The sequence below is a fragment of the Bacteroides sp. ET336 genome (genome assembly GCF_024733815.1).
GTDB lineage: Bacteria > Bacteroidota > Bacteroidia > Bacteroidales > Bacteroidaceae > Phocaeicola > Phocaeicola cellulolyticus.
Window position 1 is genome coordinate 115,344 of sequence record NZ_JANRHK010000005.1, and the last position, 57,671, is coordinate 173,014.

General features: G+C 41.7%; 57 protein-coding genes, 2 tRNA genes and 1 pseudogene (2 of these 60 cut by a window edge). 19 read left to right on the forward strand and 41 right to left on the reverse strand.

The window, feature by feature from the left end; genetic code table 11:
• From NW213_RS07275 to NW213_RS07330, 12 genes and pseudogenes are all read right to left on the reverse strand, one after another.
• Positions 1-801: the start of a SusC/RagA family TonB-linked outer membrane protein gene (locus tag NW213_RS07275; protein ID WP_309148288.1), read on the reverse strand. The gene continues 2,385 nt to the left of window position 1, outside the view; only the first 801 of its 3,186 coding nucleotides appear in the window; its start codon is at positions 799-801; its stop codon lies off the left edge, out of view.
• A 217-nt stretch (positions 802-1,018) separates the two neighbouring features.
• A complete protein-coding gene (locus NW213_RS07280) occupies positions 1,019-2,824 on the reverse strand; it encodes an AraC family transcriptional regulator (protein WP_258322331.1) in 1,806 nt (601 codons plus the stop codon).
• Between the two features lie 15 nt (positions 2,825-2,839).
• Complete coding sequence (locus tag NW213_RS07285) at positions 2,840-3,061, reverse strand: hypothetical protein (protein WP_258322332.1); 222 nt, start codon at positions 3,059-3,061, stop codon at positions 2,840-2,842.
• Positions 3,062-3,069: 8 nt separating this feature from the next.
• Positions 3,070-3,351, reverse strand: a complete 282-nt coding sequence (locus NW213_RS07290) for a xenobiotic reductase B (protein ID WP_154044056.1) — start codon at positions 3,349-3,351, stop codon at positions 3,070-3,072.
• 154 nt (positions 3,352-3,505) lie between these two features.
• Positions 3,506-3,682, reverse strand: a pseudogene (locus NW213_RS07295) (GGGtGRT protein); the annotation flags it as partial.
• A 106-nt stretch (positions 3,683-3,788) separates the two neighbouring features.
• Positions 3,789-4,382, reverse strand: coding sequence for a hypothetical protein (locus NW213_RS07300; RefSeq protein WP_258322333.1), 594 nt, complete (start codon positions 4,380-4,382; stop codon positions 3,789-3,791).
• Between the two features lie 219 nt (positions 4,383-4,601).
• Entirely contained in the window at positions 4,602-4,946 is a 345-nt protein-coding gene (locus NW213_RS07305) for a hypothetical protein (RefSeq protein ID WP_258322334.1), read from the reverse strand.
• A 171-nt stretch (positions 4,947-5,117) separates the two neighbouring features.
• The gene (locus tag NW213_RS07310) at positions 5,118-6,128 is read right to left on the reverse strand and encodes a GGGtGRT protein (protein WP_022125481.1); all 1,011 of its coding nucleotides are present in this window, start codon (positions 6,126-6,128) and stop codon (positions 5,118-5,120) included.
• 19 nt (positions 6,129-6,147) lie between these two features.
• Positions 6,148-6,849: an iron-sulfur cluster assembly scaffold protein gene (locus tag NW213_RS07315; protein WP_154044054.1), complete on the reverse strand. Its 702-nt coding sequence runs from the start codon at positions 6,847-6,849 to the stop codon at positions 6,148-6,150.
• 281 nt (positions 6,850-7,130) lie between these two features.
• Complete coding sequence (locus tag NW213_RS07320) at positions 7,131-8,900, reverse strand: cell wall metabolism sensor histidine kinase WalK (protein ID WP_235339107.1); 1,770 nt, start codon at positions 8,898-8,900, stop codon at positions 7,131-7,133.
• Positions 8,901-8,918: 18 nt separating this feature from the next.
• A complete protein-coding gene (locus NW213_RS07325; protein WP_258322335.1) occupies positions 8,919-9,605 on the reverse strand; it encodes a response regulator transcription factor in 687 nt (228 codons plus the stop codon).
• Between the two features lie 102 nt (positions 9,606-9,707).
• A complete protein-coding gene (locus tag NW213_RS07330) occupies positions 9,708-10,757 on the reverse strand; it encodes an asparaginase (protein WP_258322336.1) in 1,050 nt (349 codons plus the stop codon).
• Between the two features lie 372 nt (positions 10,758-11,129).
• Between NW213_RS07330 and NW213_RS07335 the strand changes: the two genes are divergently transcribed.
• Complete coding sequence (locus tag NW213_RS07335) at positions 11,130-11,492, forward strand: type II toxin-antitoxin system HigA family antitoxin (RefSeq protein ID WP_258322337.1); 363 nt, start codon at positions 11,130-11,132, stop codon at positions 11,490-11,492.
• An 86-nt stretch (positions 11,493-11,578) separates the two neighbouring features.
• On the opposite strand, the gene NW213_RS07340 is transcribed toward NW213_RS07335, so the two are convergent.
• From NW213_RS07340 to NW213_RS07415, 16 genes are all read right to left on the reverse strand, one after another.
• Positions 11,579-12,457 (reverse strand): hypothetical protein, encoded by an 879-nt coding sequence (locus tag NW213_RS07340; protein WP_258322338.1) that lies wholly within the window; start codon positions 12,455-12,457, stop codon positions 11,579-11,581.
• 144 nt (positions 12,458-12,601) lie between these two features.
• Positions 12,602-12,967, reverse strand: coding sequence for a Pvc16 family protein (locus NW213_RS07345; protein ID WP_258322339.1), 366 nt, complete (start codon positions 12,965-12,967; stop codon positions 12,602-12,604).
• Positions 12,968-13,023: 56 nt separating this feature from the next.
• Positions 13,024-14,661 (reverse strand): GLUG motif-containing protein, encoded by a 1,638-nt coding sequence (locus NW213_RS07350; protein WP_258322340.1) that lies wholly within the window; start codon positions 14,659-14,661, stop codon positions 13,024-13,026.
• Positions 14,662-14,785: 124 nt separating this feature from the next.
• A complete protein-coding gene (locus NW213_RS07355; protein WP_258322341.1) occupies positions 14,786-15,670 on the reverse strand; it encodes a fimbrillin family protein in 885 nt (294 codons plus the stop codon).
• Between the two features lie 40 nt (positions 15,671-15,710).
• Entirely contained in the window at positions 15,711-16,562 is an 852-nt protein-coding gene (locus tag NW213_RS07360) for a hypothetical protein (protein WP_258322342.1), read from the reverse strand.
• Between the two features lie 84 nt (positions 16,563-16,646).
• Positions 16,647-17,744 (reverse strand): DUF3575 domain-containing protein, encoded by a 1,098-nt coding sequence (locus tag NW213_RS07365; RefSeq protein WP_258322343.1) that lies wholly within the window; start codon positions 17,742-17,744, stop codon positions 16,647-16,649.
• Between the two features lie 80 nt (positions 17,745-17,824).
• A complete protein-coding gene (locus tag NW213_RS07370; RefSeq protein WP_258322344.1) occupies positions 17,825-18,451 on the reverse strand; it encodes a hypothetical protein in 627 nt (208 codons plus the stop codon).
• 377 nt (positions 18,452-18,828) lie between these two features.
• Entirely contained in the window at positions 18,829-19,608 is a 780-nt protein-coding gene (trpA, locus tag NW213_RS07375) for a tryptophan synthase subunit alpha (protein WP_258322345.1), read from the reverse strand.
• A 20-nt stretch (positions 19,609-19,628) separates the two neighbouring features.
• Complete coding sequence (locus NW213_RS07380) at positions 19,629-20,234, reverse strand: phosphoribosylanthranilate isomerase (protein WP_258322346.1); 606 nt, start codon at positions 20,232-20,234, stop codon at positions 19,629-19,631.
• A 137-nt stretch (positions 20,235-20,371) separates the two neighbouring features.
• Complete coding sequence (gene trpC / locus NW213_RS07385) at positions 20,372-21,181, reverse strand: indole-3-glycerol phosphate synthase TrpC (RefSeq protein WP_258322347.1); 810 nt, start codon at positions 21,179-21,181, stop codon at positions 20,372-20,374.
• Between the two features lie 13 nt (positions 21,182-21,194).
• Complete coding sequence (gene trpD / locus NW213_RS07390) at positions 21,195-22,190, reverse strand: anthranilate phosphoribosyltransferase (RefSeq protein WP_258322348.1); 996 nt, start codon at positions 22,188-22,190, stop codon at positions 21,195-21,197.
• Between the two features lie 105 nt (positions 22,191-22,295).
• The gene (locus NW213_RS07395) at positions 22,296-22,862 is read right to left on the reverse strand and encodes an aminodeoxychorismate/anthranilate synthase component II (protein WP_258322349.1); all 567 of its coding nucleotides are present in this window, start codon (positions 22,860-22,862) and stop codon (positions 22,296-22,298) included.
• A 115-nt stretch (positions 22,863-22,977) separates the two neighbouring features.
• Positions 22,978-24,384: an anthranilate synthase component I family protein gene (locus NW213_RS07400; protein ID WP_258322350.1), complete on the reverse strand. Its 1,407-nt coding sequence runs from the start codon at positions 24,382-24,384 to the stop codon at positions 22,978-22,980.
• A gap of 59 nt (positions 24,385-24,443) precedes the next feature.
• Positions 24,444-25,628 (reverse strand): tryptophan synthase subunit beta, encoded by a 1,185-nt coding sequence (trpB, locus tag NW213_RS07405; RefSeq protein ID WP_258322351.1) that lies wholly within the window; start codon positions 25,626-25,628, stop codon positions 24,444-24,446.
• A gap of 271 nt (positions 25,629-25,899) precedes the next feature.
• Positions 25,900-26,268, reverse strand: coding sequence for a dihydroneopterin aldolase (gene folB, locus NW213_RS07410; protein ID WP_204392166.1), 369 nt, complete (start codon positions 26,266-26,268; stop codon positions 25,900-25,902).
• A gap of 88 nt (positions 26,269-26,356) precedes the next feature.
• Positions 26,357-28,909, reverse strand: a complete 2,553-nt coding sequence (locus tag NW213_RS07415) for an adenosylcobalamin-dependent ribonucleoside-diphosphate reductase (RefSeq protein WP_258322352.1) — start codon at positions 28,907-28,909, stop codon at positions 26,357-26,359.
• 301 nt (positions 28,910-29,210) lie between these two features.
• Between NW213_RS07415 and NW213_RS07420 the strand changes: the two genes are divergently transcribed.
• On the forward strand, positions 29,211-29,951 hold the full coding sequence (locus tag NW213_RS07420) for a nitroreductase family protein (RefSeq protein ID WP_154044034.1): 741 nt from the start codon (positions 29,211-29,213) through the stop codon (positions 29,949-29,951).
• Between the two features lie 74 nt (positions 29,952-30,025).
• Here NW213_RS07420 and dnaA read toward each other — a convergent pair whose 3' ends face one another.
• The 3 genes from dnaA to NW213_RS07435 all read right to left on the reverse strand — a co-directional run bounded on the left by dnaA (position 30,026) and on the right by NW213_RS07435 (position 33,792).
• A complete protein-coding gene (gene dnaA / locus NW213_RS07425) occupies positions 30,026-31,432 on the reverse strand; it encodes a chromosomal replication initiator protein DnaA (protein WP_154044033.1) in 1,407 nt (468 codons plus the stop codon).
• A 334-nt stretch (positions 31,433-31,766) separates the two neighbouring features.
• Positions 31,767-32,663, reverse strand: a complete 897-nt coding sequence (locus NW213_RS07430; protein ID WP_258322353.1) for an MlaD family protein — start codon at positions 32,661-32,663, stop codon at positions 31,767-31,769.
• 4 nt (positions 32,664-32,667) lie between these two features.
• Positions 32,668-33,792, reverse strand: a complete 1,125-nt coding sequence (locus tag NW213_RS07435; RefSeq protein ID WP_258322354.1) for an N-acetylmuramoyl-L-alanine amidase — start codon at positions 33,790-33,792, stop codon at positions 32,668-32,670.
• A gap of 214 nt (positions 33,793-34,006) precedes the next feature.
• Here NW213_RS07435 and folD point away from each other — a divergent pair, with 214 nt between their 5' ends.
• The 5 genes from folD to NW213_RS07460 all read left to right on the forward strand — a co-directional run bounded on the left by folD (position 34,007) and on the right by NW213_RS07460 (position 37,578).
• Positions 34,007-34,888 (forward strand): bifunctional methylenetetrahydrofolate dehydrogenase/methenyltetrahydrofolate cyclohydrolase FolD, encoded by an 882-nt coding sequence (gene folD, locus NW213_RS07440; protein ID WP_154044030.1) that lies wholly within the window; start codon positions 34,007-34,009, stop codon positions 34,886-34,888.
• A 95-nt stretch (positions 34,889-34,983) separates the two neighbouring features.
• Positions 34,984-36,063, forward strand: coding sequence for a CapA family protein (locus tag NW213_RS07445; protein ID WP_258322355.1), 1,080 nt, complete (start codon positions 34,984-34,986; stop codon positions 36,061-36,063).
• A gap of 96 nt (positions 36,064-36,159) precedes the next feature.
• Positions 36,160-36,233, forward strand: a tRNA-His gene (locus NW213_RS07450).
• Between the two features lie 22 nt (positions 36,234-36,255).
• Positions 36,256-36,332: transfer RNA gene (locus NW213_RS07455), tRNA-His, on the forward strand.
• Between the two features lie 112 nt (positions 36,333-36,444).
• Positions 36,445-37,578 (forward strand): hypothetical protein, encoded by a 1,134-nt coding sequence (locus NW213_RS07460; RefSeq protein WP_204391640.1) that lies wholly within the window; start codon positions 36,445-36,447, stop codon positions 37,576-37,578.
• 6 nt (positions 37,579-37,584) lie between these two features.
• Here NW213_RS07460 and NW213_RS07465 read toward each other — a convergent pair whose 3' ends face one another.
• Both NW213_RS07465 and pheS read right to left on the reverse strand, forming a co-directional pair.
• Positions 37,585-38,784, reverse strand: coding sequence for an MFS transporter (locus NW213_RS07465; protein WP_258322356.1), 1,200 nt, complete (start codon positions 38,782-38,784; stop codon positions 37,585-37,587).
• A gap of 105 nt (positions 38,785-38,889) precedes the next feature.
• Positions 38,890-39,909 (reverse strand): phenylalanine--tRNA ligase subunit alpha, encoded by a 1,020-nt coding sequence (gene pheS, locus NW213_RS07470; protein ID WP_154044026.1) that lies wholly within the window; start codon positions 39,907-39,909, stop codon positions 38,890-38,892.
• Between the two features lie 158 nt (positions 39,910-40,067).
• Here pheS and NW213_RS07475 point away from each other — a divergent pair, with 158 nt between their 5' ends.
• The 3 genes from NW213_RS07475 (at position 40,068) to NW213_RS07485 (ending at position 42,832) form a co-directional block, all read left to right on the forward strand.
• Entirely contained in the window at positions 40,068-40,937 is an 870-nt protein-coding gene (locus tag NW213_RS07475; RefSeq protein WP_258322357.1) for a DUF4348 domain-containing protein, read from the forward strand.
• 19 nt (positions 40,938-40,956) lie between these two features.
• Positions 40,957-41,970, forward strand: coding sequence for a UDP-N-acetylmuramate dehydrogenase (murB, locus tag NW213_RS07480; RefSeq protein WP_258322358.1), 1,014 nt, complete (start codon positions 40,957-40,959; stop codon positions 41,968-41,970).
• Positions 41,971-42,055: 85 nt separating this feature from the next.
• Positions 42,056-42,832, forward strand: coding sequence for an MBL fold metallo-hydrolase (locus NW213_RS07485; protein ID WP_258322359.1), 777 nt, complete (start codon positions 42,056-42,058; stop codon positions 42,830-42,832).
• Positions 42,833-42,945: 113 nt separating this feature from the next.
• On the opposite strand, the gene NW213_RS07490 is transcribed toward NW213_RS07485, so the two are convergent.
• Positions 42,946-43,119, reverse strand: a complete 174-nt coding sequence (locus NW213_RS07490) for a hypothetical protein (protein WP_258322360.1) — start codon at positions 43,117-43,119, stop codon at positions 42,946-42,948.
• 252 nt (positions 43,120-43,371) lie between these two features.
• Between NW213_RS07490 and NW213_RS07495 the strand changes: the two genes are divergently transcribed.
• The 3 genes from NW213_RS07495 to NW213_RS07505 all read left to right on the forward strand — a co-directional run bounded on the left by NW213_RS07495 (position 43,372) and on the right by NW213_RS07505 (position 46,708).
• Complete coding sequence (locus NW213_RS07495; RefSeq protein ID WP_258322361.1) at positions 43,372-44,196, forward strand: DUF3805 domain-containing protein; 825 nt, start codon at positions 43,372-43,374, stop codon at positions 44,194-44,196.
• Positions 44,197-44,299: 103 nt separating this feature from the next.
• Positions 44,300-46,165, forward strand: coding sequence for an ABC-F family ATP-binding cassette domain-containing protein (locus NW213_RS07500; protein ID WP_258322362.1), 1,866 nt, complete (start codon positions 44,300-44,302; stop codon positions 46,163-46,165).
• Between the two features lie 3 nt (positions 46,166-46,168).
• The gene (locus NW213_RS07505) at positions 46,169-46,708 is read left to right on the forward strand and encodes a hypothetical protein (RefSeq protein WP_258322363.1); all 540 of its coding nucleotides are present in this window, start codon (positions 46,169-46,171) and stop codon (positions 46,706-46,708) included.
• A gap of 90 nt (positions 46,709-46,798) precedes the next feature.
• On the opposite strand, the gene yihA is transcribed toward NW213_RS07505, so the two are convergent.
• Positions 46,799-47,404, reverse strand: a complete 606-nt coding sequence (yihA, locus tag NW213_RS07510) for a ribosome biogenesis GTP-binding protein YihA/YsxC (RefSeq protein ID WP_154044013.1) — start codon at positions 47,402-47,404, stop codon at positions 46,799-46,801.
• Between the two features lie 36 nt (positions 47,405-47,440).
• Entirely contained in the window at positions 47,441-48,901 is a 1,461-nt protein-coding gene (locus NW213_RS07515; protein WP_258322364.1) for a sodium:solute symporter, read from the reverse strand.
• Between the two features lie 88 nt (positions 48,902-48,989).
• Between NW213_RS07515 and recR the strand changes: the two genes are divergently transcribed.
• The 3 genes from recR to NW213_RS07530 are packed head-to-tail and all read left to right on the forward strand — an operon-like array spanning position 48,990 to position 50,598.
• On the forward strand, positions 48,990-49,607 hold the full coding sequence (gene recR, locus NW213_RS07520) for a recombination mediator RecR (protein WP_258322365.1): 618 nt from the start codon (positions 48,990-48,992) through the stop codon (positions 49,605-49,607).
• 14 nt (positions 49,608-49,621) lie between these two features.
• Positions 49,622-50,086 (forward strand): hypothetical protein, encoded by a 465-nt coding sequence (locus NW213_RS07525; RefSeq protein ID WP_258322366.1) that lies wholly within the window; start codon positions 49,622-49,624, stop codon positions 50,084-50,086.
• Positions 50,071-50,598: a GNAT family N-acetyltransferase gene (locus NW213_RS07530; protein WP_258322367.1), complete on the forward strand. Its 528-nt coding sequence runs from the start codon at positions 50,071-50,073 to the stop codon at positions 50,596-50,598. Before NW213_RS07525 ends, NW213_RS07530 begins: the two co-directional genes overlap by 16 nt.
• Before the next feature lie 10 nt (positions 50,599-50,608).
• On the opposite strand, the gene NW213_RS07535 is transcribed toward NW213_RS07530, so the two are convergent.
• Positions 50,609-51,199 carry a YqgE/AlgH family protein gene (locus NW213_RS07535; RefSeq protein ID WP_258322368.1) on the reverse strand — a complete coding sequence of 197 codons (591 nt, stop codon included), beginning with the start codon at positions 51,197-51,199 and terminating at the stop codon, positions 50,609-50,611.
• Between the two features lie 28 nt (positions 51,200-51,227).
• A complete protein-coding gene (locus tag NW213_RS07540) occupies positions 51,228-51,713 on the reverse strand; it encodes a GNAT family N-acetyltransferase (protein ID WP_258322369.1) in 486 nt (161 codons plus the stop codon).
• A gap of 138 nt (positions 51,714-51,851) precedes the next feature.
• On the opposite strand from NW213_RS07540, the gene NW213_RS07545 reads away from it, so the two are divergent.
• On the forward strand, positions 51,852-52,499 hold the full coding sequence (locus NW213_RS07545) for a YwqG family protein (protein WP_154044006.1): 648 nt from the start codon (positions 51,852-51,854) through the stop codon (positions 52,497-52,499).
• A gap of 107 nt (positions 52,500-52,606) precedes the next feature.
• Here the strand turns inward: NW213_RS07545 and NW213_RS07550 are convergent, their stop codons facing one another.
• Entirely contained in the window at positions 52,607-52,801 is a 195-nt protein-coding gene (locus NW213_RS07550) for a hypothetical protein (RefSeq protein WP_154044005.1), read from the reverse strand.
• Positions 52,802-52,933: 132 nt separating this feature from the next.
• Here NW213_RS07550 and NW213_RS07555 point away from each other — a divergent pair, with 132 nt between their 5' ends.
• Positions 52,934-53,293, forward strand: a complete 360-nt coding sequence (locus tag NW213_RS07555) for a hypothetical protein (RefSeq protein ID WP_235339066.1) — start codon at positions 52,934-52,936, stop codon at positions 53,291-53,293.
• 102 nt (positions 53,294-53,395) lie between these two features.
• Positions 53,396-55,717, forward strand: a complete 2,322-nt coding sequence (locus tag NW213_RS07560; protein ID WP_375338120.1) for a TonB-dependent receptor domain-containing protein — start codon at positions 53,396-53,398, stop codon at positions 55,715-55,717.
• Between the two features lie 160 nt (positions 55,718-55,877).
• Here NW213_RS07560 and NW213_RS07565 read toward each other — a convergent pair whose 3' ends face one another.
• Positions 55,878-57,284 (reverse strand): efflux transporter outer membrane subunit, encoded by a 1,407-nt coding sequence (locus NW213_RS07565; protein WP_375338121.1) that lies wholly within the window; start codon positions 57,282-57,284, stop codon positions 55,878-55,880.
• 3 nt (positions 57,285-57,287) lie between these two features.
• A protein-coding gene (locus NW213_RS07570) for an efflux RND transporter permease subunit (RefSeq protein WP_258322370.1) crosses the window boundary here: on the reverse strand, positions 57,288-57,671 show its 3' portion. 2,742 nt of this gene lie beyond the right edge of the window; only the last 384 of its 3,126 coding nucleotides appear in the window; the start codon falls outside the window, past its right edge; its stop codon occupies positions 57,288-57,290.

Below are 57,671 nucleotides of genomic sequence, written 5' to 3' on the forward strand. Positions count from 1 at the left end.
TTGGGGGTTCTGTGCAGCCCATTCACGTTCCAGCTCAATCATCGTGGCCGATCCTGCCAGATATTTATCAGCATACGTATCGTAAGGATTAACTGTCAGTGTAGCGGAAAATGACACATTAAGCTCGTCTTTTTTTGCTCTTTTTGTTGTGATTACAACGACTCCATTTGCAGCGCGAGCTCCGTAAATAGAAGTAGCGGCAGCGTCTTTTAGTACAGTGATGCTCTCAATGTCTTCCATATTAAGATCTGGTACACTTTCTATCCAGTTACCATAACCATCGTTGGTTGTTTTCTCTACGGGGAAGCCGTCAATTACGTACAATGGGGTAGTAAGTCCGTTCATTGAGGTAACTCCTCGGATTTTTCCATCACTGTATCCTGCAACACGGCCTTCGAGTATTGCTCCCATATTGCTAAGGCGTTGTGTCTCCAACTTTTTAGAGTCAACTTTTGAAAATGCTCCTGTTGCACGTTCTTTAGAAATGGTTTGATAACCTGTTACGACTACCTCATCAAGAAGTTCTGATGAAGGCTGTAAAACGATAAAATAATCATTATCGGCATTCAGTTTCACCCGATGTGTTTTATATCCCAGATAGGAAGCTTCAATCTCTTTTGTATCAGATGGAAATGTCAGTGTAAAGTGTCCCTGAACATCCGTAATGACAGCTGCAACAGATCCTTTGGCGTCATCATTTACCTGTTTTACGTGAGCTGCTGGCAGCGGCTCGTTGTTTTCATCCACTACAATGCCATGAATTGTGCGGTTGCCCTGCGCATGAGTTTCGCAGACAAACATAATAAACGTACATAGCCAAAGCAGGAAGAGGATTCTGAAACGAGTTTCATGTAATGCTACTTTCTCCATACTTATATCTTTTTTTTAAGGTTATAGATTTAAACTTGAATTTTGCTCATGTGCAAAAATGTAAAAAAAAGATATAATATTGATACTAAATACGCGTTCAAATTCGACAATTGTTACTTTAGGAGAAGATTTTTTGTTAAAACGTTTTTCATCCTTCTTTTTTATGCATGGTAATAACCTTATTGCGATATTGTTTTGGTGGAATCCCTACAATATCCTGAAAAATTTTATAGAATGTGCTCATGGAATTAAATCCCACTTCAGAAGCTACGGCCTTTAATGGTATATCATTTTTAGGATCGCTAAGCAAACGGATAGCCTCCTGAATTCGATAACTGTTGACGTATTGCGTAAAATTCTGTTGTGTTTGCTCATTGATTATTTGCGACAGATAAGTGCGGTTTGTTTCAAGTAAGTCGGCAACACGCTCTTTTGTCAATAAGTTTTCTTTATATACCTTTTGTTCCTGCATTAGTTTTTCCAGTCGTTGAAACAGTAAAGTTTTCTTTTCATTACTCAATGAAGAGGCCGCATACTTTTCATTGGTAGAAGAAGTTACACTTGCTGCTGTATTTATATGTTCCTGCTGTAAGGAATTAATTATGGCTTTGAGATGTTCTTCCTTGCGGATTGATTCCTGATGCTGTCGCACGATACTGGTATATAAAATGTTTTGTCTCCTATACAAAAGCCATAACGTAAAGGTGACAATCAGAATCACTAAGAGGACGCAAAGAAGGGCTTGTTCCTTTTTTTCTTTCTGTAGCAAAACAAGTTTCCCTTCCCGTATTTCATTTGCCTGACGTTCTGTATCGTACTTTATGCGAAGTTCACTCAGCATTTTTTCTTTATCGATATTGAATATACTGTCTGTTTCCTGCTGTAACTTTCGTTGCCAGGCAAGTGCTTCGGCATACTGTCCCATGTTTTCATAACAGACAGACAATGTATTGATTACTTGGTTTCTATATACCGCGCAGTTCTCTTCTTTTGTGAGTGATAAGGCTTTTAGAAGTAAATCTATAGCCTGCTTATTGTATCCATCTTCCTTTAATGCTATCGCATATTCATTCAGTAAAATAACTTTGTAGGATGTCTGGTTCATGGTATTTAGAGACAATCCTTTTCTGTAATATTCAATCGCCTGTTTTTTATTCCCTTTAGCAAATTCTATCATGCCGTATATTGCGTACACATTCCCTTGATTGTAATACTCGTTCTGGTTCATGATAAATTCGGCTTCCTTTATATACGGTAAAGCTTTATCATATTCCTTACGCAGATAATACATATATGAAGTGTTTAATGAACCGATAAATATAAGATAGGCTGAATTTTGTTTATGCCCCATTTCGTAAGTTTGCAGTGCATAAGTCAGGCCCTCAGGATTGTTTTGTAAAAAATAAATACTGGAGATATTTCCCAGCAGAATAGCTTCAAGTTCACTGTTTTCACTTTTGTGGGCCGCTTCTATTCCTTTAAAGAAATAATGCAGGGCAGAATAATAGTCTTTGTTAATGTTACTGGCATATAACCCCATTCCATTATAAACGGAACATAAAGCCGAATAGTTATTGGTGCTTTTTCCCAGTAAAGATGCTTGCCCGAGATGATTTATTGCGCTCGAATCACCTAACATGACGTGTGCTTGCCCTAATGCGATATGTGCATACAGCAAGCTATATTCATAATCTTGTTTTTCATATCCTATACGAAATAATTCTTCTCCGTATTCTATTACTTTATGATAATCTGCTTTGTGTAAATATAAAAAACAAAGTTCTTTTAATACTCGTACATCTTTTGGATTGCGTTTTAATATCTGTTCCTGCTGCTGTATGGCTGGAAGAATGTTTTCTTGTGCTTGACATGTCAACAGGATACAAATAGTGGAAAATATAATTATTTTAAGTCTTAATTTTATGCTTATCTGTATAGGGCTTGATTTCGGCATGATATTCTTAAAAATTTATTTATTGCATTGGAAGTGCAATAGATGTATTTGTTTTTGTAACTCGCCGGCTACTGTACCACCAATCCACCGTTCTTCCCATTCTGGATGTTCTTTACGTAAGTTGAGTGCAAGTAAATTGCCATCAAAAGATTTGCAGTGAATGTAATAAGGGGATAATCTACTTTTCCCAGCTCCGTTAGGACCTGCTATGACTGTAAATTCTGAACGTGCTTCCATTCCTTTATTTATTTATTTAATAAATAAGCATATCTGCCTTTTCCTTTATCAGCAGTTCGTGAAATAATTTGATAGCTTCTTGTATTTATATCATAGCTTACCAAATCTTCACTACCATCTGGATTTGCTAAATAGTAATTTCCTTCTTTATCCCAAAATGGTATGGAAATTCCTTTAGCCCATCCTTCCAAGTAAATGCGCTCTACTTCTTTGCGTACTTCTTCATTTACTTCTTTGATGGTCTTTCCGTTGGATAGTTTGATTTTTTCTATTTCAGCGTATTCACACATGATTATCAATGATTTATGCTGCAAAGATAGTATAAATTATGGTTTTAGACTAATTTGCGTATTTATTTGCATTCCATTTACGTTAAGGCAAATGACAAAAAAACTCCTGCAACCATTTAGATTACAGGAGTTTATATATTCGATTAAGTATAGATTACTTATTCAAAGCAGTAGCAACGTCAACTGCACATGCAACTGTACATCCTACCATAGGGTTGTTACCGATACCCAAGAATCCCATCATTTCTACGTGAGCAGGAACCGATGAAGATCCAGCGAACTGAGCATCTGAGTGCATACGACCCATAGTATCTGTCATACCGTAAGAAGCTGCGACCGAGCAAATAGATAAAATAAAAGAACTAATTATAAAAATGGGCTGCATTATGGTCAAATTCCATTTGCAATTCCGTTTGTAAGAGAAATCCATGTTTGGATTAAGACCGTATTCTGATTTGAGTGTCGATAAAGTATAAATCACCGTCAATGCCATAAAGCACATTGTTGGGAACTACATCAAACACTTCATATTCTGAATTATGATATTCGTCGTAATAGTCCATTTCAAAGCCTAATGCTTTCATGTAGGTAGCTATTTCATCTTCTGTAGCTTCTCGCTCAGCCAAAATGTAAGGTTGTATAAGAACTGCACAGAATTCTTGTTGGCTATTATAGGCAAAACCTATCATCTGATAAGGTACGTTACCAAATAACTTGTTGTGTGCATTTATGCGGATGAAGAAATTCTCCAAATCATCACCCGCGTATTCAAAATTATTCAGTTTAATAACGATATTATCTTTGTTTCCTGTATAGACCTCGTTTTCTCCACCTTTGCTAAGAAATTCAACATTTAAGTTAGAAAGAGAAATCCATAAATTGTTGGAATTGGCAAAGTCTATCAACTCTTTTGTTTGCCCTCTCTTATAGCTCTCTGTTGGTTCAAGCGTTCCTGTTGTTTCCTTTTTTCTTCTAACGATATAGGATGCTTGCTCCAGAATGCTATTGATTGGCGAGTTCGTTCTATCCATTCTTTGTGAAATTCATTTATATATTCCATAAAGATTATGTTTATGAGTTCAAAACAAAGATAGTTATTCTTTTTTTAACTTTCATGTTTCTGTACAACATTTTATTTCTTTGGGCTTATAATCTGGATATTTTCTTAAGATGTAGTATCTACATAAAAGAAAAACAGCATAAGAGTTTTTGGCTCAAATGCTGTTCTATCTTCTGGTTTTATAGTATTATTAATTGTTTGATATTCTGGTTAAAGTGTATATGTCATTGCTAAGACTTCCATCATCTTCCATTTCTTGCAATGTTAATGTAGTTTCAGTTAATCCTATTATTTTACTTTTGTACCATTCATCTTCATCGCTATATTTTTCCATTAAAATTTCATTCTCCACTTTATATTCTCCGTATTCAGAGTAATCATCATCATCTGTACTGAATAATTCAAATTTACCATTTTCATTGTAAGTAACATGAGTTGCAATAAATGGAACTTCACTTGAATATTTCCAAGTTCCTATGATAGATGCTTTGTCTTCATCTTTACTACAAGATGAGAAGGTTACAATTAAGACCATAAATAAGGTCATTTTCTTTGGATCTTTTTAAATTGTTTCTTCTTGTTTAATAGGACAAGATAACCAAAGAAAAGGCTATTAGAATATTCCTAAACAATGAATTACGGCAAACAAAAAAAACTCCTGCAACCATTTAGATTACAGGAGTTTATATATTCGATTAAGTATAGATTACTTATTCAAAGCAGTAGCAACGTCAACTGCACATGCAACTGTACATCCTACCATTGGGTTGTTACCGATACCCAAGAATCCCATCATTTCTACGTGAGCAGGAACTGATGAAGATCCAGCGAACTGAGCATCTGAGTGCATACGACCCATAGTGTCAGTCATACCGTAAGAAGCAGGACCAGCAGCCATGTTATCTGGGTGAAGTGTACGACCTGTACCACCACCTGAAGCTACTGAGAAGTATGGCTTACCAGCAAGAACACGTTCTTTCTTGTAAGTACCTGCTACTGGGTGCTGGAAACGAGTAGGGTTAGTAGAGTTACCAGTGATTGATACATCTACGCCTTCTTTCCACATGATAGCTACACCTTCGCGAACGTCGTCAGCTCCGTAGCATTTTACTTTTGCACGAGGACCGTTTGAGTAAGCGATTTCACGAACTACTTTCAATTCGCCAGTGTAGTAGTCGAACTGAGTCTGAACGTATGTAAATCCGTTGATACGAGAGATGATCTGAGCAGCGTCTTTTCCAAGACCGTTCAAGATACAACGGAGAGGTTCTTTACGTACTTTGTCTGCTTTTGCAGCGATTTTGATAGCACCTTCAGCAGCAGCGAATGATTCGTGACCTGCCAAGAATGCGAAACATTTAGTTTCTTCGCGAAGCAACATAGCAGCCAAGTTACCGTGGCCAAGACCTACTTTACGGTCGTCAGCTACTGAACCCGGGATACAGAATGACTGCAAACCGATACCGATAGCTTCAGCAGCTTCAGCAGCGTTTTTGCAACCTTTCTTCAAAGCGATTGCACAACCTACAACGTATGCCCATTTAGCATTTTCGAAGCAGATAGGCTGAGTTTCTTCACAAGTTTTATAAGGATCAAGACCATACTGTTCGCAGATAGCGTTAGCTTCTTCGATGTCTTTGATACCGTTTTCGTTCAAAGCAGCAAGAATCTGTTTGATACGACGGTCCTGGCTTTCAAATTTTACTTCTCTAATCATATGTTCTTTCCTCCTTATATTATTCGTGACGTGGATCAATGTGTTTAACTGCACCCTGTTCTGCTGTGAAGCGTCCGTAAGTACCTGTTACTTTCTTCAATGCTTCGTTAGCGTCTGTACCTTTCTTGATTTCATCCATGAACTTGCCAAGGTGAACGAATTCGTATCCGCAGATTTCATCGTTTTCATCCAAAGCGATAGTCTTGATATATCCTTCAGCCATTTCAAGGTAACGAGGACCTTTAGCTAATGTTCCGTACAATGTACCTACCTGGCTGCGGAGACCTTTACCCAAGTCTTCAAGACCTGCACCGATCATCAAACCGCCTTCTGAGAAAGCTGACTGAGTACGTCCGTAAACAATCTGCAAGAACAATTCGCGCATTGCAGTATTGATAGCGTCACAAACCAAGTCTGTGTTCAATGCTTCAAGAACTGTCTTACCTGGAAGGATTTCTGAAGCCATAGCTGCAGAGTGAGTCATACCAGAGCAACCGATTGTTTCAACCAATGCTTCCTGGATGATACCTTCTTTCACGTTAAGAGTCAGTTTACAAGCACCCTGCTGAGGAGCACACCAACCGATACCGTGAGTCAAACCTGAAATGTCTTTGATTTCTTTTGATTTAACCCATTTTCCTTCTTCAGGAATTGGAGCCGGACCATGATTAGGTCCTTTTTTTACAACACACATGTGTTCAACTTCGTGTGAATAAGTCATATTCTTTACGTTTTTATTGATAATAAAAAAATAAGTTATTTCGTAAACCTTGGACAGGCACACTTGCCTTTTCCGAACGCAAATTTACTTCTTTTATTCATTTTTGCAACCCTAGGATGCAAACTTTTTCTTGCATTTTATAATTATTTTTATGTGCTTCTGTCATTTTGCAAACTCCACTTATCAAATTGTTTTTTCATTTCTGTATAGTGTGTTCACCTTATTATATATATAAAGAAACGGGACTGCCGTTTCTTGCAAGGCAGTCCCGTTGATGGTTTCTATTTTTGCAGGGTAAATACGAATTCAAGTCCTCCGTTAGGCGCATTCTTGGCAAATATAGTTCCTCCGTGGAATAATACCGCATTTTTTACTATCGCCAGTCCCAGACCTGTGCCTCCTAGTTTTCTTGAACGTCCTTTATCGACTCTGTAGAAACGTTCGAACAAGCGTGTAAGATGTTCTTCTTCTACACCGACTCCGGAATCAGAGAAACTGAAATAATAGAACGTATCGTCTTGGCGGAAACAGTTGATGGTTATCTGTATGTTTGTTCCGGCATATGCTATTGCGTTGTCCATCAGGTTTCTGAATATGGAGTATAGCAATGAGTGATTACCATTTATCATCAATGCCTGTGGCATCAGATTTATAACCTTTATATGCTTTTCTTCCAGTCCCAGATTAACCTCATTGATTATGTTTTCTACTACCAGGCTCAGGTTCACGGCTTCTCTTTCCATCATTTCCGGTGCTTCGTCCATTCTTGTCAGTACGGATATGTCGCGCAGCAGTGTGGTAAGTCTGTTGCTTTGTGCATAGCTTCTTTCCAGAAATGTCTTGACTGTTTCTTTCGGAATGTTCGGATTGCTTAGAATCGTTTCCAAATATCCCTGTATGCTGCTTACCGGTGTCTTCAGTTCGTGTGCGATGTTCTGGGTGAGCTGTCTCTTCAGGCGTGCCTGCTCTTCTTCCTGTGTTATGTCGTTTATTGATATTTCGAACGACAGATCCTGGAAAATTATACATTCTATGGTGAATGTTCGCGCATTTTTGTTGAGGTGTAGTGCTGTTCTTTTCTCTTCCTTACTGTAGTTGCCTTCGTTTTTGTTGAGGAACTCTATTATAGGTTTGAGTTCCGGTATTGTAAAAATCTCGTTGGTAGAACTCAGGTTACGGTCCGAAATATTATTGATATATTGTGTGAACAGGCTGTTCACCAGGATTTCCTTTCTTTCTTTAGTAAATACGCCAAGTCCTTCGTGCGATGACTGCAAGTGCGAAATCAGCTTTTCTCTTTCTATGTAGAGTGCTTCTTTGGCTCTGTGCAGTCTTTTGTAGATGGTAATGATGTGCTGCGAAATTTCTCCCAGTTCGTTTTTGGGGAATGTACGCAGAATATCCATGTCTATAGGTTCGTTCTTGTCGGCTTTCAGGGCGAATTGCTGCAGGTTGGTAATTGATTTTCCCAGCTTGTAGGTAAATCTGTAGAATATAACCATCAGAACTATGCAGATGAGTATTGTAAACCACACATATCCCATGTCGGCTTCCAGATGTTCGGTAAGGCTTAGATTGTATGGCAGTGCCGAGCGTAAGATTATACGATGTTTAGGAAAGTATTTTGCGGAATAGAAGAATTCTTCTCCGTCAATACTTTCAGAGAACCTGTTTATGGCATATCCGCTGCCGTACATGAGTGCGTCCTGTACTTCCTTTCTGGAAGAATGGTTCTGGAATTCTTCCAGGTTCTTGTCTGTAGAGTCGAAGATAACTTTACCTTCAGGAGTGATTATAGTAACCCTTAGATTTGGAATCATGTGGGTCATTATATAGTTTTTCAGCGAGTCTAATGAACCGGCATCAGCCATGTAGCTGTATAGCTGTTCGTTGTAGTTTTGTAATTGGGTGTTCAGAAGTTCTGTCTTGTATGATTTTTCGCGTTGATATTGGAACAGCATGAAGCAAGCTGCAAATGCTACGAACAGAGTTATGACAGACAAGAACAACTTACGGCTGAAAGTGAGGAGACGTATGTTAAACTTTGTCATTTCTTCGTTTACAATTAATTATTCACATTCGAAACAATATCCATATCCCAGACGTGTAACAATGTATTTTCCGTATTCTCCTATTTTCTTTCTTAATCGTGTGATGTTTACGTCGATAGTGCGGTCCAGTACATATACTTCGTCATGCCATACTTTTGCCAGTATGTCTTCGCGTGAAAATACTCGTCCCTGATTTTGAAGGAGGAGAAGCAGTATTTCGAATTCTTTCTTTGTCAGTGAGATTTCTTCACCGCGTATTACTACTTTTTTCTTGCCAGAGTCAACAACCATATCTTTGAATATCAGTTGGTCGTTGCTCTTGTTCTGTACTCCGGCTGTTCGTCTTATCACAGCCTTTACTCTGGCCAGTACTTCCCTGAGTGAGAATGGTTTTGAAATGTAGTCGTCGGCACCAAGGTTAAAACCTGTAAGTGTGTCGTTTTCTGTGTCTTTTGCCGTAATGAAAATAATAGGGATATTTGCCGTATCCTTGTTCTTTTTCATCATGCTTGCCATTCTGAAACCTGAAATTTCGCCCATCATCACATCCAGCAGCAGGACATTGTATTGGGTAAGATCCAGTTTCAGAGCTTCTTCTGCCGAATTGGCTGTATCCACCAGATAGCCTTCGGTTTCCAAGTTGAATTTCAAGATTTCACACAAATCTTCTTCATCATCTACGACTAAAATTCTGTAATCGTTCATAATGCCTTTATTTATTGTTTCACAAATGTATTCAATATTATTTTCAGGTGCAAAAATGATGCGATTTTATTACTGATGTGTGAAATAAATATTACAATTGTGTTACAACACCGGTTTTGTGAATTCTCCGGCTATTGAGCGGCTCATTTCGTTTCTTACCTCACGCGGTGTCAGTCCGTGACCGAGCAGGAACATGAGTTTTGTCAAAACACTCTCTACAGTAGCGTCATAGCCGCTTATCACTCCTGCGTCAAGAAGATGGAGACCTGTTTCGTAACGTCCCATTTCCACCATTCCTGTCTGACATTGTGTTATATTAACTATTACAATTCCGTTACGAGTAGCTTCGGCAAGCAGTTTTATAAACCATCCTTTTTGCGGTGCGTTTCCCGATCCGTATGTCTTCAGTACTACGGCTTTCAGTCCGGGGGTATTCAGTACTGTGCGTACCAGTTTCTCCTGTATTCCAGGGAATATGGTCAATACCAGAACGTTGGTGTCGAACACATAGTGAGGGTGCATCGGCACTCCAGGCTGTACCTTCTTTATCTTGTCATACTCATATTTTATGTGTATTCCGGCAGTGGCAAGTGCTGGATAGTTGTATGAGCGGAAGGCATTGAAATTTTCTGCGTTGATTTTTGTTGTGCGGTTACCCCTCAGCAGATGGTTCTCGAAAAAGATACATACTTCGGGTACCACGGCTGTTCCGTCCGGATGTTTTGCAGCTGCAATTTCTATTGATGTTATGAGGTTTTCCTTACCGTCGGTACGTAGAACTCCGATAGGAAGCTGGCTTCCTGTCAGTATTACAGGTTTGCTCAGGTTTTCTAGCATGAAACTGAGTGCCGACGCTGTATATGCCATGGTGTCAGTTCCGTGAAGTATCACGAAGCCGTCGAAATTGTCATAATTGTAGTCGATTATTTTCACCATTTTAGCCCATAATGCAGGCTCCATATCCGATGAGTCGATAGGCGGGTTAAACTGATATGATGATATTCGGTAGTTAAATCTTTTCAGTTCAGGAACGTTTTCCTGCAGTTGGTCAAAATTGAATGCTTCCAGTGCCCCTGTCTCAGGGTTTTCTATCATACCTATGGTACCTCCTGTGTATATAAGCAGTACTGACGGGTAATCCGGTTTAATCATAATGCGGTTTTTGTATCTTAATTAATGGTGCAAAGGTAGGAATTTTATGCCTTATTTAAAAATGTTAATCAATTTAATTTGTGTATGGAATGTGTCTATTGTCAATTGAAAGTATTGTTGAGTGATGATTGTACTACTAATTCGCTTACTATTTGTCGGGATTATGCTCTAGCCTTTGTGTATTATGAAAGGTAAATCTGCTATATGTTTTACGGTTGATGATATTATAAAAAAACTAAAATATTTATCTGGTCTGTAAATATTGTAATGTTAAAGTGATAACGTTAATATTGGATTTGAAAATATCTTAGCGTAATAGTTTTGAATTTCAGAATAATTGATAACTTTACAAAAACGAATTTTATGGATAATATGAGTAATATTACTAAGGAACAATATGAATTTGCGTTAGAACGTATCGAGGAACTTCTTCCTCTGGTAGGTGATGATACTCCGGCCAATGATAATAAGGCTATAGAACTCACGATGATGTCTGATATAGTGATTGCTTATGAGAAAGAACATTACCCTATTGATAAACCTACGGTATCGGAGCTAATAGAACTTTCGCTGGAAGAGAAAGGCATGACGCAAAAGCAGCTTGCGGCGGAGTTAGGAGTAAGTCCTTCAAGAGTAAGTGATTACGTATCCGGTCGTTCGGAGCCAACTTTGAGAATTGCCAGATTATTGTGCCAGATTCTTAATATCAAGCCATCTGCGATGTTAGGATTATAGTTCTCTATTATGTCTATATAAAGTTAACCGGCGTTTAAACAGTATTTAAATACCGTTTAAACGCCGGTTAAGCATTGTTTGATTTGTTACGGTCTTGCCACATTGACAGACATGACGCTTGCTTGCGAAGCATCATTCTGCCCCTTCACATACGCACGGAAAGGCTTCACCTTTACTTTGTCTCCATTGGCTATCGGATAGATGTTGCCGTTCTTCAGGAAGTAGCCCGCGGTGGGTGTAGCCACACTCATTGTACCTTCCATGAAGCTGTCTGTCGCAGGGGTGGTTACCAGTTCCACGCCTGCGGCACTTTCGGCGCTGAAGGTGATGCTGCCTGTACCGGATGTTCGATAGAACAGCGGCTTGCCGGCTTCAAAATCGGTTTCTACGAGGGCTATCACGTCACTGTTCAGCGTATTGAGCATGGAAGTCGTAACAGTCGGTTTCGCTTCTTCCTTTTTTCCGAACAGTCCTAAGAAACCTGTCCGTTTTCTTTTTGGGGGCTCTTCCTGCGAACTCTTGCGGGCTATTACTGGAACCCGTCGGGCTATTTTGTCTTTTATTTCTTCCTGTTCGTTGAGTACCAGCATGATTTTATTCAGCAGATTTTCCTTTTCAGCCAGCAGCCGGCAGACGCTGTCTATACGTTCGCTGCGATAGCTGGACTTGAACAGGCTGAGCAGACTGTCCACCTCCAGACGCTTCTTATGGTATATATTCATATCTTCCTCATTCCAGTCCAGCACGGTCTCACCAATAAGGGATAAATCCACCATTTTAACATATACCTCGTGTATGTCCTTGCGTAAACATCTTATCTTTTGGCTTGTAATCTCTAATTCCTGTTGTCTGTTCTGTTCATTGAGCCAAATATAGACGATGCCGAAAATGACGAATAGTATCAGCACATATCCTGCCGCTATCTTGGTGCGCAGGTGTCTGGTTGCTATTGTTTTCTGTTTCATGCGGTATACCTCATTTTTTATATTATTCTTTTCTCCTTATTAAAGTGCAGCCCACTGACCTTGCGGTAGCGGGCTGCGGTGTCTGTATGATGTTACCGGGCACAATACTCCCGTCCGGAATGGGAGTTTTTTTATTCTCTTATCTCACTTTTCCAATGAATTGCCGACCTCGAACCGAGGCAGCGACTGAATGAAAGTGAGTGCATCGGACAATACTGACAACGCCTCGGCATACCGTTTGTCTTCATATACTGCCGCCATCATGATGTGCATGTTCAGCAGCAGCGGCTGACGTCTGCCGGCATAGCCGGTTGCGGCACGCTGCATATAGCCGCCATCGCCGCTGGCTTCCCGTTCCAGATTGACGAGTGAGACCACCAGCTTGTTGGGGCATTGCTCGCCGGCGGAGCCTATCAGCCCGACCTCGGCCACCCCTTCGGGCTGCCGGTGTGAGCGGGCCAGATATTCATCCAGCCGTGCAACGTAAGTTGTCAGTATCTTGCGTATCATAAATGCTTACAATTTACTATTTTATATCCAATCAGCCAAACTTTCGGGCTGCCTTTTTATGGTTGCTGCGTCAATACAGGTAAACCCTCGTCGCCGAGTTCGTACTGCCAGTCGCACGTTTTGTCGGGATTCGCGGTGTTCCACGTTTCGATGGCGCTGTTCATGCCATCAACGGCATTATGCCAAGTAACGGTCGTGTCGTCCACCTTCGTGGCTTGAGCGGTACCGGTGCCGATGCCAGTGCCGTCATAACCACTCCAGTAGCAGGCGGTCACGGTGCCGGTGGTGGAGTTGTATCCCGCCACGCCGCCCACGTACTGAGAGCCACTGACATTTCCTGCATGGTAACAGGCAGTTAGTGAACCATAAGCGCTATCTCCCGCCACTCCGCCTACAGACACGGAGCCGCTGACGCTGCCCTCGTGGTAACAGGCCGTAACTACATTATAGCCAACTCCAAAGTATCCCACCACGCCGCCTACCTGTCGGGCTCCGCTGATGTCTCCCGACACCGAACAACCAATAATGGAGCCTCCACGATTTCCACCTACTATTCCACCGACATTATTGTTCGCTTTTATAGTAACCTTATCCAGTTTCACGTCCCGCACTATACCATTCTCACCAAGACTGCCAATCAGTCCTACATTGTTGGTTTCCGATTGGTTAAAGGTCAGCCCCGTGATGGTCTTGCCGTTGCCGTCAAAGGTGCCGGTGTATTGCTTTTCATAATTTCCTATCGGCGTCCACTCCATATCCGTCAGGTCGAGGTCTGTATCAAGGGTGATGTTGATGCCGGTCGCTCCGCTGTTCACCAGTTCGGCGATGTTCTTAAGGCCCTCGGGGTTGTAGACCTCGTAGGTATTGCCGTCCTCTGATACGGTATATCCCTTGTCCTTATCCAGCGTGATGTCATAGAACTTGCCCGCCTCGGGGGTGATGGCAGCAGAGAGGTCGCGTTCCTTGTTGTCGTTGTTCGCCATCAGCTTGGTTATCGTGTAGCCGGGCACCACGTTCGCCTCCCAGCAGGTGAAGGCGTTGCCGTTTTCGGTGTATTCGCACTTCTTCATCTCTATCCAGCCCTCTTGCGAGCCTTGCACTACCGTACCCTTTTCATAAGTACACTGTGTGTAGGTATAGAGCTGGAGGCTCTGCACTTCGCCGAGCGCATCGCCGGTGGGCGTGACGCGCACCTTTGCCAACGAGTGGGTGAAGGTCAGCGTGACCGGGGTCAGGTAGTCGCCCGTTCCCGTGCCGTGCAGCAGGTAGGCAAGGCCGTTGGTGTCTTGGTCGCGGAGGTCGAGGGTGCCGTCCGTGGCGGGATACCAGGCGGTGACGGGCTGGTTGGGCGCCGTGCTTGTCCAGTAGAGCTGTCGGTCGGCGAGCAAGGTATGGTCGGTATTTAGGGTGTAGGTGGTAGTTTTGTCGCCCAGCTGCACGCCAATCATCTCCGAGCCGTCCCACTCCCACACGCTGCCCGTGCCGTCCCCGTTCTCGCTGACGCGCGTCGCCGGTGTGCCCCAGGGCTGTGCCTCGCCGCCCTCCACACTGAGGGTGATGCGGGCTATCTCCAGCGGGTATTGTCCTTCGGGCAGACGGTCGCCGTCCGCCAGTTCGTCCTTCGTGCAGGCAGCCGTGGCAAGGAGCAGTGCGGCTGCGGCAAGAAGCAGATGGATGGAATGTCTTTTCTTCATATCGGGTTGTCTTTTTATTTGTTTTCGCTTTGTGCTGCCGCCGCCTGCGAAGGCGGCCGTCGCACCATAGTGTCTATGGGCAGCTCCGGCTTGACGCTTGCGCCGGGGCAGCGGTATGTAGGGCTTACAGCGTGATGCTTACATTGTTCGAATCTCCGGGTTCCCACGGGGTAATCTCCGGTTCTTCCACCGTGATGCCCTTGTTGTTGAGCGTGATGTTATAGGTGTAGGCATAGCCTGCGGAGAACTGATTCGCTTCGGGCTTGGATGGATTCGGCAGTGTGGTTGTATAGTCCAGTCCGTTGAAAGACACTGTAAGGTCAAGAGAGGTGGTCACTCCCTGCGGGAGAATGATGACTTGCGAAGTGGTGGCACCGCCCAGCTGCATGGTAATCGGCGATTCGGCGGCTTCGGTTACGGCAGTCGTTCCGGTAGCCGTGTCGAAAGTGCCTTCGTGCTTCAGTCCGTCCAACGTGTAGTCAGCAGGTTCCATTCCGTTGAAAATGAGGCCGTCGCCTGGCTTGAAGGTGAATTTGATGAGACTCATGCGGTGGTGGAAGGAGTTGTCTTCACCGCCTTTGTCGGTTTTGTCGGTGAAGCTCACCTCCGGGCTGCGGGTGCTTCCCTTCGCTCCCGAGGCAAAGAGGAAGTCGATGCCGGGGCCCTGCTTGTCGGCTGCGGTGTTGACGGTCACCGTTCCGCCGTCAGACTGATACGGATAGTAGGCATTAAAGGTCTTCGTTTCGGTATCATTGAAATAGATGGTCTTATCCTCGGGCACGAACTGGCCGCTCTCTCTCACGTAGGGTATGTTGATGAAGCCGGCGCCGGTGATGCCGATGCGGTCGCCGTCGGTCCAGTCGGTTCCTCCCGAATTGACGCGGGTAGCGGGCGTAATGTCGGCGATAAACTGGGCGGCTACTGGGCCGTCATTCAGGTTCTCGTTGTCGTTGTTACAGGCGGCAAGTGTCAATGCCAGCGCTGCGAAAGCAAAAAATCTTGTCTTCATTATATTTATAGTCTTTAATTGTTAAATTGCATAGTTCCCGTTACATTTCCGCACTGGCATCGCCACCTTCTACCGTTTCCCATCCGGTAATTTCGCCCTTGCCTTCTTCCATGCCGACGGGGGTTTCCAGTGTTCCGGTCACACGGTAGGCGGTGGTCATATCGCTGTTAAAGTCTGCAAGGGCTTCCGTCAGGTCGACCTCTGTGCGCTGTGTGCGTCCGCCATCGGTGAAGACGATGTCCAGTACCAGCGTCTGCACGGCTCCCATCGTACCCAGCAGGCGGGCGTCGGCCGTGAGCTTGCTGCCGTCACGGGTGAAGGAGAAGACCGTGGAGGCCGGTTCGCCGATGGTCTGTCCCTTCTCCATATCAAAAATTCCGGCTATGCCGCTGAGGGTGGCGGTCACGCTCTGTATCAGTCCGGGGCGTCCCTGCGTCACTTCCAGTTCCAGTTGCAGGTCACGTACACGCTGCATCGGAACGGCATTGACACGCAGCGTGTCGTCAGCTGTTACGGTTATCTCCTGACTGACGGTCTTCAGATAGCCCGGCAGGGAGATTACGGATGCACCGTCCGCACGGCTCTTGCCATCAGGGGCATTGACCCGTGCCATTCGTCCGTCGAAAGTGAAACCTTCCGCACGGTTATAGATTACCATACTGTGTGTTCCCGGATTGAGCAGGTCGGGATAGGTGAATGGCGAACCTGTAATGTCGGCCACCTTCCCGTCCATGTCGAGTACATAGTTATCGTCTGCCGACAGTCCCGTCAGGCTGATGGTGACAGCTCCCTTGTCGGGGTGCGGCGTGTCATAGAGCGTGTCCTTCACGCAGGAAGAGAGCAGCACGGCGGCTGCCATTCCCATCATATTTATATATTGTCTTGCTTTCATATTATTCTGTTTTTTAGACATAAGAACAAAAGAACAAATATTATTGGATTAACCCCGTTGACCGTCGGTCCAGTCTTTCATTCTTCATTTAATTTTCCATACCAATGTCACACCGGCATTGATGGGGCCCCACCAGTCCTTTGTCTCGTTGCCGCGGCATACTCGCACACCGTCAATGACCTCATATTTCTCATAGTCGGCATTCAGGTAGCCCAAGCCGAGGTTGAAATCAAGATTCAGTGCCTTGTTCAGCCGCAGCCGGTAGCCGGCAGTGATGCCGCCACCCATCAGGTCGCCCTGCTTGCCCGTTTCGGAGAGCTTGTAGTTGAACTGTCCGGCCTTGAACATCGCACCCAGATACCAGGCTTTCTTCTCTCCCATGTAGTAACGCACTTCCGGAGCCACTTTCCACAGAGCGTAGCGGCGGTCCTTGTCGCTCCATGTCCAAGAAGTCCACGAGCCGTTTACGGCAATGCCCCACGACGGGCAGATGCGCCATTCAAGTCCTAAATCGGGTGTCAGGGTAGCCCAGCGCAGCAGGTTGGCACGCAGGGAGAGATGATAATCAGTTGTGATTTTGGTTTCCGACGGCGTGTCGGCAAATGTGTTTTGCTGAGCGGCTTTCTCTGCCTCTGCCTTTTCAGCGGCAAGTCGGGCTTCTTCCGCTTTGCGTTGCTCCTCGGCAAGACGTTCCTGTTCGGCACGTTTTTCTGCTTCTAATCGTTCGGCTTCCGCTTTGCATCGGGCTTTCGCATCCGTATCCGTTACGGCTGTCTCTTTTACCGGTACCGTCAGGCGCACGGTGACGAAATCACCTTCTGCCGCATGGTTACGGGTGACGAAGCATTCTTCCGTCAGTTCCCGGCGCACGATAAGTTCCGATTTCACTCTATTCGAGCGGATTCTCGCCATGGCGAGATTTTCCGTTTCCGTGGGTTGCGAACAGCAGTATCCGTCCACATGCAGCGGCATCCGGCCTCCGAGTATCTCTGTCTTGTACTTCTCTACACAGGCTTCCAGCCTCGCAAGTTCCCCGTCATTACCGTTCCAGGGTACATAGAACATGTCTTTTCCTGTCTTGAAACGGAAAGTATAGGTCGTGTCCGCCTGTTCCTGTGCCCCGGCGGGAAGCAGGAACAAAGAAAGGAAAACTGTCCAAATCCATTTTTTCAGGCATCTCATATTTTTATTTGGTTTAATTTACTAGTTAAATCTACAATACTGAAGTTCCGTTATTCAGTCTGTGTCCTTCATGTTTACTTTCAAATCTCTTTCAAAATCCGAACGGGCGCGCGACTCGTAACGGAAAAAATTATTATAGTACGTGTCCAGTATTCATAATCAAAACGTTTTCTATAAACCCGTATATAATCGTAAACGAGAAAGGCGTATGCCAGCAAATTATAGGAAAGTACCGTAAAACGGTATATGGAAGAATCTAATAGACCGGCAACGTATGGCAACCATAGAAGAGGTATCAGGCATAGAGCCGCTGTAACTTTCCACATGCTGAATCCGGTAAGGCGGTCGGCATATTCAAACGGATCGTTGTATTCCTGACGCATGAACAGGATACAGGATACCTGACAGGCAGGAAGCACAAGTGACATACTGTCGAACCACTGTCCGGGAGTTACCGTTTGGGACAGGTTCTTGTCCAGCAAGGTAAGCAGTGACATTGCTCCCACAAACAGGACAAGGAGGGAGAAGATTATTTGCATTCCGCGCCCGGGATAGTCGTAGCGGAACGGACGTTCCAGGTAGTCCACATCAGGACGCATCCAACGGGGCATCCATGAAGTATTGCTGTAATCGAGCGTAAACGGAAACGCTGCCAGTCCGCCCAGCAACAGGAATATACTTGCTATAATGGTTATTTCGGTATTCATACGACTTTTGTTTTAATGGGTTAAACGGGGCATACGAATACGGAAAAGGGCGGAAAGCTCCCGTAAAAAGGAGTTTCCACCCTTGCATGTATTGATGATAATAAGTATATTAACGCGCGAAGATACGCCGGTCGCAATGTGTGTGTGTGTGTGTGTGTTTACACAAATCTCACACATTTCCAAATTTACAAGACACTTTTTTGAATACAGGTATATGCACGATGCAGCGGACAACAGAACATTGTCTGAACAGATTACTATATTTCCAAAAATGGGCCGCAAACCGGAATACATTTTAATTCAATTTATTAACTGTCGCAAAGATAGCGTATTTTGACGATAAATAAAGTATAAATCAGGGAAATAAATATTTTTTTTTACTGTATTTCCAGATTCATTTTCAGCCGTTCTATCGCCCGCTCAGCGTTTCCGCTTTCTTCGTTGAGTAGGGTCACGAACCGGCTTCCGATGATGCACCCTGCGGCGTGTGCTGCCGCCGCCTCGTATGTACGGCGGTTTGAGATGCCGAAACCTATCATGCGCGGGTTGCGCAGGTTCATGCCTTCTATCCTCTTGAAGTATTCCTGTTTCCGGGCGTCAAAGTCCTTCTGTGCTCCGGTTACGGCTGCCGACGATACCATGTAGATGAATCCTTCGGTATTATCGTCGATGAGGCGTATTCTTTCTTCCGATGTTTCGGGGGTGATGAGCATTATCACTTTGATGCCGTACTTTTCGGCTATTGGCTTAACTGATTGCATGTACTCATCGAAAGGCAGGTCGGGGATGATTGCCCCGTCGATGCCTGTGCTGCTGCAACTCCTGAAGAACTGTTCCATTCCGTATTGCATTATCGGATTGAGATAGCCCATCAGGATGAGAGGTATGCTCACTGTGTTGCGGATACCCTCCAGCTGTGCGAAAAGGCCGGTCAGTGTCATGCCGTTGCGGAGTGCCTGACATGATGCGTTCTGAATTACGGGACCATCGGCAAGAGGATCGCTGAAAGGTACTCCTATCTCAATCATATCCACTCCGTTCTTTTCGAGGGATGTTATCACTTCTGCTGTATTATTGGCCTTAGGTGCGCCTGCACAGAAGTAGATTGAAAGGATGTCATGTTTCTTGTTGCTGAAGAGCTCGTTTATTCTGTCCATAGTTGTATCTGTTTTTATGGTTATCTTAATCGTTTTATGAATTCGTAGATTGCTTCGGTGTCTTTCATGCCCGGAGCCGTTTCGAAACCGCTGTTGATGTCTATTCCGGCGAAGAACGGATGGCGGAATGAAGAGATCTGCTCCAGACTTTCCGGTCTTATTCCACCACTTAGCAGGAATGGTGTCTTGCCGTGATAGCTTTGTGTGAGCGTCCAGTCGAATGTCTTGCCCGATCCTCCATAGGCAGCACATGGTGTGTCGAACAGATAGTATCGGCACAGCCCGTCGTATGGGGCTGTTATGGTGTCGGCATTGTCAGTTTTTAGGGAGAAGGTTTTTATTATGTCTATGCCTTTGCTTCGTATGGCTCTGCATTGCTCGGGCGATTCATTTCCGTGTAGCTGAACGAGGTTGAGTCCGAATTCACTTACCTTATATAATATGTAGTCCGTATCGCTGTTTACGAATACTCCGACGCGGAGCGATAAGGCCGGCATGTACTCCGGAACTGCATCTGCGAAACGCGGGGAGGAAGGATGGAAGATGAAACCTGTCATGTCCGGTTTCAGTTTGTCCAATGCTCTTATATTCTCGGCATATTTCATGCCACATACTTTGATAATCATTATTGTATTGTTAAATGATAGTGTATATTTAGTGTGACACGTTCGTGTCACTCTCGTCACACGTTCGTGTCACACAAGTCACACATTCGTGTTACGCTCGTCACACGTACGTGTAACGATGACTATATTGAAGTTTTTTATTGCTTCCGGACTGTTTCAAGTTCCTCGATAAGTGTTCTTAGCGCTCCGGCCGGTTCTGCGGTCTTCATGAATGATTCTCCCATGAGGAATCCGTTGTATCCGGCCTGTCGGAGTTTGATGATTGTTTCTGCTTCTGAGATGCCGCTTTCCGATATGTGCGGTATTCCTTTCGGAAGTTTTTCGGCAAGGCGGAATGAGTTTTCCACATCGGTATGGAAGCTGCCGAGATTTCGGTTGTTCACTCCTATAAGGTCGATACAGTCTGTCGCATATTCCAGTTCGTCTTCCGAATGTATTTCCAATAAAACTTCGAGTCCCAGGCTGTGCGCCATTTCTGCGAGGTGTCTGCATTCGTCCTTTTCAAGTGCGGCGGCTATCAGCAGTATGGCATCAGCCTGAATGGCTACGGACTGTAATATCTGATATTCCGAGATGATGAAATCTTTTCTCAGGATAGGGGTGGATGGAGCTGAAAGGCGGGCTTTGAGTAGGTCGCCTTCGCTGCCTCCAAAGAAATCTGTGTCTGTCAGGACTGACAGTCCTGCGGCTCCGGCTTCGGCATATCCTCCGGTTATCAGCCGGATATCGGCTTCGCGGTTTATCCAGCCCTTTGATGGAGAACGTCTTTTGAATTCTGATATTATTCCGGTGGGGGATGAAATTATCGAACGGCTGAGGCTTAACGGCTCTCTTGTTTCACGCATGGCAACTATGGCTTCGAGCTGCTTCATGCTTACGGCTTCCATCTGCCGGCTGATTTCCTTGCGCTTGTTGGCTATTATCTGTGTGAGAATATCTTCTTTCATACTGGTGGAGTGATTATTGGTTTATCTCTATGAATTTCTTGAGTGTCTGCATGGCACGTCCGCTTTCGAGCGATTCGCGTGCCTTGGCTACACATTCCTCTATCGGAAGTTGCGGTTCTATGGCCTGTATGGCGAAGGATGCGTTTATCAGTACGCATTCGGTCTGTGCCTTTGTGGCGCGGTTGTCCAGCACATTGTCGAAAATTTCTGCTGCCTCGCGGATGGTGTTTCCTCCGTAGAGTTCTTCGCGGCGTGCTATGGTGAAACCTATATCGGAAGGTTTACAGATGGTTTCATAGCGGTTGGTCATAACCTTGAACTCGTCGGTGAGGGATATTTCGTCGTATCCGTCAAGATTGTTTACTACGGCGAAACCTATTCCGAGACGTTGCAGTGTGTTGGTGTATAGGCGCATCAGTGTAAGGTCGGCTACTCCGAGCAACTGATATGCCGGGATGCATGGATTTACGAGAGGGCCTAGCAGATTGAAGATGCTTCTTACTCCGAGTTCCTTTCTTACGGATGCCACGGTTTTCATCGCCGGATTGAAGAGAGGCGCGTGCATATATACCATTCCGCATTCTTCCATCGACTTTCTCAGACGGGAATTGTCGTTGGTGAATTTCACTCCGTGTTCTTCCATCACGTTGCTTGCTCCGCTCACGGAGGTACTTCCGTAGTTGCCGTGTTTGGCTACCTTATATCCGGCTCCTGCCACTACGAAGCAGGCACATGTGGAGATATTGAATGTGTTCTTGCCGTCGCCTCCTGTGCCAACTATGTCGATTGGTCTATATTCGCTCAAATCGACATTGACACGTGTGCTCAGGAGTGCTTCGCGGAAACCTATCAGTTCCTCTACTGTTATACCCCTCATCTGGAACACTGTGAGGAGTGATGCTATCTGGGTATTGTTGTATTTCTCTCCCGTTATGTTTTTCATGAGCGTACATGCTTCCTCGCGTGTTAGTTCCTCATGATTGAAAAGTCGTTTGAGTATTTCTTTCATTGTAGCAGTTTATTAAATTAATAATTAAGAATGAATAATTAATAATTAGTGGATGAATTAATTAACTTCGTTGACCGTTGGTTCTTAATTTTTAATTTTTAATTCTTAATTCTCTTGAATCCAGTTCTCAATCATCTTTTTTCCATCGGGAGTGAGTACCGATTCCGGGTGGAACTGGATGCCACGGACATCATATTCCTTATGTCGGATTGCCATTATGTAGCCTTCAGCACTGACGGCTGTCACTTCCAGACAGTCGGGGAGAGAATCGTTGTCAACAACCCATGAGTGGTATCTTCCGACGGGGATTTCTTCTGGCAGACCGTTGAAAATATAGTCATCGGCTGTGATGCGGATTTTGCTCTGTATGCCGTGATAGACTTCTTTCAGGTTTATCAGTTTTCCTCCGAACACTTCGCCTATGGCCTGTTCGCCAAGACATACACCGAGGATAGGCTTGCGGCCGGAGTAGGTACGTATTACGTCGAGAAGGAGCCCTGCCTCTTCGGGTATTCCCGGGCCGGGAGAGAGGAGTATTTTGTCGAACTTCTCAAGTTCTTCCATACTGAAACAGTCGTTTCTGAGTACTGTCACTTCTGCGCCAAGTTCCTTTACGAGGTGGCTGAGGTTGTATGTGAATGAGTCGTAGTTGTCAATGATTACTATTTTCATATTTGATGTTATTTAAAAAGGTGACGAGTTGACAAGTTGACGAGTTGACAAGGTTTTCTACCATCCGGATGGAGAGCCTTTCTATTAACTTGTTGACTGAAGCCTTGTCAACTTATTATAATTTCTCTGCCAGTTCAATGGCTTTTCTCAGTGCTCCGAGTTTGTTGTTTACTTCCTGCAGTTCGTTTTCGACATTACTTTTTGCCACTATGCCGCCTCCTGCCTGAAACCATAGCTCGTTGTTGCGGCTTACAAATGTACGTATTGTTATGGCCTGATTAATATTTTTTCCATCTAAACTGATGAAACCTATGCATCCGCCGTAAACGCCACGGTTGTGTGGTTCGTACTTGCTTATTAGTTGCATAGCCATTACTTTTGGGGCTCCGCTCAGTGTTCCTGCCGGAAAGGTGTCGATGAATGTACTTACAGCGTCGGCTCCGGTGTTTACTTTTCCGCTCACACGGCTCACGAGGTGTATCACGTGGCTGTAGTATTGAGGCTCCTTGTAGAAATCAACTTTCACATCGTGGCAGTTGCGGCTAAGGTCGTTTCTTGCCAGATCTACCAGCATGACGTGCTCGGCATTCTCCTTTGGGTCGGCAAGCAGGGCCTCTGCTGCTTTGCGGTCGGCTTCCTTACTTCCTGTCCTTTTGGTGGTTCCTGCTATCGGGTCGATGCTTGCGATGCCGTCCTCAATCTTGCAGTGTGTTTCAGGTGACGAGCCGAAGATTCTGAATCCGCCGAAATCGAAGTAGAACAGGTATGGCGACGGGTTAATGCTTCGCAAGGCACGGTATAGCTTGAAATCGTCGCCTTCGTATCTCTGTATGAACCGTCTTGACATAACTATCTGGAATACGTCGCCTCTCATGCAGTGGCTTATACCGCGGCGTATGTTCTCGCGGTGTTCGTCGTCTGTCAGTGTGCTGGTGGTTTCTCCTACAGCCCTGAACTCGTATGCTGTGAAGTTGCGGTTGTTTATGGCTTTTTCTATCTCGTCTATATGGCTCGCTTCACCGGGCGACTGCAGTTCAAGGAGTACCATCTCGCTCTTGAATCCGTGGAAAACGATGAGGTATTTATATAATATGTATAAAATCTCAGGCGCGTCGTTCTTCTCGTCGATACTGTCCTGAACGTCTATGTTTTCGAAATAACGGACAGCATTGAATGTGGTGTAGCCATATACTCCGCAGTATGACGAGTATTCACCTTCTATACCGAAATGTCCGAGGAAGGCATTTATGGCATCTTCCACGCTTCTCTTACTCTTTACAGAAGTTTCTTCTGTAGTTCCGTCGGGGTAGGTGGCGATGGCTTTCCCATGGTTGACACTTATGCTTGCTATCGGGTTGAGGCCGATGAAGGACTTGTTGTTTTCAGTACCGTGATAGTCCGAACTCTCCATCAGTACACTCTGAGGGAAAAGATCGCGAACTTTCAGATACGTGCTTACCGGGGTATGTAGATCGCCCAGTATTGATTTATGTATGGTGGTGTATTGGTATTTTGTATTCATCTTTGGATAATTAAAAATTAAAAATTAAGAATTAATAATTAACAACTAACAACTAATAACTAATAACCCTTATATTTCAAATAAGTCTCAATATCCTTGTCTCCTCTTCCCGATACTGTAAGTACAACAATATCTGTAGGCTTGAAGTTTATTTTCTCTAAAGCTCCCAAAGCATGTGCCGATTCAAGAGCAGGTATTATCCCTTCTAGAAGTGTAAGTTCGTAAGCAGCCTTGATTGCTTCATCATCGTTTATAGCCAATACTGTAGCGCGATGTTCTTTGGCAAGATTGGCGTGCATAGGACCTATTCCCGGATAGTCCAGACCGGCAGAGATGGAATAAGGTTCGAGAATCTGTCCGTTAGTATCCTGCATTACCAGAGTCTTGAAACCATGGATTATACCGATTTTACCCAGTTGGATTGTGGCAGCCGACATACCGCTGTTCAACCCCAGTCCGCCTGCTTCGGCAAGTACTATTTTTACTCTTTCATCGTCCAGATAGTGGAATATCGTCCCTGCTGCATTGCTTCCGCCGCCTATGCAAGCCATCAGATAATCAGGATAATCGCGTCCTTCGTGTTCCATGAGCTGCTTCTTGATTTCTTCGCTGATGACGGACTGAAGTCTTGCCACCATATCAGGATAGGGGTGAGGGCCTACTGTAGAGCCTATCACATAATAGGTATCAGTAGGATGACAGCACCAGTCGCGTATGGCTTCGTTTGTGGCATCTTTCAGAGTCATGTTGCCGGAAGTTACCGGGCAGACAGTAGCTCCAAGCATCTTCATTCGTTCAACGTTTACGTGCTGGCGTTCCACATCGGTTTTTCCCATATACACTATACATTCCATTCCCATAAGTGCGCAGACCGTTGCTGTAGCCACACCATGCTGACCGGCTCCCGTTTCTGCTATGATTCTGGTTTTTCCCATACGTTTGGCAAGCAGTACCTGACCTATGGCATTATTGATTTTGTGGGCTCCCGTGTGGTTCAGATCTTCTCTTTTCAGATAAATCTTACATCCGTATTTTTCGGACAGGCGTTTGGCTAGATAGAGTGGGGAAGGGCGTCCCACATAGTCTTTCAATAACTGCGCGTATTCTTTCTTGAACCCTTCATCTTCAAGCACCTTTGAATATGCTTCCTGAAGTTCGCTTACACATCTGTGCAGTATTTCGGGGATGTATGCTCCACCGAATTCTCCGTAATAACCTTTTTCGTTTACTTGGTAAGATTTCATATCGTTATTGTTTTTTAAATTGTTTCTGAAAATGCAAAAAAACAGAACGGGCTGCCGTAAAGTACGACAGCCCGCTCTGCTTTTTTAAATTACTTATATCTTTAAATTTGGTATATACACGCGACTGATGCCCTTACGACTTTTGGAGTTGTAAGTGGCGCCACCAGAAGAATGTATTTACCATTGAATTTGTCATAAATGTTATGTTGTTTCTTGTTTCTGCGGCAAATGTATGTATTATTTTTTATAATCCAAACATTTGGCTGATTTTTTATTGAAAATATTTCACTTTGACTCCGACATTCTTGCAGTCGGCGCCCATTGGCGGGTTTTCCTTGAATATGGTTATCTCTATGCTTTTGATGGTCGGGAAATCAGTGAACAGACGTTTGGATATCCTGTAAGCCAGGTGTTCAAGGAGTTTTGCCGGTATATTCATTTCTTCCTTTACAGCCTCATGTATCTCTGCATAATTGATTGTTCCTTCAAGATTGTCTGTAGCAGCAGCTTCGCTGAAATCTGTTTCTATATCAAGACTGACTTTATACTCTGCACCAACGGTGTTTTCTTGTGGAAGTACGCCATGATAAGAGTAGAATTTCATCTCATTCAGGATGATGTTCATTGATTGGGCTTTCATATATGCTATGGTTTAAAAGAAAAGGCGAAGAATTCCGTTATTGTGTAGGTATTCTTCGCCTAGGTTTGTCATTTATGTTTTAAGTATATTATCCGCATCTTGAAGAACCGCAAGTTGTACAGATAAGACAGCCTTCCTGATAAACCAATGTTTCGTTTCCGCAGTTAGGGCATTTCATACCTTTGGCTTCTGTTCCGTCCTGTACATATTTCTTCAGGGCACGTTCAACACCGACTTTCCATGTGTTGATGTTTTCGCTGTCAAGCTGAAGTGAACCTACAAGTTTGATAACCTGATCGATTGGCATTCTCCAGCGCAATACTCCTGAAATAAGTTTAGCATAGTTCCAGTATTCTTTGTTGAAACGTTCTGACAATCCTTCTACTGTCATTTTGTAGCCACGTTTGTTTTCGAACTGGAAATCGTAGCGTTTGTTTCCATTCTCATCAATGTTCTTGATGATTTTACCGCAAGTTACAGATTTAGGAAGCACTATACCTTCTTCATCATCCTGAAGACCGGTGAAGATTTCGTATGGATGTCCGTCGAGCAAGCCTACAAATGCTACCCATTTCTCTTTGTTGTTCTGGAAGCGTACCACGTCTGCTTCAAGCACTTTTGGTCTTACCTCTACAACCTCAGGACGTTTGCATCTGCATTCTTCTTCCTTGCGCTTTTCTTCCTTGTCTGTCTTTTGTGTTGAAACAAGTACTCCGGCACGCGAACCGTCACGATATACTGTACATCCCTTACATCCTGAACGCCAAGCTTCTACGTAAAGATTGTTTACGAGTTCTTCGTCAACAGTGTTAGGCAGGTTGATAGTAACGCTGATTGAATGGTCAACCCATTTCTGGATGCGTCCCTGCATCTTAACCTTCATAAGCCAGTCAACATCATTTGATGTAGCTTTATAGTAAGGTGATTTGGCTACAAGCTCGTCTATTTCTTCTTGAGTATAGTTCTTTGTTGTGTCCAGACCGTTGATTTTCATCCAAGTGAGGAACTTGTGATGGAATACGATATATTCTTCAAAAGCATCACCTGTCTCGTCAACAAAATCAATTCTTACATTTTCGTCGTTAGGATTTACCTTACGGCGTCTCTTATACACAGGCATGAATACTGGTTCTATACCAGAAGTAGTCTGTGTCATAAGACTTGTTGTACCTGTAGGAGCAATAGTAAGACAGGCAATATTTCTACGTCCGTATCTCACCATATCTTCGTACAGAGCAGGGTCAGCTTCCTTGATACGGTTTATGAAAGGATTTTCTTTTTCTCTTTCGCTGTCATAGATTTCGAAGGCACCACGTTCTTTTGCCATAATAACAGACGAACGGTAAGCTTCGAGAGCAATTGTCTTGTGTACTTTTTCTGAGAATTCAGTAGCTTCTTCGGTTCCATATCTTAGTCCCATAGCAGCCAGCATATCTCCTTCAGCAGTAATACCTACTCCTGTACGTCTTCCAAGACCAGACTTTCTGTATATCTTTTCCCAAAGATGACGTTCTGTATTTTTAACTTCATCGTTTTCCGGGTCAGAGTCAATCTTTTCAAGGATGAGACCAATCTTTTCCAGTTCGAGGTCGATGATATCGTCCATTATTCTTTGTGCATATCTTACGTGTGTCTTGAACAAATCAAAATCAAAGTATGCATCCTTTGTAAATGGATTTACAACGTATGAGTAAAGATTGATAGCCAGCAGTCGGCATGAATCGTATGGACACAATGGAATTTCACCGCAAGGGTTTGTTGATACAGTTCTGAATCCTAGGTCTGCATAACAGTCAGGTACAGATTCTCTTAAAATTGTATCCCAAAACAGAACACCCGGTTCGGCTGATTTCCATGCATTGTGCACAATCTTTCTCCATAATTCGTTAGCATTGATTTCTTTTACGAACTGTGGATTTTCCGAGTCTATAGGGAATTTCTGTATATATGGCTTGTTGTCAACAGCCGCCTGCATGAACTCGTCGTCAAGCTTTACAGAAACATTTGCTCCTGTAACCTTGCCTTCAGTCATCTTGGCGTCGATGAATGATTCAGAATCGGGATGCTTGATTGAAACACTCAGCATAAGAGCGCCTCTACGTCCGTCCTGTGCTACTTCTCTTGTAGAGTTTGAATAACGTTCCATGAAAGGAACAAGTCCAGTGGATGTAAGTGCGGAGTTCTTTACAGGCGATCCTTTTGGACGTATGTGTGACAGGTCGTGACCTACGCCACCTCTACGTTTCATAAGCTGTACCTGCTCTTCGTCAATACGGATGATTGCACCGTATGAGTCAGCTTTTCCGTCAAGTCCGATTACGAAACAGTTTGACAAGGAAGCAACCTGGTATTCGTTACCTATACCTGTCATAGGGCTACCCTGTGGAACAATGTATTTGAAGTGATCGAACAAGTCAAACAATTCCTGTGAAGTCATGCTGTTAGGATAGTTTGCCTCAATTCTGGCAACTTCATTGGCAAGGCGCCAATGCATGTCCCTTGGGGATTTTTCATAGATGTTTCCAAATGAATCTTTCACTGCATATTTGTTTACCCAAACACGCGCGGCAAGTTCATCTCCATTAAAATACTCTAATGAAGCTTCGTATGCTTCATTGTAGCTATAAACTTTTTTTTCCACGATATTATAAGAATAAGTTTGTATCAGTTGTATGTAGATATTAGAGAAATGATTGATGGTGCAAAGCTATCAATGTTTTTTTAATCGACAAAGAAAAAATATATAAAGTTATCAACAGCTTTTTGAAAGTTTTCCATTTTTACTGACTATGATGTTGATTTTCAGTTTATTGTATGTTTTATATATCTGTAAAGTTTTCCATTTTGATTAACTTGTTTCTATTTTGTAGAATATTAGTCTTGAAAAAACGTACAATGTTTATTTTTTATATTATCTTTGTGAAATAAGAAAAAATATAAATATGGATTCAATAAAGAATAGAAGAACGATACGTAAATACAAATCTCAGGATATTCCGGAGGATTTGTTGAATGGGCTGTTGGAGGATTCTTTCAGAGCCTCTACAATGGGAAATATGCAGTTGTACAGCGTAGTTGTAACTCGTAGTAATGAAATGAAATCTAAACTTGCTCCTATGCATTTTAACCAGCCTATGGTGATGGGAGCTCCTGTTGTTCTGACTTTCTGTGCAGATTTTAATCGCTTTAGCCTGTGGTGTAAACAGCGAAATGCTGAGCCGGGATATGACAATTTCCTTTCATTTATAAATGCCCTTTCAGATGCATTGTTGGTGACTCAGAATTTTTGTACTCTAGCCGAGGAAAATGGATTGGGAATATGTTATTTGGGTACAACCATTTATAATCCTGAACCTATAATAGATTTGCTGAAATTACCTAAGCTGGTCGTTCCTGTAGCAACTATAACGGTGGGTTATCCGGATGAATGTCCTTCACAGCCTGATAGACTTCCTTTGAACGGTATTATTCATAATGAAGTTTATTCACAGTACACTCCAGAAGATATAGATGAGATATATGCTTATAAGGAATCACTTCCAGAAAACAAGCATTTTATTGAAATTAATAAAAAAGAGACTTTGGCACAGATATTTACAGATATAAGATATCGAAAGGCTGATAATGAAATGATGTCAGCAGGCTTGATTAATGTGTTAAAACGTCAGGGATTTTTTGAGTAACATAGAATTAGTATAAAAAATAAAGACCACATTTACTGTGGTCTTTTATTTTTTATGTTTAATATTGAAATAGTTTATTTCATTCTTATACTAGCCTCTATTTCGTCAATTTCATTTTTGAATGCTTTATCTACGTCAACCTGATCTTTAACAATTTTGCATGCGTGCAATACTGTTGCATGGTCTTTCTTACCTATAAGTTGTCCAATCTTTGAAGAAGAGGTTTCTGTATGTTTCTTGGCAAGATACATAGCAACCTGTCTAACCTGAACGACTTCTCTTTTTCTTGTCTTTGTATGTATTGTTGAAGTATCTACCTTGTAGTATTCACATACCTTTTCGATTATATCTTCAACAGTAACAGGTTTAACTTCAGCGCATTTTACAGCCTTTCTTACTATTCTTTGAGTTAAATCAATATCTATTTCACGTTTGAATAGTATAGACTGTGCCAATAATGAGTTTACAATACCCTCTAGTTCACGAACGCTTTCATTAACGTTTTCAGCAATGTAGCTGATAACAGATTCTGATATAGTAAGACCGTCACGACGAATCTTATTACGTAAGATATTTTTTCGCAGTTCTGTATCAGGCTTCTCTAATTCGGCTACTAAACCCCATTTGAAACGTGTCAGCAATCGGTCTTCCATTCCTTGTAACATTACCGGAGCGCGGTCAGATGTCAGGATTAGCTGCTTGCCATTTTGGTGTAGATGATTGAATATATGAAAGAAGGTGTTCTGAGTTTTTGTTACTCCGGCAAACTCTTGTATATCATCAATGATGAGTACGTCAATAGTTTGATAGAAAGTAATAAAATCATTGAAATGATTGGTTCTTACAGAATCTGTGTATTGCACCTGGAACAAATGTGCAGATACATATAAAACTCTTTTTTCCGGGTACAATTCTTTAATACGCGTACCGATAGCGTTGACAAGGTGTGTCTTGCCAACTCCAGAAGGACCGTATATAAATAATGGGTTAAAAGTTCTGGCAGGGTTTTGTGCAACTGTTTCAGCTACAGTTCTCGAAAACTCATTGCTGGTACCTTTGATGAAATTGTCAAAATTGTAGTTAGGATTTAAATGTGGGTCCAAATCCTGTACAACTTGAGCCTGTAGAGGATTTGGAGTTTTGTTCGCATTCTGTACGTTGTTTTGCTGTACAGCCTGTGAACGTTTTGTCCCCTCTATATTTACTGTTATTTGGTTTGTTTTGTCTGTAAGAATGGAGTACATCAGTTCCGTACCTTCTCCTATTTCCTTATATATAGCGGCACGGAGTAAGCCTACGTACTTTTCTTCTAAGTATTCATAGAAGAAAGGACTTGGTACCCCTATAGTCAATGCCTTATTGTCGTATTTAAGCGGAACAATAGGCTCGAACCATGTTTTAAAAGCAGTTGCATTAACGTTATCTCTTATAAACATGAGACATTTGTTCCATAATGCAATTGCTTGATTCCCTTCAATCATATTTCTTAATCTAATATCTTAATTTCTTTTTTAGCAAATTATCTACGGTGCAAATTTCGGCATGAAATTTCAGAAAAACAAATCAACTTTTTCTTGCTTTTCTGAAAAATACTATAAGTGCTTGATTGTCAATTGCTTTTTATTCGTATAAAGCTTTGTTGGAATAAAATTGCAATGTATTTGTAATATCTTGAAAATTAGAAGATTGTTTATTCTCTAAATAATATGATATATTTTGTATGTATAAATATAAAATATTGATAATCAGTTATTAATCTAAATAACAAGTATAATATTTAGAATGCTTGTTATTTAGATTGTTTCTTTGTAACGCTTATTTGTCCTTCTTTCCGAATAAAGAAAAATGAACATATCTTTTAGGATGTTCCTGCAGGTCTTTTAGTAATGATGCAGCATTAGCTGATGTTGCATTCAGGTTATTATAAAGCTCTGGGTCGTTTAATAACAATCCAATAGTATTGTCCTTATTGTTTAATTTGTCTGTAAGTGTATAAACATTCTTCAATGTCTCGTCTATCTTTTGGAATGTAGCATAATAATCTATCTCTTTCAGATTTCCGCTTATGGTTTTAAGATCTTCTGTTATAGTGGCGACATTACTTGTTATTTTAGGAATGTCGTTTCCCATAAGTTTTTCAAGGTGGTTGCTGGTCTGATTTAATGATGCAGTGATTTTTTCAGCGTTCTTTATAGTGTTTCCTATAGATGGGTCAGACAGCAGCATGTTTAGAGAAGATAATATAGAATCAAGTTTAGGCATCATTTTCTCCATTTGAGGCAATAACTCTTCTTCTGCTTTAGCCATAATGCCATTGTTGGCATATCCTTCGATTGTGTCGCCAGGAGTTACAGTGTTACTCTCGCTATAGTTCATGATAAGGTTCATTTTAACTGTACCTAGCATTTCTGTAACTAGTTCCGCTTTACTTCCAACCGGTATCTTTATGTTTTCATCCATTTCAATACCTACAGTGATATGTCCTGGTTTATTGTGATTATATTGTATATCTCTTACTAATCCTACCTTAAATCCGTTTGCATATACCGGACTTGAAAGAGCCAAACCGTTTACTTGTGTATAGTCAACATAGTAATAGCTTTCAGCTTTAAACATGTTTATACCTTTAAGGTAGTTTATTCCAACAAAAAGGATTACCAATGCGGCTATAGCTGCAATTCCTATTGTAAATTCTTTTCTCATAATTGCCATGTAATTATTTATTGTTATTCTTAAATTCTTTTATTGCTTTATTGATATTTATTTTTGTATCGTTCTTAAATGCGATGATGAATGCGTCTTTGAATTTTGGATCTACTATTTTCCTCTTTATCTTTAATATCTTGTTATAGTCTTCATCTTCAGCATATGTATATTTAATCAATCCGTTTTCTTTGTACCATGATACCGGTTTCAAGCCTTTAAATTGCTTGCTGTTCTGCGGCAGGACTCTATCTGAAGCTAAAATCTGGATCTTAAATTTTATTTTTGATGTTTCTTTTGTTTCTTTTTCTTTTGGTGTAGTTATTTCCTGTCTGGTATTTGAAGTAACAGTAGTAGGCTTAATTTTAGAACTGTTTCCCTTATAATTGATAAAAGCTCTGTAAATTGCATTTGCCAAATCGGTTGTTCCCTTATCCGACAATAAATATGTTTCTTCCGACGGGTTGGATATATAACCTAATTCTATAAGTACACTTGGCATAGATGTCTCTCTTAGCACAAGGAAACCAGCTTGGTGCACACCTTTATCTATTCTGTTATAACTCTTGAAATTCTGTTGTATAAGTGTTGCGAAATTCACGCTTTGCGACATGTTTTTGTCTTGCATGAATTCAAATATGATATAGCTTTCAGAAGAGTTTGGGTTAAAACCTGCATATCTTTGTTTGTAGTCATCTTCTATAAGGATAACAGAGTTTTCCTTTTTTGCAACTTCAAGGTTTTCTTCAGTCCTATGTAATCCAAGAGTATATGTCTCGGTTCCTTTTACGTATGAATTCTTTTTTGCTACAGCATTGGTATGAATAGATATAAAAAGGTTGGCTTTTGCATTGTTTGCTATTTCAGCCCTTCTGTGTAATGGTACAAAAATGTCTGATTTTCTTGTATATACAACCTTTGTGTCATTGCAATTATCTTCAATAAGTCTTCCTAGCTTTCTTGCTACATTAAGATTTATGTTTTTTTCTTTTCCTCTTGTACCTATTGCGCCCGGGTCATTTCCGCCGTGTCCCGGATCAATGACGACGATAAATCTGTCGTTTATGGTATTTCCGATGACAGGATAAGAACATGCTAATATACAAAGGAATAAAAGTATTCTGTTAAAAATATTCATTCTATATAATAATGTAAACAAATCGGTGCAAAGTTAATATTTTTGAGTATTACTTCCGCTGTAATCCTTAAGATTTTATATTTTACCTGCTAAAAACAGTAAAATATACTATTCCATCTGATATTATGACTTTTTTTCTTATCTTTGTCATATTGCTTAATTTGAATGGGAAATATATAAATATAAATCTTTGTAATTTTTAAAATTATTGCTTATGATATTGATAGATGGTAAGGCAATATCCGAACAGATAAAGCAGGAAATTGCTCAGGAAGTTGCCCAGATTGTAGCTTCAGGTGGAAAACGTCCGCATCTTGCGGCAATTCTTGTAGGTCATGACGGTGGTAGTGAAACGTATGTGGCTAACAAGGTTAAAGCGTGTGAGGTATGTGGTTTTAAGTCAACATTGATACGGTTTGAAGCGGATGTGACAGAAGATGAACTCCTTTCTAAAGTAAGGGAATTGAATGCAGATGATGATGTAGATGGATTTATAGTGCAATTGCCTCTTCCTAAACATATTTCAGAGCAGAAGGTGATTGAGACAATTGACTATAGGAAAGATGTTGACGGTTTTCATCCAATCAATGTAGGAAGAATGTCAATAGGTTTGCCATGCTATGTATCTGCAACGCCTAATGGAATTCTGGAATTGCTGAAAAGATATAATATTGAAACCAGTGGAAAGAAGTGTGTGGTTTTGGGTAGAAGCAACATAGTAGGAAAGCCTATGGCTACCTTGATGATGCAGAAAGCATACCCTGGAGACGCTACTGTTACAGTCTGTCACAGCAGAAGTAAAAATCTGGTTGAAGAATGCCGTGAAGCTGATATTATAATTGCAGCTTTAGGTCAGCCGGAATTTGTAACTGCAGGAATGGTTAAGGAAGGTGCTGTAGTAATAGATGTTGGTACAACCAGAGTTCCTGACGCTAGTAGAAAGTCCGGATTTAAACTTACAGGTGATGTGAAGTTTGATGAGGTGTCACCAAAATGTTCATATATAACTCCTGTTCCTGGTGGAGTTGGTCCTATGACAATAGTATCTCTCATGAAAAATACACTGCTTGCCGGAAAGAAAGCTATTTATAAATAGTTTGATTTGTATCGTTCTTGTTTAAACAAGTACGCTAAACATTGATTAAACGATGTCTGAATACCGCTTAATTCTTTGTATATGTATTTTTATATATGAACAGATTAAATAAGTATATATCACAATTGTTGCCGATAGTCTTGTGGCTGTCGGCAACAACTGTTTTTGCAGTTTCGGATACACTTTCAATTCTTTTTGCCGGTGATCTTATGCAGCATGATGCGCAAATAAATGCTGCAAGACGAGCTGATGGGAAATATGATTACAGTAATTGTTTTACGTACGTTAAGCCGTATGTCCGTTCTGCTGATATAGCAGTAGCGAATTTGGAAGTAACTTTGGGAGGTAAGCCTTATAGGGGGTATCCTGCTTTCAGTGCTCCGGATGAATACCTTTATGCCATTAAGGATGCCGGCTTCGATGTGCTTATGACAGCAAACAATCATTGTCTGGATAGGGGCTCAAAAGGACTGACAAGAACTATAGAAAAGCTTGACTCTCTTAAATTAAAACATGCCGGCACATATAAAAATAAAGAAGAAAGAATTCATAATTATCCATTGTTGGTCGAGAAAAAAGGATTTAGGATTGTTTTCCTTAATGCTACATATGGCACAAATGGAATGTCTGTTCAAAAACCTAATATTGTGAATTATATTGAGAGGCAACAGATAAAGTCTGATATTATGAAAGCCCGTCTTATGAGGCCTGATGTAATAATAGCGTTTATGCATTGGGGGCAGGAGTATAAAACGATGCCATCCGATAATGAAATTGATATGGCTAAATGGTTAATAAGTATGGGGGTCGATCATGTTATAGGTTCCCACCCTCACGTCATCCAGCCGGTTTCTATGATAGGGGATACGCTTTCGCCGCAAAAACATCTTGTAGTTTTCTCGTTAGGTAATTATATATCGAATATGAGTGCCAGAAATACTGATGGCGGTTTATCGGTAAAACTGTTTTTTAAAAAGATAAACGGGATAACCAGATTGGTTTCTTATGAAAAATCGTTGGTCTGGACTTCAAGACCTGTTTTGAGTGGAAAATCCGATTTTATATTATATCCTTGCAATATTGATAAAAAATATCTGAATGATAGTGAGAGACAGAGGATTAGGCGTTTTATTGAGGATGCCGGGCAAATATTGAGTAAGAAGGTCTTTCAGTAAAATGCGGATAAAAATGAAAAAAAATGGGATAAAAGTTTGCATAAATGGAAATAATGCGTACCTTTGCATCGCTTTTGAAAGGAAAGCCAACAAATGGTGACTATAGTTCAGTTGGTTAGAGCGTCAGATTGTGGTTCTGAATGTCGTGGGTTCGAGTCCCACTAGTCACCCTCCTTTACTAAAGCAAACATGGTGATTATAGTTCAGTTGGTTAGAGCGTCAGATTGTGGTTCTGAATGTCGTGGGTTCGAGTCCCACTAGTCACCCCAACTTCATAAAAATTAGTAAGTCCTGCAATGCAGGACTTTTTTTGTATATAAATATTTGGCTTTGTTTGTACTTTTTTATAAAGTTTTTATTATCTTTGCCAAAAAGAGTTATATGAGGTTTCGTACGGTCGTAAAAATAGGGGTTGGATTATCGGTCTTGTTATTCTGTATAGGAGTAGCATTTTATAGTTTTCTTAGTCTTACAGACGCAGAAAAGGGTAAAGATGTAAATATGTTTGCCTTGGTTCCTGATGATTGTAATGGCGTTCTTGATACTGATAATATCTTTTTTTATACCAGCGAATTTCCGCGTACCTCATATGCAATAGATCTTGATACATTACATCACTCTGAACTGATTAATAATATCCTTACAGACATTTCCAAGTACACATCTGTTAATACGCATGATCTTTCAAACCAGATCAAGCGTCTTATGATTAGTTTTCATAATTCTACTTCTACTAAAGACGTTGTTGCATATTTTAAGATAGCAGGTGGCGGAAATAAGTTCTTGCTCGATATCCTTCGCCAGAAGTACGGTCAGGATATATATCCTAAAACTGAAGAATATAGAGGAAAGAAGATAGAAATATATCCGTTGGGTAAAACAGCAAACTTCCTTTCTGTGTTAAGCGGTGATGGATATATAATTGTAAGTTATCATAAAATGCTGATTGAACGTGTCATAGATGCTATCAAGGATGGCACCTCATTGGCTAACGATGCTGTTTTCAAAAACTATCAGATGAAAAAATCTGCCAATTATATGACGTTCTACGGACGTACTGCATCATTCCCTTTGTTGGCAGACAACAATAATGTATGGAGCGAGTTTGAACTTCATCTCAATAGTGATGTCTTATATCTTAGCGGCTCAATGTACGAACCTGACAGCTGTTCTCATGATATAGCTTTACGTCTGGACAATATCCATAATATTTCGTCAGACAGTATCCTTATAGTTTCCGGTCATGAAAAGGTAGATTCATGTATAACAAATGCCATTTCAAAACCTAAGAATAGAATTTTTGACCAATGTCTCTCCAATCTCTCCAGAGACGCTTCTTATATTATGGTTGCAGATATGGATAAGGTTGCCGAGAATATAGAACAATATTCACCTTACATTCCCGGATTTATTTGCGACAATATCGGACTTTTCCGTTCTTTTATAATATCATCACAGGTTACAGAGATAAACGGAAGATATTCGCACATTTATGTTTTTACTTATAAAGATTGATATCCCTTATCTTACTTTGTTTCTGATGAAATGAGGTCCTGCCTTGAATTTGAAATAGAACATAGAAACCAAAGTTAATACGGCGCCAAACAGGTAGGCATATTTGAAAGACGAGATCTCTGCAATACTTCCTCCAGTCAGCATTCCGATACCTATACCTACGTCCCAGGATGTCAGATAAGTACTTGTCGCAGTACCCCTCTGATTGTTCGGGGCTAGATTTACAAATAATGTATTGTAGGCCGGAAACATTGTACCGAAACCGATTCCAAGCAAAAGTGATATTGCGAAGAAGAATACGGTAGTAAACATGTAATTCCATTCAATAGTCCATCCACAGGCCGTTAGTCCGAAATAACAGAAAGATACAAGGTACATACCTGCCATTATTACTTCTGTAATTTTTCCTTTATCCACAAGCTTACCGCTGAACAGACGGCTTACAGCCATTCCTACAGCCATGAATGTGAAAAACAATCCCGTTTCTGCGGTAATACCTATCTGTTTTGCATACATAGCCACATAGTTGGTAGTCATTCCGTATGGAATGGAGAGCAGCAGAAGGCTCAATCCTCCTGGTAGTCCTTTTATTAGAATAAATCTGTCCAGCGAAATAGGCTCACGTTTTATGGGCGGACGATATTCTGTTTTCACACACGATGCCATTATTATTCCCAGTATTCCTGAAACCAAGGCATACGAGAATACTGTTGTATATGACGCTCCAGCATTGTGCAGGAATAGTCCGAACATAGGACCTATAGACATGGCCAGGTTGTTTGTCAGTCCGTAATATCCCAATCCTTCGCCTCTTCTTGAAGAAGGCATGATGTCAATTACCAGAGTGTTTCCACCTACGGTAACCATTCCGAACGACAGTCCATGTATAACCCTCAGTATAATAAAAAAGGTAAGAGTGCCAGCAAGCATATATCCTGCAAATATAGACGTGAAGATAAAATATGCCACAAGATAAAGAGGCTTTCTGGCAAAGGTATCAAGAAAATATCCGGAGAAAGGTCGTATGCACAAAGCCGCAATGGTATAGCATGACAGCACTATTCCGATTGTGGTGTTTGATACTCCGAATATCTCTTCAAGATAGAAGGGCAGTACCGGAATAAGCAGCCAGAAACCGAAATAAAGCAGAAAGTTAGCAGCCAGGATGCAGCAATAGCTTGGTGTGATAAGTTTATCTTTGCTCATATCTATATTATGTGATTTGCCTGTTTTATAATCCAAAGGCACGGAATCGCCATATTGCGGTCACCGTGCCTTGATATAAATTATATGTTTTCGAAGTACCGTTTATCAGTTGGCAGCCTCGAATTCAGTCAGGAATCTTGTATCGTTTTCAGAGAACATACGCAAGTCTTTCACCTTGTATTTCAGGTTTGCTATACGTTCTACACCCATACCGAATGCGTAACCTGAATAAACCTTGCTGTCTATTCCGTTAGCTTCGAGCACGGCAGGATCCACCATACCGCATCCAAGAATTTCCACCCAACCAGTGTATTTACAGAACGGACAACCTTCGCCGCCACAGATATCGCAGCTGATATCCATTTCTGCACTAGGTTCTGTGAATGGGAAGTATGACGGACGAAGACGTATCTTTGTACCTTCGCCGAACATTTCCTGTGCAAACTGAAGAAGTACCTGCTTCAAGTCGGTGAATGAAACATTCTTGTCTATATAAAGACCTTCTACCTGATGGAAGAAACAGTGTGCTCTATAGCTGATAGCTTCATTTCTGTAAACACGTCCCGGACAGATTACGCGGATAGGAGGTTGTGAAACTTCCATCACACGGCTCTGTACTGATGAAGTATGTGTTCTAAGTATAATGTCAGGATGGCTTTCAATGAAGAATGTATCCTGCATGTCGCGTGCCGGATGGTCTTCAGCGAAGTTCATAGAAGAGAATACATGCCAGTCGTCTTCCACTTCAGGACCATCGGCGATGGTAAATCCCATGCGGCTGAATATATCTATGATTTCATTCTTTACAATGCTCAACGGATGACGTGTACCCAGGTCGATAGGGTAGGCAGTACGAGTGAGGTCAAGTTCTGCGGCACCGTTGTCCTGCATTTCGAAAGCTTCTTTCAGAGCTGCTATACGTTCCTGCGCACGGTTTTTCAGCTCATTCAGCTTCATTCCCACTTCCTTTTTCTGTTCTGCTGCCACGTTTCTGAAGTCAGCCATCAGTGCATTGATAGCCCCCTTCTTACTAAGGTATTTTATTCTCAGAGCTTCCAGTTCTTCTGCATTCGAAGCCTTTAAATCTTCTATTTCCTTTAGTAACTCTTCTATTTTTGCTAACATATATTACTGTTTTAAGTATTTTACATTGGCGCAAAGTTAAGTATTTAAACTGAAATATTTCCTTTTTCAGCTAATAAAAAAGAAAACTTGACTTATATTCGTTTAAGAAAGAAAAAAATAGGTAATTTTGTAGCGTGTTTTATATTAGGCATAATTAAATGAAAAATATTCTATTGGGATATGTCCTGCTGCTCATGGTTGTGTCGTGTGTAGGGCAGCAGAAAAGGTCCGAATCTTTGTCGGACGAACAGGGAATTGAACTGGTGCAGGCCGATTCTGTTTTAGCATCCGATGAGGGATTATCGGATACATTGATTGTTGTAGATGAAGTGGTGCCAACCACTGCCGATGCCAGTTTCATCGATTTTCTTTATTATTTCACTTCCGATGAGGAATTCCAGCATTCTCGTATTCTTTTTCCGGTATCTTTCTATGATGATACCGCAGTGACAAGGCTTACTTCCGATGAATGGGTTTTCGATCCGATGTTTGACTCTGACCAGTTATACACTGTGATATTCGACAAGGAAGAAGATCTGGAACTTGAGAACGGTTCGTCAACAACGAGCGTTCAGATAGACTGGATTTATTTGTCGGATTATCATATCAGGAGATATTATTTCGAACTGAAGGACGACCGTTGGTATCTGGAAGCGGTAAATAAGGAAAAGATGACACGTACAAAACACGGAGGAGAAGATTTCTATGATTTCTATCATCGGTTTGCTTCCGACTCGATTTTCCAGTCTGAAAGATTGTCGGAACCTTTGCTGTTCTCCACTGTTGACCCCGAGGACGAATTTTCTGTTCTTGAGACCACATTGGAAAGAGGTCAGTGGTTTGCTTTCCGTCCTCCAATGCCGACAGAAAAACTTACCAATATCCGTTACGGACAGAAAGAGACTGAAGAGTCGAATACAAAAATCGTAGAATTCAAAGGTCTTGGTAACGGATTAAGCAATACTCTTTATTTCAGAAGAGTTCACGGAAAATGGAAACTCTATAAATTTGAAGATTTGGGCGATTGATAAATATAACCTATATATAATGAAAGAATATACAGATTATCCTATACTTAAATATAATACATTCGGAATGGATGTCAAGGCATCCCGTTTTGTGGAATATTCATCCGTTGACGAACTTAAATCATTTCTTGCATCACGTGATGTTGCATTGCCTTTGCTGCATATTGGCGGTGGCAGTAATCTTCTGTTCCTTTCCGATTTCAAAGGCACAATATTACATTCTGCAATAAAAGGCTTCAGCATAGAAGATGAATCTGACGAATGGATAGACATAAAGGCCGGAGCGGGCGAAGTGTGGGATGATTTTGTGGCATATACCGTATCGGAAGGTTGGTATGGAGCAGAAAATCTTTCAATCATTCCCGGAGAAGTGGGAGCGTCTGCCGTACAGAATATAGGTGCATACGGAGTTGAGGCAAAAGATATAATCCTGAAAGTTCACACAGTCAGTGTCTCTGATGCTTCCGAACGTGTCTTCACAAACGGTGAATGTCGCTATTCTTACCGTAATAGTATCTTCAAGGAAGAACTTAAAGGAAAGTACATTGTTACATACGTCACATACCGTCTTCGCAAGAAAGCCGAATATCATCTCTCATACGGAAATATCAGTGCCGAGCTGGAAAGAAGAGGTCTTGAACCTTCGCTGGAAAATGTGCGAAACGTAATAATAGATGTGCGCCGTTCCAAATTGCCGGAACCATCTGAATTAGGTAATGCCGGAAGCTTTTTTATGAACCCTATGGTTTCAGCGCAGAAGTTCAGACAGTTGCAGGAGGAATATCCTGACATGCCGCATTATCCTGTGGATGATAATACGGTGAAAGTTCCTGCCGGATGGATGATAGACCGTTGCGGATGGAAGGGACGCAACATAGGACCAGCAGGAGTATATCAAAGACAGGCCCTTGTTTTGGTAAACCTTGGTGGCGCTACAGGAAATGACATTTCAAATCTTGCAAATGAAATAATAAAGTCAGTAAAGGATAAGTTCGGAGTGGATATACATCCGGAGGTGAATTATATTAATTAATTTTGAAGTTATAGAAGTTATAGAAATTAATGCTCCATGTCACTTTTATAACGTTGAACTTAAGTAAAAATACAAATTGACTATTATGAAGATAACAATATTAGGAAGCGGAACATCTACCGGAGTACCTCAAGTGGGGTGTACATGTCCGGTGTGTACCAGTACCGACCCTCGCGACAGGCGTCTCAGGTGCTCAGGGCTGGTAGAAGTTGACGGAGTAAGGATTTTGATAGACTGTGGTCCTGATTTTCGTGAGCAGATGTTGCGTCTGGAGGATTTCGGACCTATTGATGCGGTACTTATCACCCACGAACATTACGACCATGTGGGCGGACTTGATGACCTTCGTCCTTTCTGCCAGTTCAAGGATGTGCCTGTCTATGCCGAAGATTATACAGCCGAACGCCTGCAGCAGCGCATACCATATTGTTTTGTCGAACATCCGTATCCGGGTGTTCCCAGAATACCTCTGCATAGGATAGAACCAGGCAAACCGTTTTCTGTGGAAGGAATGCATGGCAATACTGTGGAAATCACTCCCTTCAGAGTCATGCACGGCAAGATGCCTATCCTCGCTTTCAGAATAGGAGATATGGCATGGGTTACTGATATGACTGAAATGCCTGAAGAAAGCAATGTCTTTCTGGAAAATCTGGATTGTCTCATAATGAACGCACTCCGTCTTGAACCTCACTGGACACATCAAAGCCTTCCGGAGGCTATTGAGCGCGCAAAAAATATTTCTGCAAAGAAAACATATTTCATACATGCCAGCCATCATATAGGTCTGCATGCAGATGTTGAGAAAATGTTGCCGGAGCACATGCATCAGACTTACGACGGAATGGTGATAGAGTATTGATGGGTTATTGCTTTGCAAATGTTTTGCAAAAGGCTTGCAAATGTAATTTTAATTCAAACGGCATTCAAACGGTATTTAAAAACCGTTTAAATGCTGTTTAAATATTTTTCGGACTATGCCATTCCTCCATATCTCTGACTGATATAGTTGAACACCGCATCGCGGTAATAAGTAATACTTTCGTCAGGATAGCTTTCCGGTAATTCTTGCCAGAGCATATCTCGTATTGTAACCACTAGAGATGCTTTAGTTTCATGTTTGTCGAATGTGTTTATAAAGTTTTTCATATTATAGAAAATATGTTTTGTGTTGTTATTTTCTATAAACCAAACTTGTGTTTTACAAACTACACTGTGGTTTATAGAAATCACACTGTAATTTGTATAAATACAAGTTATATTTAGAGATTTTCTCAGCGCAAAAACAGTTTTATATCAGCCCGAAAAATCATATTCACAGGATAAAAGTTTTTTATCTTATCTTATAAAGCATTATATTTGCATACAGAATTAAGTATTAACATCTAAACTATCTCATATATGAAATATATTTCTCCCGGTTCATGGTTCTCGCTGGAATATCCGGCAGGATGGAACGAGTTTGAAGATACAGAAGACAGCTTCCTGTTTTACAATCCTGAAAAGTGGAACGGTAATTTCAGAATCTCTGCTTTCAAAGGGCAGGACAAGAAGTATGCCGAAGAGTGTATGGACTATGAATTGAAGAACAACCGTACTTCACGACTGGTGAAGGTGGGAGAGTGGTCGTGTGTCTATTCAACTGAGAATTTCCAGGAAAACGGAAACTGGTACACTTCGCATCTGTGGATTACAGGTAGGGGTGACATCTCTGTGGAATGTTCTTTCACTGTAGCCAAAGGAGAAAGCATAAAGCCTGCCGAGAATATTATAAATTCATTAAAAGTGAGATGCGAGGGAGAGAAACCTTGGAAAGAGGTTATCCCTGTGCGTGTACTTGAAATCAATGCCATAAACGAGAGTTTCGACTGGGCTGTGATGACTATCAAGAAACAGCTTACAAAAGATTTTACTTCATCAGAGGCTGATATTGTAAGCATTCAGAAGGTGATGGATAGCGGCAAATTCAACAACAGTCAGCGTCAGGCCTGGGAGTCTTTCGGAATGGCTTTCGGAGCTATACTGGTAAATGAAATGGACGGTATGGAATGGGTGACTGTGATAGACGGACAGAAAGAGTATCCTGCACTGAAGTTTGCCGAAACTGATGTTATGGTGTATCCGCAGCAGTTGGTATGGAGCAGGGTTAAGAACGGTAAGTCATGTAGTCTGAAAGCTGAATTCGATAAAATCAAGGCTGAGGTTGAAAAGGCGATAAATAATTAAAAGATTACAAGGCTATAGCTACAAGTTGACAAGGCTCTCCGTCCGGATGCTAACCTTGTCAACTCGTCAACTTGTATCCTTGTCAACTATAAACAAAACTCAAATGACTCCATATTTACAGGTAGAAAATCTTACCAAATCCTTTGGCGATTTGGTTCTATTCAATTCAATATCTTTCGGAGTGGCCGAGGGACAGCGTATTGGTCTGATAGCGAAGAACGGCTCCGGAAAAACTACTTTGCTTAACATTCTTGCCGGAAAGGAAGGCTATGACGATGGAAAGATTACTTTTCGTCGCGACCTCCGTGTTGGCTATCTTGAACAGAGTCCGCATTACCCTGACGATATAACTGTGCTTGAGGCATGTTTCTATCATGGTACTCCTGTGGTGCAGCTCATAAAAGAATATGAGAAATGTATGGAGACCGAAGGAAATCCCGGATTGGAGGACTTGCTGGCACGCATGGAGCACGAAAAGGCATGGGACTATGAAAGGAAGGCAAAACAGATTCTCTCGCAGTTGAAAATCAGGGATTTCAATCAGAAAATAAAACAATTGTCCGGAGGTCAGCTCAAACGTGTGGCTCTTGCCAATGTGCTTATCACAGAGCCGGACTTGATTATACTTGATGAGCCAACCAACCATCTGGACCTCGATATGACAGAATGGCTGGAGGAATATCTCAAACGTGGTACTCTGAGCCTGCTTATGGTGACTCATGACAGATATTTCCTTGACCGTGTATGCTCCGAGATTATCGAGCTTGACAACAAGCAGGTATATTCATATACAGGAAACTACAGTTATTATCTCCAGAAACGCCAGGAGAGGATAGATGCCGCAAATGCGGAAATAGCGAGGGCCAACAACCTTTACCGTACCGAGTTGGAATGGATGCGCCGTATGCCGCAGGCACGCGGACACAAGGCGAGATATAGGGAGGAGGCTTTCTATGAGCTGGAGAAGGTAGCTAAAAGAAGAATGAACGATTCGAACGTGAAGCTGGATGTGAAGGCTTCATACATCGGTTCTAAGATATTTGAGGCTGATCATCTTTATAAGAGTTTCGGCGATTTGAAGATTCTTGACGATTTCTCATATGTCTTTGCGCGATATGAAAAGATGGGTATCGTGGGAAACAACGGTACAGGAAAGTCAACCTTTATAAAAATCCTTATGGGATTGCAAAAGCCTGACAGCGGACGCCTGGATATAGGTGAGACAGTGCGTTTCGGTTACTATTCGCAGGAAGGACTTCAGTTTGACGAGCAAATGAAGGTTATAGACGTGATAACTGATATTGCAGAAGTGATAGAGTTGGGTAACGGCAAGAGGCTTACAGCATCGCAGTTCCTGCAGCATTTCCTTTTCACTCCGGAGACTCAACACAGTTACGTGTATAAGTTGAGTGGTGGCGAAAGACGACGTCTGTATCTCTGTACTGTACTTATGCGTAATCCTAATTTCCTTGTTCTTGACGAGCCGACGAATGACCTCGACATTGTGACTTTGCAGGTATTGGAAGAATATCTTCAGAACTTCAAGGGATGTGTTATTGTGGTAAGCCACGACCGTTACTTTATGGATAAGGTGGTAGATCATATCCTTGTGTTCAACGGTCAGGGTGATATTCGTGACTTCCCGGGTAATTATTCTGATTATCGCGACTGGAAACTTGCAAAGCAGGATCGCGAAAAGGAAGCTGCCAAACCAAAGGAGGAGAAGACACAGAAAGTACGCCTGAACGACAAGCGCCGCATGACCTTCAAAGAAAAGAAGGAGTTTGAGCAACTGGAAAAGGAAATAGCTGAACTGGAAGAGGAGAAGAAGGCTATAGAAGATGCTCTTTGTAGTGGTACATTGAGTGTGGACGAACTTACTGAAAAGTCGAAACGTCTGCCGATACTTACTGACGAGATTGATGAGAAGACCATGCGCTGGATGGAACTCAGCGAAATTGAGGGATAGGATATGGATTTCCGTAAGAGACTCCTTCAGCGTTTGAGTCAGGACGACATACACGAGATATGTTTTCTCACTCAAGGTATGGACAACGACAGTCTGAAAGAAGAACTATATACCCTGATATCTGATGAGGATGTCAGGGTTTCATATAATGCCGTGTGGGTGTTTACCTATTTTGACCTGTCGAACAATAAATGGCTGTATGCAAAGCATGACGAACTGATTGATAAGGCTATAGCTGAAAGGCATGAGGGAAAGAAACGTTTGCTTCTCACTCTTCTGTTAAGGCAGCCGTTTGAATGTGACACTTTGCGTACCGATTTTATCGATTTCTGTTTTGAAACTATACAATCGTCTCACGAATCGTGTTCTAATCGTGCTTTGTGTATGAAGCTGGCATACGAGCAGTGCAGGTTCTTTCCGGAACTTCTGTCTGAATTAAGCAATTGTCTTGAAATAATATCTGCTGAGTCTTTATCTTCAGGACTGAAGACGGCCAGACGTAATGTGATGAAGAAGATATTGAAAGATGTACGTTTTGTGTAGGTAATGTTTTGTATTTCTTGCTCAGAAAACGATTATAAAAATTAATCCGCTTTATACATCTATCAAAGAAGTATATAGCGGATTAATTTTTTATTGTTCTTTCAGTGATTTGTTGATACCGTCTATATAGTCAAGTATCTCCTGTCTGCCTGTACCGTTTTCAGATGAAGAAATGAAATGAGGAGGCAATTCTTCCCATTGCTCTTTCAGCTTGTTCAGGTAGTTGTTTACGTTCTGTCTTGTCTTGCCTACAGTCTGTTTGTCGGCTTTGGTAAATATAATTGCAAACGGAACACCGTTTTCGCCAAGCCATTCTATGAATTCAAGGTCGATTTTCTGAGGCTCATGACGGCTGTCTATTAGTACAAAAAGGCAGGTAAGCTGTTCGCGCTCAAGAACGTAGTATTCTATGAGGTTCTTGATCTTTTCCATCATCTTCTTGCCTCTCAATGCAAATCCATATCCAGGAAGATCGACAAGATACCATTCCTTGTTGATCAGGAAATGGTTGATAAGCAGAGTCTTACCAGGAGTTGATGAAGTCATGGCTAGCTTCGGCTTCTTTGTCAACATATTTATAAGGCTGGATTTTCCCACGTTGGAACGGCCTATGAAAGCATATTCCGGTATATCCGATTTTGGACACATATCAGCTCTTGAGCTGCTTATTGTGAATTCTGCACTTTTTATTTCCATATATATGTCTTTTATAAATTTTCTAACAATTAAAAACTAACAACTTACCCTTTTCTTCCTCAAACTCAATGCGGCAAGTCCCATGAATGTGAGAAAACCGTTGAACATCAGCATTTCGTAACCGAACTTGTATCCTGTGGCATTGAATGTGAGAATGTCTATTATGTAGCATATGGCAGGTGATAAAATTGCTATATAAGGTACATATTTGTCGCGTGGCCTTAATTGGGTGAAAAGTCCGAAGCAGAAAAGTCCCAGCAGAGGACCGTAGGTATATGATGCAAGCGTATATATAGTGTCTATCACGCTTTGGCTGTCTATGGCTTCGAATATCAGAATACATGCCACGAACACTATGCTTATGCCAAGATGAGTGATTTTTCTTACTCTCTCGGCTTTCTTTTCACTATATTTGTCCGTATTCAGAATGTCTATACAGAAGCTTGTTGTCAGTGCCGCTAGAGCGGAATCGGCACTGGAGAATGCTGCCGCTATTATTCCTATGGTGAAGAAAACCAGTACTGCATATCCCAGATGACCGCCTGCTGCAAACATCGGAAGGAGGTCGTCGCCCTTAGCCGGAATGGCTACGTTCATCTGTGTGGCTGCTACCATGAGCAGGATACCCAATGAAAGGAAAAGCAGATTTACCGGCACGAAAGATATTCCGTAGCAGTACATATTTTTTTGTGCTTCTTTAAGATTACGGCAGGAGAGGTTCTTCTGCATCATGTCCTGGTCAAGTCCTGTCATTACTATGGTTATGAATATCCCACTGAAGAACTGCTTGAAGAAGTTCTGTTTCGACTGCCAGTCATCGAAAACGAAGATACGGCTTTCGCTGCTGTTCTTTATGGTGTCTATCACTCCGCCTACATTCAGGTTCAGCTTGTCTGCCACATTATATAGTATCAGTCCCAAGGCAAGTAGGAGACACAGTGTTTGAAGGCTGTCTGTCCATACTATCGTACGTATGCCGCTTTTGTGTGTATATAGCCATATCAACAATACGGTTCCTATGGCTGTCACGGCAAACGGTATGTTATAGTCATCGAATACGTAGTGTTGCAGGATAATGCATACCAGGTAGAGCCTGGCAGCTGCTCCTAACATTTTTGATATGAGGAAGAATGAAGCCCCCGTCTTGTATGAATATCTGCCTATCCTTTGCCCCAGATATGTGTATATTGACGTAAGGTTCAGCTTATAGTATAGGGGGAGGAGTACGTGAGCTATTATCAGATAGCCCACAAAGAAGCCCATACATGTCTGCATGTAGGTCATGTCTATATTTTTCACCATGCCTGGTACAGAAACGAATGTTACTCCGGACAGTGATGCGCCTATCATTCCGAATGATACTATATACCATGGTGACTGGCGGTTGCCCCGGAAGAATGCATCGTTGTCCGAATGTCTGCGGGCTGTTATACGCGATATGCCAAGTAATATTCCGAAATAGATTATTATTGTGATTAGAATGAATATGCCGTTCATGTTAATAGTAAATTAAAGCACAAAGATAATCAGATTTTTTGTATTTTTGCGGCTTGAAGTAAACTAACAAACTCAAAAAAAAGACACAATGAACCAACAATATCCATCGGTACTTTTGGAAAAGGCCGTTGACGAGTTTTCACGATTGCCGGGTATAGGAAGAAAGACTGCGATGCGTCTTGTACTGCATCTTTTGCGTCAGGACACCGAGGCTGTAGAGGCGTTCGGCAATGCGATAGTCACATTAAAGCATGAGGTGAAATACTGTAAGGTATGCCATAATATTTCGGATACGGATGTCTGCCGGATATGTTCCACACCGTCGCGCGATTCTTCAATCGTTTGCGTGGTTGAAAATATCCGCGATGTGATGGCTGTAGAGAATACCCAGCAGTTTAACGGATTGTATCATGTGCTGGGCGGTGTGATTTCTCCTATGGATGGTGTGGGACCGAATGATTTGCAGATAGACAGTCTTGTGGATCGTGTAAAGGCCGGTGGAGTGAAAGAGATAATTCTGGCATTGAGCTCTACTATGGAGGGTGACAGTACGAACTTCTATATCTTCCGCAAACTGAACGGACTTGATGTGAAGGTGTCCGTGATTTCGCGCGGTATTTCGATAGGCGACGAACTGCAATACACAGATGAGGTTACTTTGGGACGTTCTATAGTAAACAGAATTGAGTTTACGGGAAAAATGTAATAAAAGGAATTGTGATGGAACAGAAAATAGAAGGATTATTGAGATTATTAAAGATTGAATTTATATTGGCATGGGTTGTTATTATTGCTCTTATTGCAGGATATGAATGTGAGGTATTGGAAGAGGGTGCTCTTGTGGGTAATGCCAATGCGGAATATGTGGCACAGCTGACCGGAGTCTTGTTGGCCATATGTCTTATTCCTATGTCGCTTCGTATTTTCAATCTGTCTCTGACAAAGTATATAAAGAACCTGAATATAGAAAAAGCCTTGAAGAGTTATCGCCGTTGGAGCGAGGTTAGAATTATACTTCTGCTTGTTGTTGCAGTGTTCAATATCTCGCTTTATTATTGGACAATGGATACTACAGGTATTCTTTGTGGTGGCATGGCAGTCTTGGCTACTATGTTATGCATTCCTGGCAGAAGACGTATGCTTTCTGAACTTGACTTGCAGAAAACAGAATGGGAGGATTTATGATGAGCGACATTATTCTTCGTGCACCGGAGCCTGAGGATCTGGAAATAATGCTGGCTGTGGAGAATGATCCTTTGCTGTGGGAGCATAGTAGCGAAAATACAGGACCATATACCCGCTACCAGATGAAGCAGTATATTGCCGAGAATACTAATGATATTTTTACAGACAGGCAATTGAGGATGATGATAGAGCTTCAGGACGGAAGAATAGCAGGAATGGTTGATGTGTTCGATTTCGATGTCAGAAATAATAAGGCAGAGATTGGAATTGTCGTGTTGCCGGAGTTTCGAGGAAGGGGTATAGCAAAGGCGGCAATCTCCGGAATGGAAGCACATTGTTTCGGATTTATAGGGATAAATCAGTTGTATTCTTATGTCCGAAACGATAATGTTGCGGCACGTTCTGTGTTTGATTCGTGTGGGTTTACAGAAATTGCCGTACTCAAATCGTGGATCAGAAGAGGTAATAAATATTATGATGTGTGCTTATATCAGAAGATAGCCGCCTTGTAATTATAAGATATCAGTTCATCGATGGTATCAACGGATATTTGGACCATGTACTATACGGCTCACCCATTATATCCAGACTATTTTTCCACATATTACCGATATCTTCTCCCATAATTATATCTTTTCGTGGATTACTTATAATCCATGTGTCATTATCTATTTCAGCTTGCAGCTGTCCTTCATTCCATCCTGCAAGTCCCATATAGAAGCGTACCCTGCCTTCTATAGGATTTCCCTGCTTTATATATTTAAGCATCAGGTTGAAACTTCCGTTCAAGAACAGGCCGTTTCCCAAAGGTATGGACTGGTCTATCTCCTGAATGTCATGGATGAAAGATAAATTGTATCGGTTCACGGGACCTCCTTTGTATAGAGGAATTCTTGGGACATCATCCAGTTCGTGTACAAGTTCATTGAGTGACATCTGAACCTTTAGTTCTTTGTTCAGAACTATCCCAAGATTACCTTTCTCTTCGCTATTTATCAGCATTACTACGGATCTTTGAAAATGATAATCGTTTATGAGTGGCGATGCTATGAGAATTCTGCCTGTCGTAGGAGTGAGGTCGTTTGATTTTACTTGGAATAAATCTTCGTACATATTTGTATCTTCTTATAAATTATTTTATTCAAAGAATTAACTCATAATCTATCACATCAAGAAACCGGTTGAATTTCATTCCTACTTTCTTGAAATGTGATACTTGCTTAAATCCTAATTTTCGGTGTAGCCTGAAACTGTTTTCATTTCCTTCTGTGATACATGCTATGAGTGTCATAAAACCTTTTTTACGGCAAATATCAATCAGTTCTTCCATTAGTTTCTGTCCTATTCCGCATCCAGTATGTTCTGGAGATACATATACAGTGGTTTCAAGTGTACGGCTGTATGCATCTTTTTCTTTCCATGGGTGGGCATAGCAAAAACCGGCAATTTTTCCATCTTCTGTTCGGTAAACAATATATGGATAAGATGAGGACAATGTAATGATACGTTGTTCCATCTTTTCTGTTTGCCATTCTTCTGTATCGAAAGTGGCTACGCTTTCGCGTATATAGTAGTTATATATGGCAGCTATTTCGGCTGCATCGTTTTCTGTTACTTTTGTTATCATCGGTCTCGTTTTTGTATATTTATAACAAATATACAACAATTCTTCTAATATTTTGTTCTAAAACTTCATTATTATAAATATAATTGTTATTTTTGTTTATATACGTAATATATATTTTATATCTAAAAAGATAATACTATGATACCTGTTCATCTTATATTGTCAAATGTTGGTGAAAAGTTGCCTTGCGGTACTTCACGATTTTGGGGAAATCCTGATTTGCCTTCGGATTATTCCTTTCCTGAATATGTGGATGAAGAAGGGAATAAATGTAATTATAATTTTTTGTGCCAGATTAATCTTGCAGATGTTGCTCCGTACGATATAAATAATATTCTTCCTCATAATGGTGTTTTGTCGTTTTTTGCAATAATGGGAAGTTATATTGGCGATTATAATAGTGCAACTCCCATTGGAGGTGTTGTCAGCAATTCAAATGCTGTTAAGGTTATATATTTCCCTATGTCGGAAGGTGTTCGCGAGGTAAAGCCTGATAATGGAAATGCAGAGTTTATTGTTCCCAATGAGATAAAGATCGATTTCAGTCTAAGTAAAAATGATGATTCGGACGAGCATGCTTTGTTGGCAGAACCGCAGTTCAGACAATGGGATAATTGGGATCATCCTTATGAGGACTGGCAGATTTTATTGCAGGTAGATTCGTTCGAAGGTGATGATTTCATCCTGAATTTTATGGATGTAGGAGTGCTTGACTTCTTGATTTCTCCTTCTGATCTGAAGCAACATTGTTTCGATAATGTCCGAGCCATTGTTCTTTCGTCGTGATATTTTTGTAAATGCAAATATCATTATGGATTTATCTGTAAAAAGACTAAGGTTTTTATTGGTAACCGTGTAGCTTTTATTTTAATTTAATGTGACAATATGAAACATTAAGTATGCTTGCCGCTTCCGTAAACAAAGACTAGATTAGCGATGGAAAATGATGGATAACGATAAAGTTTCACTGTGGTATATGTTGGTAAAAGTAAACAGTATGATATGTTCTTTGTTCTAAGGTGAAACTCTACTGTCTGATATGTTACGGCTATTGTCAGATTTAATGTAAAATAGTTTCTGAATGCCATGATAATGTCATATTATATGATTTTATCATGGCATCTTTATTATATAACGCATAAAATTTGTTCCATTACATTGAATGCTTTAATATTTTGCTTATCTTTGCTGCGCAATTTATAATGAGTATAAATAGAGTTATGACAAAAAGCACTGGAGCATGGATTAGAATAACGGTCTCGCTGTTTCTTACTGTGTTTGTGGCATATTATGCCATAGTCTCTGCTTATGCCCATGTACACGTGGTGAACGGCGTAATGATAGTGCATTCGCATCCATTCTCGGATCAGCATTCACATACGGCCGGACAGACTCTGGTTCTTCATTTTCTTACTGATTTCCATTCATTGGAAGCTTCGGAACCTTTGATTGTCGATACACCGTTTCAACCTGTATTCCTTATTGATTATACAGAACATGTTCCTACATGTCTGTTGCCGGAATTTGATTCCGGTATAGGTCTGCGCGCACCTCCTTATTCTTCATTTCTATTTGTATAGTAAGGCACCATATATGGTGTCCTGTCTTTTCGTGCCTGTATTTCTGTATAGGCATGGAATAAATACGTTGTAACTTTTTATCAAATTTATATCAATAAAGAAATGAAGAAATTATCAATATTCATTTCGGCTCTTGTGTGCGCCATAGTCAGTATGGCGGCAGGGGTCGATAACAGCCCAGTGAAAGAGGGTAACGTAATTACAGGTCATGTAATAGAAAAAGGTACGGAAAATAGTCTTCCATATGCTACAGTCATTATTGTTGAAACGGGTGAGGGAACAGTGACTGATACAGACGGATATTTTAAGCTGAAAAAAGTTCCTGCAGGTAAATATACGTTGAAAGTGAATTCTGTCGGGTATGCACAACAGACTAAAGAGGTGAGTGTGAGCGATGAATATACTGTAGATGTGCATTTTGTCCTCTCGGAAGAAACTATCATGACTGATGAAGTCGTGGTGTCTGCCAACAGAAATGAAACAAGCAGGAAACTAGCTCCTGTTGTGGTAAATGTGATGAACAATAAACTGTTCGAAATGGTAAATTCTACTGATTTGGCAAAGTCGCTTAACTATCAGTCAGGATTGCGCGTGGAGAATAATTGTCAGAACTGTGGCTTCCCTCAGGTACGTATTAATGGTCTGGAAGGGCCATACTCGCAGATTCTTATCAATAGCCGTCCGGTGATGAGCGCATTGTCTGGAGTGTATGGTCTAGAGCAGATTCCTGTGAATATGATAGAGAGGGTAGAGGTAGTGCGTGGCGGTGGATCGGCTCTTTTCGGTGCAAATGCTGTAGGTGGTACTATCAATATCATAACCAAAGATCCTGTAAACAATTCATTTCAGGTTTCTACCAATATGTCCAATCTTGGTGGAAAATCTTGGGAACAGTATATGGGAGCGAATGCCTCTCTCGTATCTTCTGACAATACATACGGTATAGCATTGTATCAGTCTTATAGAAACAGAAATCCGTACGATGCTGACGGTGACGGTTTCTCGGAATTGGGAAAACTGAATATGAATACATTCGGACTCAGAGCTTATTACCGCCCGACTCATTTCAGCCGTATCAGCCTGGAATATCATACTACAAATGAATTCAGACGCGGTGGAAGCAATTTTAATCTGCAGCCTCATGAAGCAGATATATGTGAGCAGACCAAGCATATAATAAACAGCGGTGGTCTGACATACGATGTATTCTTCAATGAATACCGTCATAAACTCTCTGTTTACGGTTCTGTTCAGCATATCGACCGTAACAGCTATTATGGTACACAGGAACTTGATGACCCTGGAAAGGCATACGGAACTACAGACGATTTGACTGCAGTAGGTGGAGCAATGTATGTAGGTAATATGGATAAGTGCCTTTTCTCTCCGGCTACTTTCACCGGTGGTCTGGAGTATCAGTACAACGCATTGCATGACATTATGGCAGGATATAACCGCGATTTGAAACAGGATGTTAAAGTGGCCAGCGCATACGCTCAGAACGAGTGGAAAATGGATAAACTCACTTTATTGGCAGGATTCCGTCTTGACAAGCATAATCTTGTGGATAATGTTATATTCAGTCCGCGTGTGAATGTCTTGTGGAAACCAAAGGATAATGTGCAGGGACGTCTGACATGGTCAACTGGTTTCCGTGCTCCACAGGCGTACGATGAAGACCTTCATGTGGCAGCCGTAGGTGGTGAGGCTATGATTATCCGTCTGGCGGAAGGGCTCAAGCCTGAACGCTCAAACAGTTTCAGCGGCTCTGTAGATTGGAGTGCTTCGTTTGGTCATTTCCAGTCAAACCTTTTGATTGAAGGTTTCTATACGATGCTTAACGATGTCTTCTATCTTAAAAATATAGGTGAGGGCGATCAGCCGGGAACTACCATACAGGAGCGTTGCAACGGACGTGGTGCGAGAGTATATGGAGCCAATATCGACTATAAGATTGCTCATGGCAGGGATGCCCAGTTGCAGTTAGGTTTTACCGCACAGCAGAGCAGATACACAGAGGCTGTTTACTGGAGTGAGGATACCGATGTGGCACCAACGAAGAAGATGACGCGTACTCCTGACCTGTACGGTTATTTTACGTTTACTTCGGCTCCGTTCAAAAACAAAAATTTTGATTTCTCATTGTCTGGTGTATATACAGGACGTATGTTGGTACCTCACTTTGCCGGTTATATAGAGAAAGATGTTCTTGAAAAGACTCCGGACTTCATGGAACTGAATTTGAAACTGAACTATACTTTTGTATTGAACGACCATCTGAAACTTCAGTTGAACGGTGGTGTGAACAATATGTTCAATGCTTTCCAGAAAGACTTGGATAAAGGTATAGGACGTGACTCAAAATACTTCTACGGTCCTACACAGCCTAGAACTATATTTATCGGTATAAAGTTCTTCAATTAAATACCGTTTAGATATCGTTTAATAACCATTTAGAAACCATTTATAACAGTCAACCAAGATTAGGGAAAGACACAGTAAAAGACAATTCAGGCGATGTTCGGTTAACGTTTGCTAAACGTTCTCTGAACACCGCCTGAATGGCAAATAAACATATTCTAAATTATCGGTTTTTCTTATTCTCCTCCTGTGACCATCCGCCTCCAAGAGCCTTGTAGAGATTTACCAGAGTAATCTGCTTGTCGCGTATTGCATTGCTCAATCCTATCTGTGCATCCAGATAACCACGCTGTGCGTCCAGCAAGTCGATATAACCGATTACTCCGTTGATATATTGCAGTTCGGCAAGGTCAAGAGCACTTTTCGAAGCCTGTTCCAGTCTCAATCTGGTTTCGTATATATCGCGTGTTTTGTTGAATTCCACGATTGCGTTTCTTGCATCCTTGAATGCGTTTAGTACAGCTTTTTCGTAAGCGTATGTGGCCTGCTCGTATGCGGCTTTCTTTGCTTTTAGTGCCGCACGATTCTTTCCAAAATTGAATATCGGGGTAATGAGCGAACCGGTAATAAGGTGATGTGGAGATTTGAATATATCTTTCAACTCCTCACTTTCAGCTCCGTATGATGCTGTCAGAGTCAGTCTTGGAAACATATTTGTGAATGCCACTCCAACTGCTGCATTTGCGGCGATAAGCGACTGTTCAGCCTGTCTTACATCAGGACGTCTTTCCAAAAGACTCGATGGCAAACCAACAGGTAGGGTCGCCGGTAGCAATACATCTTCAGGCAGCACTGAGCGGTTTATATGATGTGGATATTCGCCTGTCAGGAAAGCTATTTCATTCTCTTTCAATGATATTTTCTTTTCAAGATCAGGAATAAGAGTTGCAGTCCTGGCTAATTCCACCTGAGCCTGTCTGAACGCTGTTTCGTTTGTTAACCCGCCTTCGTATCTGATTCTGGCAAGATACAGACTTTCACGTCTGGCATCGACGGTCTTTCGAACTATGGATAATTCATTGTCTAATGCCACCAATTCGAAATATGATTGTGCCATTTGTGCTATGAGACTCATTTTCAGAGCACGCTGATTTTCTATAGATCCCATAAAATCAGCTATACTCTTATCACGTGCCCAGCGTAGGTTACCCCATAAATCAAGTTCCCATGAAACACCGAGTTTAATATCAAACTGGTCGTCCGGTTTACGGTTGTTTCCACCATAATTCTCCTCTTCCTCTTCGGCGTAAATCCTGTTGGTTATAGCCGGAAACATGTTGGCCCAATCGATACGCTTCATGGCAGCCAGCTCCTTTATACGTGCGCCGGCTATAAGCATATCCTTGTTGTATTCAAGTGTTTTTCTTATCAGAGCCTGCAGTGTAGTGTCCGTGTAAAGTTCTTCCCAAGGGAAATCACCCATTGATGTACTGTCCATGCTCATGCTGTCAAGCACTTCTGGCATATCAATCTGAGGACGTGTATAGTGCTTTCCTAGTTGGCAACCACAGATAGTGGAAGCCATTAGGAAGAAGATCGTCAGTCTTAATATAGATGCTATATGTTTCATAAGTTATGCTTTCTTTATGTTGATACGTTTCTGTTTCATTTTGCCTGTAGCCTTATATATCATTACGAAGAAGAAAGGTACAAGCACGATACCTACTGTAACGGCTATAATCATTCCGAAGAATACTCCGGTACCGATTGCCTGTCGGCTTGCAGATCCCGGACCTGTAGCCAATACCATAGGAAGCATACCAAGTATGAATGCCAGTGATGTCATAAGGATAGGGCGGAAACGTAATTGTGCCGCATGTATGGCTGATTCTACCACATCTCTGCCTTTATCTACCTCGTCTTTAGCAAATTCCACGATAAGGATGGCATTCTTTGCAGCAAGACCGATAAGCATTACAAGACCGATCTGGAAGTAAGTATCGTTCTCAAGTCCGCA

What these genes read in the sequence shown, in the direction of transcription:
- NW213_RS07280 (WP_258322331.1), bottom strand. Translation starts at nt 2,824, where the DNA reads ATGCCGAAATCAAGCCCTATACAGATAAGCATAAAATTAAGACTTAAA.
- NW213_RS07285 (WP_258322332.1), bottom strand. Translation starts at nt 3,061, where the DNA reads ATGGAAGCACGTTCAGAATTTACAGTCATAGCAGGTCCTAACGGAGCT.
- NW213_RS07290 (WP_154044056.1), bottom strand. Translation starts at nt 3,351, where the DNA reads ATGTGTGAATACGCTGAAATAGAAAAAATCAAACTATCCAACGGAAAG.
- NW213_RS07300 (WP_258322333.1), bottom strand. Translation starts at nt 4,382, where the DNA reads ATGGATAGAACGAACTCGCCAATCAATAGCATTCTGGAGCAAGCATCC.
- NW213_RS07305 (WP_258322334.1), bottom strand. Translation starts at nt 4,946, where the DNA reads ATGGTCTTAATTGTAACCTTCTCATCTTGTAGTAAAGATGAAGACAAA.
- NW213_RS07310 (WP_022125481.1), bottom strand. Translation starts at nt 6,128, where the DNA reads ATGATTAGAGAAGTAAAATTTGAAAGCCAGGACCGTCGTATCAAACAG.
- NW213_RS07315 (WP_154044054.1), bottom strand. Translation starts at nt 6,849, where the DNA reads ATGACTTATTCACACGAAGTTGAACACATGTGTGTTGTAAAAAAAGGA.
- NW213_RS07320 (WP_235339107.1), bottom strand. Translation starts at nt 8,900, where the DNA reads ATGACAAAGTTTAACATACGTCTCCTCACTTTCAGCCGTAAGTTGTTC.
- NW213_RS07325 (WP_258322335.1), bottom strand. Translation starts at nt 9,605, where the DNA reads ATGAACGATTACAGAATTTTAGTCGTAGATGATGAAGAAGATTTGTGT.
- NW213_RS07330 (WP_258322336.1), bottom strand. Translation starts at nt 10,757, where the DNA reads ATGATTAAACCGGATTACCCGTCAGTACTGCTTATATACACAGGAGGT.
- NW213_RS07335 (WP_258322337.1), top strand. Translation starts at nt 11,130, where the DNA reads ATGAGTAATATTACTAAGGAACAATATGAATTTGCGTTAGAACGTATC.
- NW213_RS07340 (WP_258322338.1), bottom strand. Translation starts at nt 12,457, where the DNA reads ATGAAACAGAAAACAATAGCAACCAGACACCTGCGCACCAAGATAGCG.
- NW213_RS07345 (WP_258322339.1), bottom strand. Translation starts at nt 12,967, where the DNA reads ATGATACGCAAGATACTGACAACTTACGTTGCACGGCTGGATGAATAT.
- NW213_RS07350 (WP_258322340.1), bottom strand. Translation starts at nt 14,661, where the DNA reads ATGAAGAAAAGACATTCCATCCATCTGCTTCTTGCCGCAGCCGCACTG.
- NW213_RS07355 (WP_258322341.1), bottom strand. Translation starts at nt 15,670, where the DNA reads ATGAAGACAAGATTTTTTGCTTTCGCAGCGCTGGCATTGACACTTGCC.
- NW213_RS07360 (WP_258322342.1), bottom strand. Translation starts at nt 16,562, where the DNA reads ATGAAAGCAAGACAATATATAAATATGATGGGAATGGCAGCCGCCGTG.
- NW213_RS07365 (WP_258322343.1), bottom strand. Translation starts at nt 17,744, where the DNA reads ATGAGATGCCTGAAAAAATGGATTTGGACAGTTTTCCTTTCTTTGTTC.
- NW213_RS07370 (WP_258322344.1), bottom strand. Translation starts at nt 18,451, where the DNA reads ATGAATACCGAAATAACCATTATAGCAAGTATATTCCTGTTGCTGGGC.
- trpA (WP_258322345.1), bottom strand. Translation starts at nt 19,608, where the DNA reads ATGGACAGAATAAACGAGCTCTTCAGCAACAAGAAACATGACATCCTT.
- NW213_RS07380 (WP_258322346.1), bottom strand. Translation starts at nt 20,234, where the DNA reads ATGATTATCAAAGTATGTGGCATGAAATATGCCGAGAATATAAGAGCA.
- trpC (WP_258322347.1), bottom strand. Translation starts at nt 21,181, where the DNA reads ATGAAAGAAGATATTCTCACACAGATAATAGCCAACAAGCGCAAGGAA.
- trpD (WP_258322348.1), bottom strand. Translation starts at nt 22,190, where the DNA reads ATGAAAGAAATACTCAAACGACTTTTCAATCATGAGGAACTAACACGC.
- NW213_RS07395 (WP_258322349.1), bottom strand. Translation starts at nt 22,862, where the DNA reads ATGAAAATAGTAATCATTGACAACTACGACTCATTCACATACAACCTC.
- NW213_RS07400 (WP_258322350.1), bottom strand. Translation starts at nt 24,384, where the DNA reads ATGAATACAAAATACCAATACACCACCATACATAAATCAATACTGGGC.
- trpB (WP_258322351.1), bottom strand. Translation starts at nt 25,628, where the DNA reads ATGAAATCTTACCAAGTAAACGAAAAAGGTTATTACGGAGAATTCGGT.
- folB (WP_204392166.1), bottom strand. Translation starts at nt 26,268, where the DNA reads ATGAAAGCCCAATCAATGAACATCATCCTGAATGAGATGAAATTCTAC.
- NW213_RS07420 (WP_154044034.1), top strand. Translation starts at nt 29,211, where the DNA reads ATGGATTCAATAAAGAATAGAAGAACGATACGTAAATACAAATCTCAG.
- dnaA (WP_154044033.1), bottom strand. Translation starts at nt 31,432, where the DNA reads ATGATTGAAGGGAATCAAGCAATTGCATTATGGAACAAATGTCTCATG.
- NW213_RS07430 (WP_258322353.1), bottom strand. Translation starts at nt 32,663, where the DNA reads ATGGCAATTATGAGAAAAGAATTTACAATAGGAATTGCAGCTATAGCC.
- NW213_RS07435 (WP_258322354.1), bottom strand. Translation starts at nt 33,792, where the DNA reads ATGAATATTTTTAACAGAATACTTTTATTCCTTTGTATATTAGCATGT.
- folD (WP_154044030.1), top strand. Translation starts at nt 34,007, where the DNA reads ATGATATTGATAGATGGTAAGGCAATATCCGAACAGATAAAGCAGGAA.
- NW213_RS07445 (WP_258322355.1), top strand. Translation starts at nt 34,984, where the DNA reads ATGAACAGATTAAATAAGTATATATCACAATTGTTGCCGATAGTCTTG.
- NW213_RS07460 (WP_204391640.1), top strand. Translation starts at nt 36,445, where the DNA reads ATGAGGTTTCGTACGGTCGTAAAAATAGGGGTTGGATTATCGGTCTTG.
- NW213_RS07465 (WP_258322356.1), bottom strand. Translation starts at nt 38,784, where the DNA reads ATGAGCAAAGATAAACTTATCACACCAAGCTATTGCTGCATCCTGGCT.
- pheS (WP_154044026.1), bottom strand. Translation starts at nt 39,909, where the DNA reads ATGTTAGCAAAAATAGAAGAGTTACTAAAGGAAATAGAAGATTTAAAG.
- NW213_RS07475 (WP_258322357.1), top strand. Translation starts at nt 40,068, where the DNA reads ATGAAAAATATTCTATTGGGATATGTCCTGCTGCTCATGGTTGTGTCG.
- murB (WP_258322358.1), top strand. Translation starts at nt 40,957, where the DNA reads ATGAAAGAATATACAGATTATCCTATACTTAAATATAATACATTCGGA.
- NW213_RS07485 (WP_258322359.1), top strand. Translation starts at nt 42,056, where the DNA reads ATGAAGATAACAATATTAGGAAGCGGAACATCTACCGGAGTACCTCAA.
- NW213_RS07490 (WP_258322360.1), bottom strand. Translation starts at nt 43,119, where the DNA reads ATGAAAAACTTTATAAACACATTCGACAAACATGAAACTAAAGCATCT.
- NW213_RS07495 (WP_258322361.1), top strand. Translation starts at nt 43,372, where the DNA reads ATGAAATATATTTCTCCCGGTTCATGGTTCTCGCTGGAATATCCGGCA.
- NW213_RS07500 (WP_258322362.1), top strand. Translation starts at nt 44,300, where the DNA reads ATGACTCCATATTTACAGGTAGAAAATCTTACCAAATCCTTTGGCGAT.
- NW213_RS07505 (WP_258322363.1), top strand. Translation starts at nt 46,169, where the DNA reads ATGGATTTCCGTAAGAGACTCCTTCAGCGTTTGAGTCAGGACGACATA.
- yihA (WP_154044013.1), bottom strand. Translation starts at nt 47,404, where the DNA reads ATGGAAATAAAAAGTGCAGAATTCACAATAAGCAGCTCAAGAGCTGAT.
- NW213_RS07515 (WP_258322364.1), bottom strand. Translation starts at nt 48,901, where the DNA reads ATGAACGGCATATTCATTCTAATCACAATAATAATCTATTTCGGAATA.
- recR (WP_258322365.1), top strand. Translation starts at nt 48,990, where the DNA reads ATGAACCAACAATATCCATCGGTACTTTTGGAAAAGGCCGTTGACGAG.
- NW213_RS07525 (WP_258322366.1), top strand. Translation starts at nt 49,622, where the DNA reads ATGGAACAGAAAATAGAAGGATTATTGAGATTATTAAAGATTGAATTT.
- NW213_RS07530 (WP_258322367.1), top strand. Translation starts at nt 50,071, where the DNA reads ATGGGAGGATTTATGATGAGCGACATTATTCTTCGTGCACCGGAGCCT.
- NW213_RS07535 (WP_258322368.1), bottom strand. Translation starts at nt 51,199, where the DNA reads ATGTACGAAGATTTATTCCAAGTAAAATCAAACGACCTCACTCCTACG.
- NW213_RS07540 (WP_258322369.1), bottom strand. Translation starts at nt 51,713, where the DNA reads ATGATAACAAAAGTAACAGAAAACGATGCAGCCGAAATAGCTGCCATA.
- NW213_RS07545 (WP_154044006.1), top strand. Translation starts at nt 51,852, where the DNA reads ATGATACCTGTTCATCTTATATTGTCAAATGTTGGTGAAAAGTTGCCT.
- NW213_RS07550 (WP_154044005.1), bottom strand. Translation starts at nt 52,801, where the DNA reads ATGGCATTCAGAAACTATTTTACATTAAATCTGACAATAGCCGTAACA.
- NW213_RS07555 (WP_235339066.1), top strand. Translation starts at nt 52,934, where the DNA reads ATGACAAAAAGCACTGGAGCATGGATTAGAATAACGGTCTCGCTGTTT.
- NW213_RS07560 (WP_375338120.1), top strand. Translation starts at nt 53,396, where the DNA reads ATGAAGAAATTATCAATATTCATTTCGGCTCTTGTGTGCGCCATAGTC.
- NW213_RS07565 (WP_375338121.1), bottom strand. Translation starts at nt 57,284, where the DNA reads ATGAAACATATAGCATCTATATTAAGACTGACGATCTTCTTCCTAATG.